Annotated in this window: 64 protein-coding genes, 1 tRNA gene and 3 pseudogenes; 54 read left to right on the top strand and 14 right to left on the bottom strand. The window is 45.2% G+C overall.

The window, feature by feature from the left end; translation table 11 throughout:
• The first annotated feature begins 335 nt into the window (after positions 1-335).
• Positions 336-815 (top strand): Hcp family type VI secretion system effector, encoded by a 480-nt coding sequence (locus Xsto_RS14875; protein WP_099109442.1) that lies wholly within the window; start codon positions 336-338, stop codon positions 813-815.
• Here Xsto_RS14875 and Xsto_RS14870 read toward each other — a convergent pair.
• A complete protein-coding gene (locus Xsto_RS14870; protein WP_099125533.1) occupies positions 812-1234 on the bottom strand; it encodes a hypothetical protein in 423 nt (140 codons plus the stop codon). The two genes, Xsto_RS14875 and Xsto_RS14870, sit on opposite strands and share 4 nt — an antisense overlap.
• A complete protein-coding gene (locus Xsto_RS14865) occupies positions 1212-1898 on the bottom strand; it encodes a hypothetical protein (RefSeq protein WP_099125532.1) in 687 nt (228 codons plus the stop codon). The genes Xsto_RS14870 and Xsto_RS14865 overlap by 23 nt, the downstream gene beginning before the upstream one ends.
• A gap of 357 nt (positions 1899-2255) precedes the next feature.
• Here Xsto_RS14865 and Xsto_RS14860 point away from each other — a divergent pair, with 357 nt between their 5' ends.
• From Xsto_RS14860 to Xsto_RS14805, 12 genes and pseudogenes are all read left to right on the top strand, one after another.
• The gene (locus tag Xsto_RS14860; RefSeq protein ID WP_099125531.1) at positions 2256-2633 is read left to right on the top strand and encodes a hypothetical protein; all 378 of its coding nucleotides are present in this window, start codon (positions 2256-2258) and stop codon (positions 2631-2633) included.
• Positions 2634-2799: 166 nt separating this feature from the next.
• The gene (locus tag Xsto_RS14855; RefSeq protein ID WP_099125530.1) at positions 2800-3945 is read left to right on the top strand and encodes a phage major capsid protein; all 1146 of its coding nucleotides are present in this window, start codon (positions 2800-2802) and stop codon (positions 3943-3945) included.
• An 18-nt stretch (positions 3946-3963) separates the two neighbouring features.
• A complete protein-coding gene (locus tag Xsto_RS14850; protein ID WP_099125529.1) occupies positions 3964-4512 on the top strand; it encodes an HK97 family phage prohead protease in 549 nt (182 codons plus the stop codon).
• A gap of 2 nt (positions 4513-4514) precedes the next feature.
• Positions 4515-5729: a phage portal protein gene (locus Xsto_RS14845; RefSeq protein WP_422646201.1), complete on the top strand. Its 1215-nt coding sequence runs from the start codon at positions 4515-4517 to the stop codon at positions 5727-5729.
• Positions 5729-6064, top strand: coding sequence for a phage head closure protein (locus tag Xsto_RS14840; RefSeq protein ID WP_099115757.1), 336 nt, complete (start codon positions 5729-5731; stop codon positions 6062-6064). Before Xsto_RS14845 ends, Xsto_RS14840 begins: the two co-directional genes overlap by 1 nt.
• The gene (locus Xsto_RS14835; protein ID WP_099125527.1) at positions 6061-6363 is read left to right on the top strand and encodes a head-tail connector protein; all 303 of its coding nucleotides are present in this window, start codon (positions 6061-6063) and stop codon (positions 6361-6363) included. Before Xsto_RS14840 ends, Xsto_RS14835 begins: the two co-directional genes overlap by 4 nt.
• On the top strand, positions 6363-6788 hold the full coding sequence (locus tag Xsto_RS14830; RefSeq protein ID WP_099125526.1) for an HNH endonuclease: 426 nt from the start codon (positions 6363-6365) through the stop codon (positions 6786-6788). The genes Xsto_RS14835 and Xsto_RS14830 overlap by 1 nt, the downstream gene beginning before the upstream one ends.
• A 118-nt stretch (positions 6789-6906) precedes the next feature.
• Positions 6907-7260 (top strand): phage terminase small subunit P27 family, encoded by a 354-nt coding sequence (locus tag Xsto_RS14825; protein WP_099125537.1) that lies wholly within the window; start codon positions 6907-6909, stop codon positions 7258-7260.
• Positions 7257-8914, top strand: a pseudogene (locus Xsto_RS14820) (terminase large subunit). Before Xsto_RS14825 ends, Xsto_RS14820 begins: the two are co-directional and overlap by 4 nt.
• 152 nt (positions 8915-9066) lie before the next feature.
• Positions 9067-9411, top strand: coding sequence for a hypothetical protein (locus tag Xsto_RS14815; RefSeq protein WP_141554519.1), 345 nt, complete (start codon positions 9067-9069; stop codon positions 9409-9411).
• A 69-nt stretch (positions 9412-9480) separates the two neighbouring features.
• Positions 9481-9924 (top strand): hypothetical protein, encoded by a 444-nt coding sequence (locus tag Xsto_RS14810; RefSeq protein WP_099125524.1) that lies wholly within the window; start codon positions 9481-9483, stop codon positions 9922-9924.
• Between the two features lie 448 nt (positions 9925-10372).
• Positions 10373-10636 carry a helix-turn-helix domain-containing protein gene (locus Xsto_RS14805; RefSeq protein WP_099125523.1) on the top strand — a complete coding sequence of 88 codons (264 nt, stop codon included), beginning with the start codon at positions 10373-10375 and terminating at the stop codon, positions 10634-10636.
• 461 nt (positions 10637-11097) lie between these two features.
• On the opposite strand, the gene Xsto_RS14800 is transcribed toward Xsto_RS14805, so the two are convergent.
• Genes Xsto_RS14800 through Xsto_RS14790 form a run of 3 tightly spaced genes read right to left on the bottom strand, consistent with a single transcriptional unit; the run spans position 11098 to position 13731 of the window.
• Positions 11098-12150, bottom strand: coding sequence for a hypothetical protein (locus Xsto_RS14800; RefSeq protein ID WP_099125522.1), 1053 nt, complete (start codon positions 12148-12150; stop codon positions 11098-11100).
• Positions 12143-13156, bottom strand: a complete 1014-nt coding sequence (locus Xsto_RS14795) for a phage integrase (RefSeq protein WP_099125521.1) — start codon at positions 13154-13156, stop codon at positions 12143-12145. The genes Xsto_RS14800 and Xsto_RS14795 overlap by 8 nt, the downstream gene beginning before the upstream one ends.
• Positions 13153-13731 (bottom strand): phage repressor protein CI, encoded by a 579-nt coding sequence (locus Xsto_RS14790; RefSeq protein WP_099125520.1) that lies wholly within the window; start codon positions 13729-13731, stop codon positions 13153-13155. Before Xsto_RS14790 ends, Xsto_RS14795 begins: the two co-directional genes overlap by 4 nt.
• Before the next feature lie 133 nt (positions 13732-13864).
• On the opposite strand from Xsto_RS14790, the gene Xsto_RS14785 reads away from it, so the two are divergent.
• From Xsto_RS14785 to Xsto_RS14745, 9 genes are all read left to right on the top strand, one after another.
• Positions 13865-14128, top strand: coding sequence for a hypothetical protein (locus tag Xsto_RS14785; RefSeq protein WP_099125519.1), 264 nt, complete (start codon positions 13865-13867; stop codon positions 14126-14128).
• 6 nt (positions 14129-14134) lie between these two features.
• Positions 14135-14287, top strand: a complete 153-nt coding sequence (locus Xsto_RS22480; RefSeq protein WP_280176248.1) for a phage regulatory CII family protein — start codon at positions 14135-14137, stop codon at positions 14285-14287.
• Between the two features lie 4 nt (positions 14288-14291).
• Positions 14292-14858, top strand: a complete 567-nt coding sequence (locus tag Xsto_RS14775) for a hypothetical protein (RefSeq protein ID WP_099125517.1) — start codon at positions 14292-14294, stop codon at positions 14856-14858.
• A gap of 411 nt (positions 14859-15269) precedes the next feature.
• Entirely contained in the window at positions 15270-15605 is a 336-nt protein-coding gene (locus tag Xsto_RS14770; RefSeq protein ID WP_244590408.1) for a DUF5347 family protein, read from the top strand.
• Between the two features lie 78 nt (positions 15606-15683).
• On the top strand, positions 15684-15935 hold the full coding sequence (locus Xsto_RS14765) for a DUF2732 family protein (RefSeq protein WP_099125515.1): 252 nt from the start codon (positions 15684-15686) through the stop codon (positions 15933-15935).
• A complete protein-coding gene (locus Xsto_RS14760; protein ID WP_099125514.1) occupies positions 15928-16149 on the top strand; it encodes a TraR/DksA C4-type zinc finger protein in 222 nt (73 codons plus the stop codon). Before Xsto_RS14765 ends, Xsto_RS14760 begins: the two co-directional genes overlap by 8 nt.
• 4 nt (positions 16150-16153) lie before the next feature.
• Positions 16154-16438 (top strand): DUF3850 domain-containing protein, encoded by a 285-nt coding sequence (locus tag Xsto_RS14755; RefSeq protein WP_099125513.1) that lies wholly within the window; start codon positions 16154-16156, stop codon positions 16436-16438.
• Positions 16435-18687: a replication endonuclease gene (locus Xsto_RS14750; RefSeq protein ID WP_099125512.1), complete on the top strand. Its 2253-nt coding sequence runs from the start codon at positions 16435-16437 to the stop codon at positions 18685-18687. The genes Xsto_RS14755 and Xsto_RS14750 overlap by 4 nt, the downstream gene beginning before the upstream one ends.
• Before the next feature lie 104 nt (positions 18688-18791).
• Positions 18792-19010: a hypothetical protein gene (locus Xsto_RS14745; RefSeq protein WP_211284326.1), complete on the top strand. Its 219-nt coding sequence runs from the start codon at positions 18792-18794 to the stop codon at positions 19008-19010.
• Here Xsto_RS14745 and Xsto_RS14740 read toward each other — a convergent pair.
• Genes Xsto_RS14740 through Xsto_RS14730 form a run of 3 tightly spaced genes read right to left on the bottom strand, consistent with a single transcriptional unit; the run spans position 18981 to position 22113 of the window.
• Positions 18981-19301 carry an Ogr/Delta-like zinc finger protein gene (locus Xsto_RS14740; protein ID WP_099125510.1) on the bottom strand — a complete coding sequence of 107 codons (321 nt, stop codon included), beginning with the start codon at positions 19299-19301 and terminating at the stop codon, positions 18981-18983. The two genes, Xsto_RS14745 and Xsto_RS14740, sit on opposite strands and share 30 nt — an antisense overlap.
• A complete protein-coding gene (locus tag Xsto_RS14735) occupies positions 19298-20329 on the bottom strand; it encodes a phage portal protein (RefSeq protein ID WP_099125509.1) in 1032 nt (343 codons plus the stop codon). The genes Xsto_RS14740 and Xsto_RS14735 overlap by 4 nt, the downstream gene beginning before the upstream one ends.
• On the bottom strand, positions 20326-22113 hold the full coding sequence (locus tag Xsto_RS14730) for a terminase large subunit domain-containing protein (RefSeq protein WP_099125508.1): 1788 nt from the start codon (positions 22111-22113) through the stop codon (positions 20326-20328). The genes Xsto_RS14735 and Xsto_RS14730 overlap by 4 nt, the downstream gene beginning before the upstream one ends.
• A gap of 186 nt (positions 22114-22299) precedes the next feature.
• Between Xsto_RS14730 and Xsto_RS14725 the strand changes: the two genes are divergently transcribed.
• The 23 genes from Xsto_RS14725 (at position 22300) to Xsto_RS14620 (ending at position 39501) form a co-directional block, all read left to right on the top strand.
• On the top strand, positions 22300-23130 hold the full coding sequence (locus Xsto_RS14725) for a GPO family capsid scaffolding protein (RefSeq protein WP_099125507.1): 831 nt from the start codon (positions 22300-22302) through the stop codon (positions 23128-23130).
• 17 nt (positions 23131-23147) lie between these two features.
• A complete protein-coding gene (locus Xsto_RS14720; protein WP_099125506.1) occupies positions 23148-24185 on the top strand; it encodes a phage major capsid protein, P2 family in 1038 nt (345 codons plus the stop codon).
• Positions 24185-24907, top strand: coding sequence for a phage terminase small subunit (gpM, locus tag Xsto_RS14715; protein ID WP_099125505.1), 723 nt, complete (start codon positions 24185-24187; stop codon positions 24905-24907). The genes Xsto_RS14720 and gpM overlap by 1 nt, the downstream gene beginning before the upstream one ends.
• 101 nt (positions 24908-25008) lie before the next feature.
• Positions 25009-25461 (top strand): head completion/stabilization protein, encoded by a 453-nt coding sequence (locus tag Xsto_RS14710; RefSeq protein WP_099125504.1) that lies wholly within the window; start codon positions 25009-25011, stop codon positions 25459-25461.
• Positions 25458-25955 carry a phage tail protein gene (locus tag Xsto_RS14705; protein WP_099125503.1) on the top strand — a complete coding sequence of 166 codons (498 nt, stop codon included), beginning with the start codon at positions 25458-25460 and terminating at the stop codon, positions 25953-25955. Before Xsto_RS14710 ends, Xsto_RS14705 begins: the two co-directional genes overlap by 4 nt.
• On the top strand, positions 25952-26665 hold the full coding sequence (locus tag Xsto_RS14700) for a phage virion morphogenesis protein (protein ID WP_099125502.1): 714 nt from the start codon (positions 25952-25954) through the stop codon (positions 26663-26665). The genes Xsto_RS14705 and Xsto_RS14700 overlap by 4 nt, the downstream gene beginning before the upstream one ends.
• 8 nt (positions 26666-26673) lie before the next feature.
• Positions 26674-27798 (top strand): DUF2586 domain-containing protein, encoded by a 1125-nt coding sequence (locus Xsto_RS14695; protein ID WP_211284325.1) that lies wholly within the window; start codon positions 26674-26676, stop codon positions 27796-27798.
• Entirely contained in the window at positions 27795-28250 is a 456-nt protein-coding gene (locus Xsto_RS14690) for a DUF2597 family protein (RefSeq protein WP_086110339.1), read from the top strand. The genes Xsto_RS14695 and Xsto_RS14690 overlap by 4 nt, the downstream gene beginning before the upstream one ends.
• An 11-nt stretch (positions 28251-28261) precedes the next feature.
• Positions 28262-28555 carry a phage holin family protein gene (locus Xsto_RS14685; protein ID WP_086113985.1) on the top strand — a complete coding sequence of 98 codons (294 nt, stop codon included), beginning with the start codon at positions 28262-28264 and terminating at the stop codon, positions 28553-28555.
• Entirely contained in the window at positions 28552-28890 is a 339-nt protein-coding gene (locus tag Xsto_RS14680; protein WP_099125500.1) for a M15 family metallopeptidase, read from the top strand. The genes Xsto_RS14685 and Xsto_RS14680 overlap by 4 nt, the downstream gene beginning before the upstream one ends.
• The gene (locus Xsto_RS14675; RefSeq protein ID WP_099125499.1) at positions 28890-29279 is read left to right on the top strand and encodes a hypothetical protein; all 390 of its coding nucleotides are present in this window, start codon (positions 28890-28892) and stop codon (positions 29277-29279) included. The genes Xsto_RS14680 and Xsto_RS14675 overlap by 1 nt, the downstream gene beginning before the upstream one ends.
• Positions 29188-29397 carry a hypothetical protein gene (locus Xsto_RS22220; RefSeq protein WP_099125536.1) on the top strand — a complete coding sequence of 70 codons (210 nt, stop codon included), beginning with the start codon at positions 29188-29190 and terminating at the stop codon, positions 29395-29397. Before Xsto_RS14675 ends, Xsto_RS22220 begins: the two co-directional genes overlap by 92 nt.
• Entirely contained in the window at positions 29381-29650 is a 270-nt protein-coding gene (locus tag Xsto_RS14665; RefSeq protein WP_099125498.1) for a putative phage tail assembly chaperone, read from the top strand. The genes Xsto_RS22220 and Xsto_RS14665 overlap by 17 nt, the downstream gene beginning before the upstream one ends.
• Positions 29614-29841 carry a DUF6890 family protein gene (locus tag Xsto_RS22885; RefSeq protein WP_422646202.1) on the top strand — a complete coding sequence of 76 codons (228 nt, stop codon included), beginning with the start codon at positions 29614-29616 and terminating at the stop codon, positions 29839-29841. The genes Xsto_RS14665 and Xsto_RS22885 overlap by 37 nt, the downstream gene beginning before the upstream one ends.
• A complete protein-coding gene (locus Xsto_RS14660; protein WP_099125497.1) occupies positions 29838-32069 on the top strand; it encodes a phage tail tape measure protein in 2232 nt (743 codons plus the stop codon). Before Xsto_RS22885 ends, Xsto_RS14660 begins: the two co-directional genes overlap by 4 nt.
• Positions 32062-32397 (top strand): DUF2590 family protein, encoded by a 336-nt coding sequence (locus tag Xsto_RS14655; protein WP_099125496.1) that lies wholly within the window; start codon positions 32062-32064, stop codon positions 32395-32397. The genes Xsto_RS14660 and Xsto_RS14655 overlap by 8 nt, the downstream gene beginning before the upstream one ends.
• Positions 32387-33571 carry a baseplate J/gp47 family protein gene (locus Xsto_RS14650; protein WP_099125495.1) on the top strand — a complete coding sequence of 395 codons (1185 nt, stop codon included), beginning with the start codon at positions 32387-32389 and terminating at the stop codon, positions 33569-33571. Before Xsto_RS14655 ends, Xsto_RS14650 begins: the two co-directional genes overlap by 11 nt.
• Positions 33564-34220, top strand: a complete 657-nt coding sequence (locus tag Xsto_RS14645) for a phage tail protein (RefSeq protein WP_099125494.1) — start codon at positions 33564-33566, stop codon at positions 34218-34220. The genes Xsto_RS14650 and Xsto_RS14645 overlap by 8 nt, the downstream gene beginning before the upstream one ends.
• 9 nt (positions 34221-34229) lie before the next feature.
• A complete protein-coding gene (locus Xsto_RS14640) occupies positions 34230-36173 on the top strand; it encodes a phage tail-collar fiber domain-containing protein (protein ID WP_099125493.1) in 1944 nt (647 codons plus the stop codon).
• 2 nt (positions 36174-36175) lie between these two features.
• Complete coding sequence (locus Xsto_RS14635) at positions 36176-36628, top strand: tail fiber assembly protein (protein ID WP_169926655.1); 453 nt, start codon at positions 36176-36178, stop codon at positions 36626-36628.
• A complete protein-coding gene (locus Xsto_RS14630; RefSeq protein WP_099125491.1) occupies positions 36628-37356 on the top strand; it encodes a hypothetical protein in 729 nt (242 codons plus the stop codon). Before Xsto_RS14635 ends, Xsto_RS14630 begins: the two co-directional genes overlap by 1 nt.
• Positions 37328-37867 carry a baseplate complex protein gene (locus Xsto_RS14625; RefSeq protein ID WP_099125490.1) on the top strand — a complete coding sequence of 180 codons (540 nt, stop codon included), beginning with the start codon at positions 37328-37330 and terminating at the stop codon, positions 37865-37867. Before Xsto_RS14630 ends, Xsto_RS14625 begins: the two co-directional genes overlap by 29 nt.
• Positions 37864-39501 (top strand): hypothetical protein, encoded by a 1638-nt coding sequence (locus tag Xsto_RS14620; RefSeq protein WP_099125489.1) that lies wholly within the window; start codon positions 37864-37866, stop codon positions 39499-39501. The genes Xsto_RS14625 and Xsto_RS14620 overlap by 4 nt, the downstream gene beginning before the upstream one ends.
• Before the next feature lie 870 nt (positions 39502-40371).
• Here Xsto_RS14620 and Xsto_RS14615 read toward each other — a convergent pair.
• A tRNA-Ile gene (locus tag Xsto_RS14615) sits at positions 40372-40447 on the bottom strand.
• A 289-nt stretch (positions 40448-40736) separates the two neighbouring features.
• Between Xsto_RS14615 and Xsto_RS14610 the strand changes: the two genes are divergently transcribed.
• A complete protein-coding gene (locus Xsto_RS14610; RefSeq protein ID WP_099125488.1) occupies positions 40737-41519 on the top strand; it encodes a GNAT family N-acetyltransferase in 783 nt (260 codons plus the stop codon).
• A gap of 70 nt (positions 41520-41589) precedes the next feature.
• Here Xsto_RS14610 and rpoD read toward each other — a convergent pair whose 3' ends face one another.
• From rpoD to rpsU, 3 genes are all read right to left on the bottom strand, one after another.
• A complete protein-coding gene (rpoD, locus tag Xsto_RS14605; RefSeq protein WP_099109706.1) occupies positions 41590-43437 on the bottom strand; it encodes an RNA polymerase sigma factor RpoD in 1848 nt (615 codons plus the stop codon).
• 166 nt (positions 43438-43603) lie between these two features.
• Positions 43604-45352, bottom strand: a complete 1749-nt coding sequence (dnaG, locus tag Xsto_RS14600) for a DNA primase (RefSeq protein WP_099109705.1) — start codon at positions 45350-45352, stop codon at positions 43604-43606.
• 114 nt (positions 45353-45466) lie between these two features.
• Complete coding sequence (rpsU, locus tag Xsto_RS14595; RefSeq protein WP_001144069.1) at positions 45467-45682, bottom strand: 30S ribosomal protein S21; 216 nt, start codon at positions 45680-45682, stop codon at positions 45467-45469.
• A gap of 421 nt (positions 45683-46103) precedes the next feature.
• On the opposite strand from rpsU, the gene tsaD reads away from it, so the two are divergent.
• Positions 46104-47135 (top strand): tRNA (adenosine(37)-N6)-threonylcarbamoyltransferase complex transferase subunit TsaD, encoded by a 1032-nt coding sequence (gene tsaD, locus Xsto_RS14590; RefSeq protein WP_099125487.1) that lies wholly within the window; start codon positions 46104-46106, stop codon positions 47133-47135.
• Between the two features lie 197 nt (positions 47136-47332).
• Here tsaD and Xsto_RS14585 read toward each other — a convergent pair whose 3' ends face one another.
• Positions 47333-48010: an Ail/Lom family outer membrane beta-barrel protein gene (locus Xsto_RS14585; protein ID WP_169926654.1), complete on the bottom strand. Its 678-nt coding sequence runs from the start codon at positions 48008-48010 to the stop codon at positions 47333-47335.
• Positions 48011-48760: 750 nt separating this feature from the next.
• On the opposite strand from Xsto_RS14585, the gene Xsto_RS14580 reads away from it, so the two are divergent.
• The 3 genes and pseudogenes from Xsto_RS14580 (at position 48761) to Xsto_RS14570 (ending at position 50243) form a co-directional block, all read left to right on the top strand.
• Positions 48761-49450: a hypothetical protein gene (locus tag Xsto_RS14580; protein WP_099125485.1), complete on the top strand. Its 690-nt coding sequence runs from the start codon at positions 48761-48763 to the stop codon at positions 49448-49450.
• Between the two features lie 176 nt (positions 49451-49626).
• Positions 49627-49809, top strand: a pseudogene (locus tag Xsto_RS14575) (IS1 family transposase); the annotation flags it as partial.
• Between the two features lie 38 nt (positions 49810-49847).
• Positions 49848-50243 (top strand): hypothetical protein, encoded by a 396-nt coding sequence (locus Xsto_RS14570; RefSeq protein ID WP_244590407.1) that lies wholly within the window; start codon positions 49848-49850, stop codon positions 50241-50243.
• A gap of 89 nt (positions 50244-50332) precedes the next feature.
• Here the strand turns inward: Xsto_RS14570 and Xsto_RS14565 are convergent, their stop codons facing one another.
• Positions 50333-50935 (bottom strand): cysteine hydrolase family protein, encoded by a 603-nt coding sequence (locus tag Xsto_RS14565; protein ID WP_099125484.1) that lies wholly within the window; start codon positions 50933-50935, stop codon positions 50333-50335.
• 191 nt (positions 50936-51126) lie between these two features.
• On the opposite strand from Xsto_RS14565, the gene Xsto_RS14560 reads away from it, so the two are divergent.
• From Xsto_RS14560 to Xsto_RS14545, 4 genes and pseudogenes are all read left to right on the top strand, one after another.
• A complete protein-coding gene (locus Xsto_RS14560; protein ID WP_099125483.1) occupies positions 51127-51990 on the top strand; it encodes a LysR family transcriptional regulator in 864 nt (287 codons plus the stop codon).
• A gap of 348 nt (positions 51991-52338) precedes the next feature.
• Positions 52339-53487, top strand: coding sequence for a DUF1266 domain-containing protein (locus Xsto_RS14555; protein ID WP_099125535.1), 1149 nt, complete (start codon positions 52339-52341; stop codon positions 53485-53487).
• Between the two features lie 221 nt (positions 53488-53708).
• Positions 53709-54422 carry a PFL_4669 family integrating conjugative element protein gene (locus tag Xsto_RS14550; RefSeq protein ID WP_099125482.1) on the top strand — a complete coding sequence of 238 codons (714 nt, stop codon included), beginning with the start codon at positions 53709-53711 and terminating at the stop codon, positions 54420-54422.
• Positions 54423-54435: 13 nt separating this feature from the next.
• Positions 54436-55584 (top strand): annotated as a pseudogene (locus Xsto_RS14545) (DNA topoisomerase); the annotation flags it as partial.
• Positions 55585-55683: the final 99 nt, after the last annotated feature.

The raw sequence follows: 55683 nt of genomic DNA, 5'->3' as shown, positions 1-55683 counted from the left end.
GGTAGGAGGATTACATTATCTAATTTCCAATACTCACTTTTCTTGTTTGATAAAATCATTATCACATAAAAATACTTTTATTTAACGATATAATTTAAATTAACAGTTAATCAATGGATTATAGGGCATATAACAAAATATTATTTCATCTAAATATTATCGAATGTCACATTAATATAATGTGCATTACATTGAGTGATAGTATTTTTAATTACTATGTTATATATTTTATCATTGTTATTTCGTTTTATGGTAAATTATTAACGTTACTATTGACAGAATGATGAATGGTTATATATTTTTATGGGGTAAAATAACATACAAAAGGAAATGAAATGGCAAATATTATTTACATGACCTTAAACGGTAAAAATCAAGGATTAATATCATCAGGTTGCTCAACTTATGATTCAATTGGTAATAAATATCAAGAGGATAATAAGGATAAGATATTGATTTATTCTATAGATCACGATATTAACCGAGAGCAAAATGTAAATCATCACCCTATAGTAATAACAAAGCCAATTGATAAATCATCTCCATTATTGGGAGTTTCAATATCAAATAATGAACATTTAGATTGCCTGCTTGAAATATATAGAAATAGTTCGGCAGGGGGATTGGAAAAATTTTATTCTATTAAATTAACGAACGCCGCTATAAAAAACATCTCCAGCCATTATCCGAATTCACTAAGTCACAATGATATGCAACCATATGAAAGTATAACAATTTCATATGATAGCATAACATGGACACATCACATCGCTGGCACATCAGGTTACAGTATAAGAGAAGAGAATGTATTTTAATTCTTCTCAACTAAAAACAAAATGGTACGTTCAGTATCATTTTGTTTTATACTTATAATGGTATTATCTTTATGCCAGCGCTCATCTTTCCAATACTTATCATAGTATTTTATAAATCCCATATTTTCAGTGTATTTTATTAATTTTGTCAAACTGCTCATATGTACGTTTGAAAATATAATTTCGTTAGTCATGGTGCTATTACCATCAGGGGAGTCATAGTATATGATATAATCATTTGAAATTAAAGGAATACTCTTAATTTCATCAAAAGTAAATGCGTAATAATAAATGAAATTTCTTTTCGTATATGACAAGTTAACATTGGCTAATGATGCAAAAAAAAGAATAACACCAATAGCTAAAATAAATATAACAATGCATATACGTATGAAATTACTCAACCGCAATCCCAGCATATTCTTTACCTATATTAACCCAGCTTGCATCTTCAATAAGCATTACGTCTTGACCAGTTTTTATATCACTCATAGGAATTATTGTGTTTAAAAAACTAGGCAAGGGAGCATTATAAGGAATCGCATTGTTTGGATACTTTTCAGGATCAGGAAATAATAATGGCTTAAAAGATTTATTTTTATATTTTCCTATAGCTCCATAATAATCCCATCTTTTATATGCTTTTTCTTTACTGACTACCCCTACTTGAGGTAAATAATTAATATCATTGATAGCCTGATAAAAACCGAATAAGTTAGAAATCAAATCTTCACCACTATAGCCACTATCTGAAATTAAAGTAAAGGGGAAGGAATCTTGATATGATTCAAATGAATGAGTTGTATACATCATAATAGTAAGTGCAACTCTTTTTTTATCATGCAAAGATAAACCTTTTCTAACCCTCCATCTTGTTTTTATAGATGTCCCTAGGCTACGCCCTTTACCCATATATTGAACATATCTAACGATAAAATGAGATTTATGAGTAGATTCATCCCCCAAAGCAAGAGAGATCATCAGCTTTCTTGCATCATCACCATTAGCATGTCCTAAATCTAACCATCCTAATTTTTCTGTATAAACTAACCGTCCATTGTCTATGTCAGATCTTTTAGTCATAGGAACTCCTGTAATTTAGTTAAATGTGCCATAAATTTTATAAAGTATGGCACTAAACAAAATAATTAGCGGAACAGTTCTAACAGAAATCAGCTATTATAGTTTCACACTAAGTAACATATTCCTGTAAAATATAATGATATAATTACATACTAGATTAGTAAATCCTAATCTCACTTTTTAGGAATGGCATATGCTTTATATAAAGCAGAAATGGTTAGATTTGTTTTTTTGAAAGAAATACCAATTTAAAACTATATCACTAATGAAATTACTCAAACTAAACTTCATCAAAAACACTTACCTTATTAACTCTAAAGTTAATTATTCTGGTGATTTTAAAATCAATAAAATAATATGAAGAAAATTTTATTTATCATTCTGTTTTTTCTTGTTTCTGCTTGTGCAAGTCAAGATGTCAATATTTATCCTGATGGAAATTCGTTAAAAGATGCTCGGATAGGTGTTCCATATAATGAATTAATAAGAACACCGGGGGCTATGGGGTTTTTCGCAGAAATAACGCCTTCAAACTCAGGTCTAACATGGAGTCCCAGTGATTATGATGTTCCTGTATTACCAGTAACAGCAAAAGATTATAGCCGCATAAAAATACAAGGAACTCCGATATATGCTGGAGAAGTAATCATCAAAATATCTGGTGCCACTTATGGGCATATGTTTAAAAACCCCTCAGGATTTAATAAAACCTACACTATAAAAGTAAAGGAATGATTTTTATTATTAGAGTGGCGGCTTGTATCGCCATTCATTACAAATTTATATTAAAAATACTCTCATCTACTTTGTGTAATCATTTAGCATAATTAAATAACTTTATTATTAATTTTCATGCTGTTAAATATATTTAATTGAAAACAAATTGATATATAAAAACATTATGAAAAAATTACTCGAATTACGCCAACAAAAAGCCGATTTAACCCAACAAATGCGTTCGTTGCTTACTCAAGCCGAAAATGAAAAACGCTCACTGTCTACCGATGAAGCCAAACAGTTCGACGAGCTGCGCAGCCAGTCCGATAACCTGAATACGGAAATTGCCCGTTATGAGTCTTTATCTGATGAAGAACGTAATCAGGCAAAGATTCAGCCGACCAATAAAACACTCAGCAATGACGAGCTGCGCCACTATATTCTGACTGGCGAAGCCCGTTCCTTGTCTACAAGCATTCCCTCAGATGGCGGCTATACTGTTATCCCTGAGCTAAACAAACAAATTATGCAGCAACTGGCTGATGAGTCGGTCATGCGTCGAATCTGTACGATTAAAACCACACGCAGCAATGAGTATAAACAGCTTGTTTCAATTGGTGGCGCAGCCGTGGTACATGGGGAAGAAGGCAAAGCACGTAGTGAGACTTCTACACCCAAAATGGAAGAAGTCAGCATCAAGCTGTTTCCTATCTATGCCTATCCTAAGACTACCCAAGAAATCATCGATTTTAGCGATGTCGATATTCTGGGCTGGTTAACCTCAGAAATCGCTGACACCTTTGTTGATACCGAAGAAACCGATCTTGTGAGTGGTGACGGCAGCAAGAAAGCAAAAGGCTTTCTGTCTTATCCCCGTGATACCCAAACTGACAAGGTACGTGCGTTCGGTACACTACAAAAGCTGGAAGCAACTAGCCTTGAAGCCGATAGCCTGATTGACCTGAAATTCTTACTCAAAAACAAATACCGCAAAAACGCCGTATGGGTGATGAATTCGACAACAGCCGCCAACGTACAGAAGCTGAAAAATGGCAACGGGGATTACATCTGGCGCGAACGTCTACAAGCGGGTGATCCTGATATATTGCTGGGTTTGCCTGTCTACTATCTCGAATTTATGCCGGATAACATCATTGCGCTAGGTGACTTCAAACGCGGTTACTTCATCGTTGACCATCAAACGGGCATTCGCACCCGTCCTGACAATATCACCGAGCCGGGATTTTATAAGGTACATACCGATAAATATCTGGGCGGTGGGCTGGTGGACTCCAACGCAATCAAGGTGCTGGAAATCAAAGCCTATTGATAATATTGGAGTTTATCGATGATGAATGATTTTGAAATCCGTACTGCCTCGTTATCTGCCAGTGATAAGAAACTGACAGGCTATGTGATTAAGTGGAACAGCCGATCACAAGTCTTGTGGGATGAGTTTGTCGAACAGTTCGCCCCGAATGCCTTTAGCGCCAGTCTAGCGGCAAGTGCTGATGTCAGGGCACTTTATGAGCATGATCATATGAACCTGTTAGGCCGTACCACATCCGGCACATTGCAATTGAGTGAGGATGCCAGCGGATTACGTTTCGAACTAACCCTACCGGATACGCAATTGGGGCGCGATGTACTGGCGTTGGTTGAACGGGGTGATATTTCCGGTATGTCCTTTGGTTTTCGTGCCTTTAAAGATCAGTGGGATACCAGCCAAACACCGTATGTCAGAACTGTTTTAGAAGCCGAGTTACGAGAAATTACTGTTACCAGTTTACCCGCCTATCCTGAAAGTGGTGTTGAGATTGCAAAACGTTCACTGAATGCGATTAAGCTCTATGATGCTGATTTGTGTCACTACTGGCTGCAATTGTCTGAGGTGTGATGATGTGGCCTTTTAAGCGAAATGCACCAGAACGGCGCAGTATGACGATAGATGAATTTTTTTCTCTGGCAGGCATACCTAATACCAAATCCGGCGAGCATGTTTCCCCCTCGACCGCCGAGGGTTTACCTGCCGTGATGAATGCCGTCACAGTGATTAGTGAAGCGGTCGCCACCATGCCCTGTTATCTCTATCGAGTGAAAAATAGTCACGGCACAGAGTCCCGTGAGTGGTTAAGTGATCATCCGGTTGATTATTTGCTTAATGAATACCCGAACGACTGCCAGACCCCGTTTCAGTTTAAGCGAACCCTGATGCGTCATTGCTTGTTAAATGGCAATGCATATGCGGTCATCGTCTGGGGAAAAGACGGACAGCCACAATCATTACACCCTTACCCGCCGTCAGCGGTTGTCCCACAGCGATTATCGGATCACCGCTTTGCTTATACCATTACCGAACCCTATAGCGGCAAGGTCAAAACCTATCTACAGGAAGAAGTGTTGCATTTGCGTTATGCCACCGAAGATGGCTTTTTGGGGCGCTCGCCTGTCACGATTTGCCGGGAAACGCTGGGTTTGGGGTTGGCGCAACAGCGCCACGGAGCCAGCATTATGAAAGAGGGTATGATGGCGGCGGGCGTGATTAAAGCCGCTGACTGGCTGGATGGCATCAAGGGTAATAAGGCACTGGAAGCCCTAGAACGCTATAAAGGTGCTCGCAATGCAGGCAAAACGCCCATTCTTGAGGGCGGAATGGAATACCAGCAATTAGGCATGAATAACCAAGATGCGGAGTGGCTGGCCTCCCGCCGTTTCACTATTGAAGATATCGCCCGTATGTTCAATGTCAGTCCGATATTTCTGCAAGAATATTCGAACAGTACCTACAGTAACTTTAGCGAAGCGTCACGCGCTTTTCTGACAATCACCATGCGTCCGTGGCTTGCCAATTTTGAGCAACAAATCAAATCCGCCTTGCTGATGAACTCACCAAAACGAGGCATTCGCTACCAAGTCGAATTTGACACAGCCGATCTGCTTCGCGCCAATCCGAAAGAACGTTTTCAGAGTTATGAAACTGCGATTAAATCCGGTGTGATGTGTCCGAATGAAGCCCGTGAGCGCGAGGGATTATCTCCCCGTACTGGTGGCGATGAATTCAGTCAGGCATGGAAACAAACCGTAGAAATCAAACAACAACAGGAGGCCAAATAATGAGAGCAGGTAGATTGCGGCATCGGGTGACGATCCGAAAAAATGAAGCAAGTCGGGGTAAATTTGGTGAAGTGCTCAACAACTGGGTAGATTTAGCCACGGTCTGGGCAGAAGTCAAAGCGATTAGCGGGCGGGAGCTGGTGGCCTCCGGCGCCGTGTTTTCAGAAGCCACCGTGCGTATCTGGCTGCGTTATCGTGCTGATGTGACCACAGCGAACAGCATTACCTTTCACGGCGCGAACACGACGGGCACCGCTTTTAGCATTATGGCGGTCATCCCCGATGCGAAATACACCCGCCTAGAATTGCTTTGCAAGGGAGGGATATTCCGATGAGCCGGATTGAAATTCCCCTGAGTGAAATCAAACAGCATTGTCGGCTGGAGGAAGATTACACCCTTGATGATAGCTTATTAACGGGTTATGCCGCCGCTGCGTTGGAAGTCTGCCAGCAACATATCGGTAAACGCTTTGATAAGGAATTGGTTTTCACGCCAGCAATCAAAATCGGTTGTCTGCTTTATATTGGTTTGTTGTATGAAAATCGGGAAATGGCAACCGATGTTGAGCTAAAAGAAGTGCCTTTCACCATCAAATCACTGTGGTCTGTCTATCGTGATGTGGGGATCTACTGATGCCGTGGCAACCATTAAAGTGTTGTAGTTATCCCAGTTGTAAGCAACGGGTAAAGTCCGGTCGCTGTGCTCAGCATCGGCGGGAACAGAACAGGCAGCGGGGCACACGCACCGAACGTGGCTACAGTAACCGATGGGGACGCTACCGGCTGCAATACCTGAAAGCTAACCCGCTCTGTGTTCACTGCTTACAGCAAGGCTGCTACACACCTGCAACCATTGTGGATCACATCATCCCGATACAGGGTGATGCAGATATGCTGTTTTGGCCTGCATCTAATCATCAAGCACTATGCCATGTCTGCCACAACCGTAAGACCGTCCAGACAGACCCCATCACCAAAGCCAAGCGCAAACAGGGAAGCTATCAGGAACAGGAAGCAGAAGCGGCACGGTTGGTTAACTTCGGAATAATAACAAACTGAAATAACGGGGTAGGGGTATCAAAAATGACAAACATCCCTCTGAACGGAACCGCCCCCTCCTTCAATTTTTATGCCCGGCAATTTTTTTGAAAATAAATCACAAGGAACAGAGAACATTATGGCAAGAGCGCCCAAACCGCCTACTTATTTAAATGATATTGCCGCTAGTCAATGGAAGGCCAAAAGCAAAATCTTAAACGAGCGGGAAGACCTAAACGCCGCCGATTGGAACAACTTAGAGCTGTATTGCGTCAACTATGCCATTTACCGAAAAGCCGTAGCAGATCTTGATATCAGGGGCTTTAGCATTGTGAATAGTCAGGGCAGTGAAAGCCGTAATCCCTCATTGAGTGCCAAAGCCGACGCTGAAAAAATCATGATAAAAATGTCTTCATTACTGGGTTTTGACCCCGTATCACGGCGCAAAAATCCGGTAGAAATTGAGGAAGAGGACGAGCTAGACCGACTATGAACGCATGGGAACAGTACGCTTTTGATATCGAAAACGGCATAATTCCGGCCTGTAAGCGGGTAAAACAGGCGGTGAAACGCTACTTTAACGACCTGAATAACCCGCTTTATATGTTTGATACGGAGGTTGTAGCGCGGTTTATTGCCTTTTCCCGTTACTGTCCGCACGTCAAAGGCCATTTGCGGGGTAAACCGATTATGCTGGAGCCGTGGCAGCAGTTCACCTTTGCCAATCTGTTCGGCTTCAAAGTGAAGGCAACCGGACGACGAAAATACCGCAGTGCTTATATTCAGGTGCCACGCAAAAATGCAAAGTCTACTGTTCGATACTGGCTAACTGGTTTCTGGTGATGGAGAACGGGCAGCAGGATATTTACACCGCCGCCGTGAGTCGGGATCAGGCACGTATTGTGTTTGATGATGCCCGCCAGATGTGCCTATTATCCAAACCACTCAAGAAACGAGTAGCGATTCAGCAGCACAAAGTCACTTATGCTAAGAGCAATAGCCTGTTAAAACCGCTGGCAGCCAAAGCCGCCACGATTGAAGGGACTAACCCCAGTCTGGCAATTGTCGATGAATATCATTTGCACCCAGATAACGCGGTGTATTCTGCCCTTGAACTGGGAATGGGAGCACGTCCCGAAGGTATCCTGTTTGCCATCACCACGGCGGGCAGTAACGTGATCTCAGCCTGTAAACAGCACTATGATTATTGCTGTCAGATATTGGATGGCGAGGAGCAGAACGAATCCCTGTTTGCCCTGATTTACGAGCTGGACGACGAGCATGAGATTGATGATGAAGCCCTTTGGATAAAGGCCAATCCTAATCTGAATATCTCCGTGGACAGCACCGCTTTGCATGACACCATCCAGAAAGCGCGGGGCATTCCCTCACAATGGACAGAGATGCTAACCAAACGTTTTAATATCTGGTGTCAGGGCGAAACACCGTGGATGGGGGATGGGGCGTGGAAAGCCTGCCAGATGGAGTATAACGAAAGCGACCTGAAAGGGCTGGAGTGTTACGCGGGATTGGATTTATCCTCAACGGGCGATATCACCAGCATCTGTTACACCTTCCCCGTGGATAACGAACTGTTATTACTGACCCGCCATTACCTGCCCGAAGCCCAGTTACAGAATCCTGCTAATAAGAATCGGGCAATCTACCGTCAATGGGTACAAATGGGCTGGATACGTACCACGACAGGCGATTGTATTGATTATGATCGTATCCGTGATGATATCCTCAAAGACAGCCAGCACTTTAATATCAAGCTGGTGGGCTTTGATACATGGAACGCCACTCACTTACGCACACAGCTACAGGGTGCAGGGCTGGATGTTGAGCCGTTCCCGCAAACTTATATGCGCTTTAGCTCCGTCGCTAAATCAGCCGAGGTGTTCGTTAACCGCAAAATCATTCGTCACAATGGCGATCCGGTGCTGGCGTGGGCGATGTCCAATATCGTGATGGAGACAGACGCAAACGCCAATATCAAACCGAATAAGAAGAAATCAGCGAATAAAATCGATCCTGCTATTGCGTTCCTGATGAGTTTTGGTACATGGCAAGCAGAGCATGAAGAGTTTGCGTTTATCTTGAGCGAAGAACAGCAAAGGCGACTAGATGGCTTTGATGGGATTTAGTTAATTCATTGATTTTTATTTCTGTTTCAAAAATAGAGGTTATTAAATCAATTGGTTAAAGAATTATAAGCTTCACTTTATTTCATAGTTATCAACTAATTGATATAGTAAATATATTTATTGTTCTAATTATCAGTGTGGGAGAAATGATTGTGAATAATGGAAATAATATCTTATTTAAATGTGCATTATGCTGTAAAGAAGCCAAACTACAAGAAAGTCACTTCATTCCAAAATTTGTCTATAAAAAAATGAATGAGTATAAAGATAAAGATAAAAAAATAATGATTGTTGATAATAAAATGGATAATTATCCAGTAGGGAAACAAATAAAAAAACTTCTATTATGTAGTAATTGTGAAGGAATTCTTTCCAAGAATGGAGAAAGCTACTTTGCTAAGAATGCCTTTGATCAAATGCTAACGTGGGGATTTGTAATTATATCACACCTTAAGTATAAAATAGTATATCAAGAAGATAATTCAAATGCAATTTGAATTCCTCCATATCTAATACATAAAGTAAATTATCAATCGTTAGATAAAAACACTATTTACCGCTCTCATGTGCTAGAGAAAGAGGAAGAAAAGCAACTTTTATATTTCATAATAAGTATTTTTTGGAGAAGTACTTTCACGTGGGATAAAGTAGAGTGTTGTAATTTCAATAATGAAATTATAGAAGAGATGAAATCTTTTTTAAAAGAGGAAATTGTAATATTAAGAACTTTTAAAATATATGTGGAAGTCATGACTGAAGAATTTTGGGGCGTTATTTTTCCTTTTAAAGCCCCTCGTGAAAATAGTATTGAAGAATATACTTTTGTTATTATGGATTATATGTTTACTCTGGTTCCAGAAAAGAGTTTTTTGTTTGAGCAAACACCTAAAGACATACAAGTCATCTATGGAATAGATAAAAAAAGAGAAAGTGCTATCTATAAAGCATTTAAAAGAATTCACGCGGAAAGCACAAAAAAAGGAGGAGAGAACCATGATATCACATGGTAATAAAATACCTAAATAATCTCCAAATGAAATATTCCACTATCATTATTTTTATTGCATTAATCGGTTAATATACTATGTTCTTTATGAATCTCAAAATAATGCAAATAGGACATGATGATTTACCCTTCACCTTAAAGAACAACGATACCGCCTAAAATTCTTTTATAGGATATAACGCAAAAGATAAGCGTTTATACTGACTCGCTTATTGAACCAGATAAACCAATCAGTTAAAGTAGCCCCGCCACTGGCAAAATCCAGAGGTCAGGGCTTCGCATCCCTGAGCTAAGAACACTGGTAGGATGTTTCTACCAGTGGCCTCGTTCACCCTTTCAATGGTGATTCAGGCAGGGGAGGCTTCGGCCTCACCGGAATCTTAGCCCGGTAATGCGGACCTTGCTTGAATCGCCACCATCAATTTTCTCAATTAATGGAAGGGGTAGCAGGAATGTTCAATGTTAAAAAAGACTGGCATCAAGCTGATATCATCGCTGCATTACGTAAACGTGGTACAACCTTAGCCGCTGTTTCTCGTGAATCTGGCCTCAGTTCATCTACACTAGCAAATACTCTCAGTCGTCCGTGGCCGAAGGGCGAATGGATCATTGCTAACTATCTCGAAATACATCCCTCAGAAATCTGGCCGAGTCGCTATTTTGATTCTTATGGTCAGTTAATTGAGCGTCATGCTCGCAGTAAGCCACTGGAATAATTACTTATCAGTTCTTGAGGGTTAAATCTAGCCATTTTTAGAACTCATGGTGTTTTGTATTTCAAGTAGCGATTAGGGAAGAAGACAGGCAAACATCGTATTTTCAAGTGATGTGATAAATGTCACAGAGAGGAATACGACAACGGCTCATTACCGTAGCGGTGTTAATCGGTTATACCTCGCGCTACTGCCAGAAGGTATCCTATGGGTATCCTAGAAAAAACTAAGGGGTCGCACTTTTGATGCAACCCCTTGATAATTCTGGTGGCCCCTGCTGGACTTGAACCAGCGACCAAGCGATTATGAGTACCTACTTTAGCCACGAGAAATCAGTAATTTATATTATTTATCATTGACATACATTGACCCTAACGATCAATTATATGTCAATATCCGCCATCTGTACCGCCACTCTATCGCCACTGATAAATTGGATGACGTCAGCCATTCGAATGGTATCTCTAAAGGTGGCTTCTAGCTAAAGGAATTACTCTTTCTAGCATCAAATGCTCATCTTTGGCGCATTCTTTTGCTTCATCAAATAAAGTATTATAAAAAATATTAAATCCATCACGAATCGTGTATTCAAGAATAATATCAGAATAAAAATTTAAGCATAATCTCCAATTATCTATAATAAACTTAAAATCTTCATTGTTTGGTTTAAAATTATGGGTTATTATATTTCTATATTCAGTGAATTTCTTGATTGTATTAATTTCTTTTTTGTATTTATTGTATATCTCAGGTGATTTCTTTAAAGAAAAGTCAACGTATTCTTTTAAGAATTCAATAAGGCTCCCAAAACCTTGCTTTGATATTTTCTTTACTTCTGAATGGATTTCTTTATCTGTATTTATATTGTGCTTTGATGATATTAACCTAATTAATTTTATATGGCTTAAGTTTACTATTTCCTTTGTTAAATCCTTTTTACATTCCTCTACGTAACTCACCAATGTTCTAACAAAAAAAGAGTAAGTCATATATAACACTTTTTCTTTGTTTTTTGAATTTACTGATTCAATCAACTCAAGGGTTTCAAACATCGTTTCTTGATATTCGTCTAAGAAATCTAGGATGTTACCTAATATATTTGTAATGCCATCATGGATATTACAGCATGTCGTTATTTTGTTTTTGTATTCATCCTTTATGTCAATCTCTAGCGCATTTAGTACATCATTTAAAATGGATTCATCATATTTAAAGTTATCTCCGTCTATTTTTTCAATTAGCTCTGAAATAAAATCAGATTTAAGATCGTTTTTTTCTAACACAGATTTGACATTTTCTTGGTAAAGAACATCAAAGTGTTCATTGTATATTTCGCCCAAAACACTTGGATGTTCTGACAGTGATTTTTTTATAGTGAATTCATTAAGTTTAGGTTTTCTTAATATCTCAATCAAGTAAAGCGACAATAATAGAGACAGAGTTAAATTGGCAGAATTATTAAAGTTATTTAATAGCTCTTCTTGATCTTTATTTGGTTTTTTTTTATTTTTAGACATGATTTTCCTCTAAGGAACGAATAGGATTTAACTTAACTGCATCTTCCAAATGGTCAGGTGCAAAATGAGAGTACCTCATCGTCATTTTTATGTCTGTGTGCCCGAGCACACGTTGTAACACAAGTATGTTTCCACCGTTCATCATAAAGTGGCTGGCAAAAGTATGTCTTAGAACGTGGGTTAATTGGCCTGCGGGCAATTCGATATCTGTTCTTTCTAAGGCTGAACGGAATGCGCCATAACAATCGGTAAAGAGCCTGCCTTTTTTATCGTTTGGAAGAGAATCATAAAGCTCTTTACTGATAGGTATCGTTCGATTCTTTCTACCTTTTGTATTTGTGTAGGTAATTTTGTATTTTGCGAGCTGGCTTTTACGTAGTCCCTCAGCCTCTGACCATCTCGCGCCTGTGGCGAGGCATATCTTAACAACAGCTTCCAAGTCAGTGTGATCATGGCGTTTGCATTCGGCGAGAAGCAACGTAATCTGCTCGTGGGTAAGCCATGCCATTTCCATTTCTTCAGTACGGAAAGGGCGCATATTTTTTAAGGGGTTTTCTCCTTTCCATTCACCCAGGCGATTCAGCTCATTGAATACTGCACGAAAGTAAGCCAGTTCAAGGTTAAGCGTGCGAGGTGAAACTTCTTTAACACGATTTGAACGGGCATATTCCCCTTTGAGTCTTTTTTCTCTATAACGAGAAAACATTTGTGCATCAAAATCTCTGGCTAACGGTTCGCCCATGCAATCGAAAGCATGATGCATTGCCAATTGACGCTTAAGGCCATCTTTAAGCGTGATGCCGTGCGCACTATACCAAGCATCAATCAGCTCTTTTAAAGTGCGTCTGTCTTCTTTTTCTTCCTGCCACGGATTTTGTATCGTGTACTGTTCGAAAGCTAACGCCTCGCCTTTAGTGGCGAATTTTTTTCTAATGCGTTTGCCCTTTGCTCCATTAGGATAAAGTTCGCAAATCCATCCTCCTGCCGGGTTTTTACGAACGGTCATTGATTAACCTCGCTATATATACCCACAACACGACCCAATGTTTTTATATCATCAATACTACATTCGAAAGGTACATTACCACCGGATACATGCAATTTTTTACCCGGTAATATAGTCAATTCTCGAATACTCATTGCGCCTTCTATATCAACTAACCACAATCCATCTGAGAGAGTTGCATCTTGCTCTATAAAATGGGTTTTACCATCGGTCCGAATACAAACCCCCCTTGATAGCTGCTTGTTAAACAAATCCCCTGAAATATTCAAATTGGCATTTTTGGTTAATTTTCCATCAATTAAGGAGAGTAGTTCGAATGGTTTTGTATCTGTAGATGACGATTTGTCTTCATATGCTGAACCTTCCCCTGTCATCAACCAGTTAATGCTGGCTCCAGTTTCTAATGCACAATGTACTGCCAAATCATAAGACATGTTGCCGCGTTTATAGCGATTTTGAATAGAGCTTGCTGCAATATTGAAATGCTTAGCTAATTGAATTTTTTGAGAAAAACCATAAATCTGACAGATGCGATTTAAAAGCTCTTCATTATTAAAATTGGTTTCATCAAACATTTTATCGTTAATCTTGGTTGACCAATGCCAATATTGGCATTATAGTTGGTGGTGTTGGTGTCATATGATGGCAGTTATAGGTAAATGTAATGCTATCAATGGCAATTAATTATCAAATAAGGAATGATGCAATATGGCTTCTGAGATCGCAATCATTAAAATACCTGCTCCTATCGTATCCCTTCAGCAGTTCGCAGAACTTGAGGGGATCTCTTATCGTACTGCCTGTCGCTGGACTACTGGTGATAATCCTCGTGTGCCAATCGAAAAACGTGTTATCCGCAAAGGCAATCAAAGAGCAGGGGGCCCAGTTCGTGTCTATTACGCCCGCTGGAAAGAAGAACAGATGCGCGAAGCGTTCGGACATGCACGTTTTCAAATCGTTATTGGTGATTAGTTCATTTTGTGCATTTTCAATACTCAAAATGGAAGTTTAGTTCAACTTTTGGAAGTTACCGGATTAATTCCGCAAATATTGAAAAATAAATTGAACCCTGAGCAGCCTCACATGCTGACTTATGTTGAGTTAATGAAGTTAACCAAAATCATAAGGTAATAAAATGAAACAATTAACAGCGCTGGAACGTTCAAAACTGCAATTAACGATGATGGCCCGTCTTCATGATGTCTTCGGTGATATCAAAGATGAAGTTGAAGTGACGCCGGAGTTTATCCAGAACACGCTGGCGCAGTTTATACAGGTGGTAACGGATGATAATGAGCATATGACTAAGTTTGATGAAGATAGTCAGTTTAATGAAACTCTGTTGCGGGAAATCTCACTGTGCATGGAAGACGCTCTGCATCGTTATGCCGTATGGGAAAGAGAGTCATCGAAAGACCTTATAGAAAAAATATCCCGTTTGATTCATTACGCGTTTTTAGAATATGGAAAAGATAACGGTTTTGTGATTTATGGATTACCCACACTCAGGGGAATGATTTCATTTGGGATTGATTGGACAAATGATGAAGAGAGTTTGAAGTTATGGATTGAAAAGCACTGTTTGATGATCAAACAAGCCTTCAATCAGTTATTTGAAGGCTTAGCGAAAGGCGGCAATTATTTAACCGTTATGCCTGATTCTAATAATTTTTCATCAAGCAATAATTCAAGTTCTGAATAGTAATCATCGAAATCATGTTGAATGTTACTGAGGGATGTCGCGTTATTCTTACGTTTCATCTCAATGACTTTTATTGTTTGTTCGAATAGGAACAAAACTTTGTCTTCCTTTTTCACTGTAGGCTCCTTACCAGAGGTGGTGTTTTACGCCTGTGTTTCCGCTCAAAGACACAGCAGGCGCAAGGACTATACCACAACACACTGAGTCGGGCAGGGGGAAAAATCCGGCAATCATTTAGTTGTGAGGTCAGTATGAACGCATTAAAGCAACAACAGCACCAATACAAACTAACCAGTGAGTCGTTCTATGCAAAGCAAGGTAACGGATTTATTTTCCCAATCGTCTTATGTTCCGTTGCTTATTTTATTTTGTTTCTAATTAGGTGAGGTTTTTATGAACAAGGAATACCAAATGGAATCAACAGAACAGCGCGCTTTTCCAATGGATTTTGAAACGCGTGTTAATGGATTAAATCAACTGGCTCAAATTAGGGCGAAACTTTTTAAATCTGCCAATGAACAGTTGGCTGCCTTTATTGATGAAATGCGTGATAAACGCAATGAGCACTATGCTGATAATATCCGCTTGTTAGGCGCTATGTTCTATCTTGCTAATATTCCTAAAGAGCGGCATAAACTGGAATTAGATCAATTTACCCGTGAAGAAAAAATTAGTATTACAAAGGCAGCGAATTTAATTAAGGCAGCGGGGGCATTATTACCAAATAACTTATCACTACCTAATTAAATAATAATAAATACCGATTTAATTTTAATGACGTTAACACGTCAGGGAATCCCTTTATCTAAAGATAGGAAATAAAAAATGAATATACCCGACCCTATATTTACCCCTGTCGAAATAAACACCGATGATCATGCTGTCATTATCGAACGTTGCATCAAACAAAATCGTGAAGATGAAAGACGTGTCAGAGCAGATGGTCACGCTTCGCGTCTGCGTCACTTCGCCATGATTGCGAAACGCGATCGCTTAGATTGCGATGCCATTGTCAGCCTGCTGGAAAGCGAGGCCAGTGAAATAGAGCGTCAGGCGCAAGAGTGGAACTATGTTTGATGTCGATATTGATTACGCCTGCCAACAGGCTGAAGAAATACTGGTACGCAGAATTGCACAGCATGTCAATCGTCCTATAGGTATTTCTGCATTTAAATGCAAAGACTGCGGCGAACCCATTATTGAAATACGCCGAATTCAGGTTCTTGGTTGTTCCCGTTGTGTAGATTGTCAGGTTGATTTTGAATTAATTAATAAACATTATCGGAGTTAATAAAATGAATATGAAAACAATACGTAATTTAGGAATAGTAAGTGTTGATTTTAACGTTATAAGTAGTGGTGATAAAAAAGCTGTATTTAGAATTAATGACCATGAATATAAAAAAGGCGATTTTCTTGGGTTGTATGAAGTTGATGATAACGACAATTTAACTGATGATTTTATTATCGTAAAAGTTAGTAACGTCGAAGTCATTGATAGCGATTTGTATCCACATATCGGCGGAGAATTTGTTTTGCTTTCGTTTGAGTTATCTTCTCTGAATTGTGTGCTTGCATGAGTCTTGTAGAAAAAGCAAAACAAAACAGCGGCGCACAATCCAAACCGCGCCGCCAATACAGTAAATTTCAGCCAGAGATGCCACAGATAGCAACTCTGGCTGAACGCATTATGTGGGAAGTGAACCCCGACGATTACACATGGTGTCACCAGTACTTTGGACATCTGCCGGATTCGTTGGCAATTTACTTCGTCAATCGTTATGCCAATATATTCAAGTCAGGCCGCTACGGTCGTCGCCGGGCTAATGCGTTTTTGCGCCAGTTCAGCAAGAGTGTATTACCACGGTTCAATCTGGTCAGTGAGCAATATCAGTTTCAATGTGAAGTCGTGGGCGCTACGCCTTTCCCGTTCCTTGAGCAACTTGACCGTCTTGCCACATTAGGACGCAAAGAGATCCGGTCACTGGCGCATGGCGTTTCGCGCTATCTGTCCGACAGCTACGAACATTATGTCAGTGAATTACCTACACCCGCCGATGAAAAGGAAGGCCGCCACCAGTTAACACAGGTTTATACCTTACTGGCAAAGCTGACCCAGCAAATTGGCACATCAGCCCCTTATTCACAGCAAATAACTAAAAGCCGCACTGAGCTAACCGTTGATCAACTGGCGGCGAGTGTGGCGCGCATGATATCCGATGAATGGTGGTATGCCCGGCTAAAACGGATGCGTGACATTCGTGCGGAGCATATGGCCATTGCGGTGGGGCAGGTGCAAAAAGCCGCTTCGTCTTATGTTTCACGTAAAACCTTAGAGGAATGGAAGGAGCAAAAGCGCCGTAACTGGGAGTTTCTGCAAGAGTTCGAACTGGAAAATGAAGATGGTGAACGGGTTTCACTCGTCGATAAGGTGTTGGGCAGTATTGCTAACCCAGCCGTTCGTCGCTGTGAACTGATGGTGCGTCAGCGTGGTTTTGAAGATTTAGCCAATGAAATGGGCTGTGTTGGTGATTTTTATACGATCACTGCGCCATCCAAATATCACTCAGCCCACAGCGGCGGCGGTTTTGTGAAGAACTGGAATGGTGCAAACCCACGGGATACACAAAAATATCTGTGTGGTGTCTGGGCAAAAATCCGTGCCGCCTATTCCCGTGCAGGTATCAGCGTGTTCGGTTTCCGCGTAGTTGAGCCGCATCATGATGGCACCCCACATTGGCATTTGTTGTTATTTATGCTGCCTGAGCACGTTGAACAGATGCGCAACATTGTGCGGGAATATGCCATGCAGGAAGATGCCCACGAATTAAACAGTGAGGCCGCTCGCAATGCCCGTTTTCTGGTGAAACCAATTGATCCAAAACTCGGTAGCGCAACAGGCTACATTGCTAAATACATTTCAAAGAACATTGACGGTTACGCGCTGGATGGCGAAATAGATAACGAGACAGGCGGAAACCTCAAGGATATGGCACGTTCAGTTTCTGCATGGGCGAGCCGCTGGCGCATTCGCCAGTTCCAGCAAATTGGCGGTGCTCCGGTGTCTGTCTGGCGTGAACTGCGCCGTTTGCGAGGTGATGAGCAGATTTTACCTGATGAGGACATGGATAACGTCCGCTTTGCGGCGGATGTTGGCAACTGGTCAGCTTATACCGAATTTCAGGGCGGGCCATTGGTTGCTCGTAAAAATCTTACCGTGCGTCTGGCTTATGAAGTCACCGAACAAGGCAACGCATACGGTGAAGATGTTCAGCGCATTTCCGGTGTTTACTCGCCCAGTCTGGGTGAGTCCTCTTCTTTTGTGACTCGTACTGTGAAGTGGAAGATTGTGCCAAAGTCCAGCCCACTGGCTGCGGACAAGGGTTTTGACCTTCCCGTTTTTTCTTCCTCTTGGAGTTCTGTCAATAACTGTACGGAGGCACGAAGTACGATTAATACTGCAACCTCAAACAGTGATCTGTGTTTAGAGGAATTTGAGCGAAGCTGGTATCAGATGAATGAGCGCGAAAAGCTAGAACGTGTCTATGAATCAGCCAAATTGCACGGTTTAGAAGTCAGTGAGCCGATGGCGAAGGGATTATTACGGGGTAATCGCATGACGGTTGAAGGTCAATGTTATCGATTATCCATGTTTGGCCATCTACTCAAGGATAAACCGCCGCATGTTGAAAGAACAAAAAACATCCTGAATAGATTAAGCAAAAATTTGGGTTTAAATATTGATGTTAAAGACATTTTGCGTAACCCAAAAGGGCATTATAAGGGGTTATTAGCAGAAATATCTGGAAGTATTGAGGAAGTCACATAATTAACTATTTCTTAATGAAATTAATACAAATAATAATTATATTAGTTTTCGTCTGTTCATATATACAGTATGGCAAATGTAATATAACGAATGGTAGGGAAATGATGTCTGACGATTTGGAACGATTGGTTTTTTTAGAACGTGTTGAGTTACTTTCTCGGATGGGTGGTTTGGATAATTTGAATGATAAAGACAGGCAAGTGGCGCTGAACTGGATATGGGAACTGGTCGAACAGGCCAAAAGTGAAATGATAATAATAGAAAAGCCACTAAATAGTGGCTCAAAACTGAACTTATGCGGCACTGGTTTGCAGCAAATCTAACGCCATTTGGCGCTGTTGCGGATTGAGGTTATTAATCACAGTCTGCAACAGGATATCGCCTGTTTTAGCACTGGGGCTGATAGTGTGTGAAAACGTCAAATTCATAACAAAAGTGTGCCCACATTCCACATCTGAACACGAACAATAAATATCAGCGATCTGGTGGTGCATCCGGTTGGTTTTACGGATAACCGACTTAGCGCCGCACTCAGGGCAGATTATTTTTAATACACGCATGTTTCTTTTCCCTAATGTGTCGATTTTCCTCGATTTTACCATTTTCTTGCTCATTTTGCACCCGAACTGTCGTTATCTTTCTTGAAATGAACGAATAATGTTTCGGGAATATTACTGCTATTGATGGCGTTCATAAACATATTCTGCACGGGGATCACTTCATCCTTGCGATAAGCATCACGGGCTTTTTCCGGGTCGCCCAGTCCGCCGACATTGGTCGGGATAATGCCTGCCAGTCCCGCTGGGAATCGGTGGGCGGTCAGCACATCCTGTGAACTGATGCTTTTCACATTGGCAAACTCATCATTGGCGGAAATATCCCCGACCGGAATAAATTTAATGCCGTCCGGGTCGCCGTTGGGAATGCTCACAAACATGGTTTCAAAGTTACCGATGCCCTTGCTTTGGGCCAGCTTGTTCTCAATTTCTTTTTCGGCTTCATCGGAGATATTCGGGTCATTGATGTAAATCATGCCGCCTGTATGCCCGCCGTTGTGGTAGTAGCGGCGGCGGAAAATGGTCGCTTCGGAGTTGAGCAGGGCCGCATGAATGCCGCCGATATAATCGGGCAGGCCGTAAACCTGTTGCTGGGGATCATACTGCTTGATAAAAATCACTTCTTCCGGGGTGTAAACCAAAGGCTCACCCTCCTGCAATATCACAAAATCCCCGTCTTTACGGCGGCGCAGATACAGGGACGGCAAGACTTCCAGTCTGACAATATCGCCCCAGAAGTTACGCACTTTCAGCAGGGCCACATCGCCGAAAATCAGGAAATTCATCATGGCCGACCGGAATTGTTCATGGGTCAGACCGCCCCCGAGATAATCCGAGGCAATCATATTGTGCCGGGCATAGAGAACGCCGCCATGCTGCCCGTTCATGTTGGTCAGCTGCGCCAGCGCCAGACGGTCAATCGGCAACGTGTAGTGATCATAATCATTGTCATACCAGATTTTCTGGTAATCGGTCATGGAAGTGAGTATCGGTTCGGGTTTACCCAGTGTGATAATGCTCATTTTCCGCTGCGAATGCGGGACGTGTGACGCTTTAGCGTTCTTCCTGAACTTTCTTCTGCTCATTGTGTGGCCTTTGAAAATGAATATTTAGAGGTGCGTTTCTTCTCGTGGTTAAGCGGTTCATTCATCAGGGCATGGGCAATAGCCCAGAACACGTCAGCGTGTCCGGTTTCCTGCGAACGGTCAGCCACAAAGGTCATTGCCCCCCCTTTGGCGGTGGTGGTATGCCGGATAGCTAAGAATGAAGCCAGGATTTCTTTTTGTTCTCCGTCCCACTCAAGGCGTTCTTCGCTGACCACATCGATCATCTTCATCACCAGTTGGTTTTTGCTCTGCTGGCTGTAGTGGATGGCCTGCGTTTGCCGTGGGGCGAAGTCCTGCACCATTTCATAAACCCCGTGCCCAATGCCCGTGGTATCAATGCCAATATGGGTAAAACGGTAACGTTTGAACAGCACTTCAATCAGTTTGGCCTGATGTTTCCAGTTCATGCCCTGCCAGTAGAACGTGGCTAATACCCGAAAGCGTTCACCCGCCATCAGCGGTGGGGCGACAATGACAAAGGTGGAGGTATCGCCGGAGCGGGCCGGGTCAAAACCGCCCCAGACTTCACGCTCACCAAACGGGCGCGAGGCATCCGGGTCGTGATCTTCCCAGAGATTGATATCAACGCCGCATTTTTCCAGTTGGTGATATTTGAAGACAGATGCACCGCTGTCCACAAACTGGCACATATAGAGCATGTTAAAGGTGTCTGCATTGTACTTGTTGCGCAGGCGGTCGATATTGGCAAGGTTATACCCACCTTTGATGGCATCCTCCATGGTGATGACATAACGCCACTGGCTATCCGGGCAATCACGTCCCCCATTGCGGTATTCATTAAAAGTAGGAAAATCCACATTCTTACGTTTAGCATCATTGCCACGCCATGTATCACCTGTCCAGAAGGGGTATGCGGAATGCGTTTTTGCACTGGGGGTTGAAAAATAAGTGGTACGCCATTTATCAATAGTCGCCATTGCGGAAGCGACTTCATTCAGGTGCTTAAAATCAGGTATCCAGAAGTATTCATCGCAATAGAGATGGCCGTTATAAGATTGGGCGGTGTTCTTATTGGTGGATAAGAAACGCAGCTCAGCCCCATTACTTAAGCGTATTGGGTTACCCGTCAGTGTCACCCCGAAAAATTGTTCGGCAAAATTGACAATATAAGAGCGGAAGACTTCGGCCTGTGGTTTGGAGGCGGACATAAATATTTGCGGGTTACCCGTTAGTACCGCATCTTCCAAAGCCTCGAACGCAAAATACCATGTCGCACCAATCTGGCGCGATTTGAGGATATTCCGCACCTGCTTATGCTTATTGGCACGTAGGTGTTTCTGATAGCCAAACAGATTGCCATCAACAAAGGTCTGAAAATCTTCTTCTGTCAGCGCTGAAATATCATTTTTACGGTAGCGCTTCTTTTTCTTCGGCTCGCCGTCACCATATTGGCCTTCATCACTCTGGCTGCCTGACTGTGCCCGTGCTTTAATGTCAGCCAGTTTTTCTTTGTGCTTATTCTCCTGCGCTATCAGTTTCACATGATGGGCAACAAGACGATCATATTCGTCCAATTCCAGCGTGGTTTTATTATTACGCTCACTGAGCAGCACAAGACGGCGGTCAATTGCCTCAATCACACTTTCATGGCTGAGCATATCCGCCCAGTGCCATTTTTCCGCCCAGTAATACACAATCCGTCGATTGGGCAGATTCAGTTCACCGGCAATTTCAGCCGGGGTATAGCGGCGCAGGTACAGCGACTTCGCCACTTTAATTAATTCATCTGAATATTTGGCCATTCTTCCTTTTCCTGACTATCCTTTATTTCTCAGTCCTCATTATGCAGGGCTAATTTTCCCCTTACGCCCAATCAACTTCGGTTCAATTCGGTTATGCGCCATATCCGAATTCAATCGCATTGCGCCTGTCGCAGCATTTTTTTGAATCCGCAATACTGTGAGGGAAGCAAACGACAAGGAAGCAATATGTCTCAGTTAATGACGAACTGGATATGCATTGCCATGGAGGGCGACACGGTTGATGGTCGGGTGATGGAACCGCAGTGGATTCTGGATGCCGCCGAACTCTACGACCCTCAACTGTATACCGCCCGAATCTGGCCGGAACACGACCGTTGGTTCGGGGCGATGGGGGAAGTGCTCGCGGTTAAAGCTGAACGTGGGGAAGACGGAGCTTTACGTCTTTATGCACAACTGCGGCCTAATCACCGCTTGTTGGATGCCAACCGGGACGGCCAACTGTTATTTACCTCCGTGGAGTTTACGGCGAACGGTAATTTTCGCGGCACAGGCAAAACCTATCTGGAAGGACTGGCAGTCACGGACTCGCCAGCGAGTGTAGGTACAACTCGCCTACAGTTTAGTAAAAACAAAAATCCTCATCGGTCAGGCGCGTATAAGCCGCTGGTGATTGACGAAGTTAAAGATATTAAGGAAAGCAAGATGGCAAAGGCCAAAAAAGGATGGAGAAGCTTTTTTAACATGGAAGAGCCGGAGGGAACCCCAGCCGAAACCACGGGTAACGAGGCGTTGCAGGCAATTGCTGAGGCGTTGGCCGAGATGGATAAGCGAATGACCGCCGTCGAAAGCAAGCTGGAATCCACCGAGCAGACCGTGGAAGAAGTCCAGGAAGATGTCGAAACCGTTAAAGAAGTGGTGGATACCGAAGAATTCGCCCGCTTAAAGTCAAGTTTGCCTGCGATTTTGAAAAACTTCGGCAAGCTGGACACGCTGGCAACCCGTGTGCCGTCACGCAACCCGAAAGGCAATAAAAACGCCCGTTTTAATTTCCTATAACTGCGAAGGGAAGCGCTATGCAACTAAATCAACGGGCACGAGCATTTTTGCAAAAATACACGGCGGGATTAGCCGAATCCTATGGGGTTGAAATTGAAGATACCTCACGTTACTTCTCACTGACTGACCCAAAAGAAACCGCTTTGCGCACCGCGCTGCTGGAGTCGGTCGATTTCCTTAACATGATCACCTGTGCGGATGTGGATCAGCTTTCTGGTCAGGTGGTGTCGGTTGGTAATCCGGGACTGTTTACCGGACGTAAGAAATCTGGCCGCTTTATACGTGACACAGGCGTCGATGGTAATGAATACAAACTGAGAGAAACCGATTCCGGTGCGGCGTTGAGATGGGACTTGTTATCCGTTTGGGCGAACTCCGGCAATGAAAACGAATTTTTCCAGCGTATGCAGGCTTTTATCAATGAATCCTTTGCGCTGGATATGCTGCGTATCGGCTTTAACGGTCAAAGTGCGGCGGACACAACCGACCCTGAGGCGAACCCGAACGGCGAGGATGTCAACATAGGTTGGCATCAAATTGCCAAAAAGTGGAATGGAGGCTCACAGGTTGTTACTACGCCGGTGACACTGGATGAACACGGTGACCATAAATCACTGGATTCGATGGCCTCCGACCTGATTAATACCTGTATTCCACAACAATTTATCCATGATCCACGTTTGGTCGTGCTGGTTGGTGCGGATTTGGTCGCCGCCGAACAGTACCGACTTTATCAGGCTGCCGACAGGCCAACGGAAAAAATTGCCGCGCAGATGTTAGGTAGTTCGATTGCAGGCCGTCCGGCGATGGTGCCGCCCTTTATGCCGGGCAAACGGATGGTGGTGACGATGTTGCCGAACCTGCAAATTCTGACCCAGCGCAATACCCGTCAGCGTAAGGCGGAATTTGCGGACGACCGTAAGCAGTTCGAAAACAAATACCTGCGTAACGAAGGTTATGCACTGGAAACGCCAGAGTTGTACGCGGCTTATGATGAAGCGGCGGTGACAATTGGCAAGGTGGCGGAACCGACTGAAAAACTGGGTACAGACTGATGTTGTCACCTGCTCAACGCCACCGGGCTGAAGTGGCACTTCGCCAGAAGCTGGCACGGCAACAAGCGGTTGCCATTGCCGATGGCGCCAGTATGCACCTGCAAGCCCGTGCCATTGAGCAGGATGTGAAGCGGTTACGCCAGCTCACGCTGACAGCAGAAAAGGTCGAAATGAAGCGGCGGGAACTGCTGCCCAATTATCTGCCGACAGCACAGCGCTATCTGGATGAGGGTGAAGTGTACCGCAATCCGATTTTCGCCTACTGCGTGATCTGGTTATTTGATATCGGGGAATTCAGTCAGGGACTGGACTGGGCGGATATCGCCATTGAGCAGGGACAGCTCACCCCCGATAATTTTCGCAGCGGTTTTCCGGCGTTCGTGGCCGATACCGTGTTGCTCTGGGCACAACGGGAAGCGGAAGCCGGGAATTCCGTCGAACCCTATTTTTCACGGACATTTCACAATGTCACGGAGAAATGGAAAGTTCACGAGAAAATCAAGGCGAAGTACTACAAATTCGCGGCGTTAAGCCTGTTAAAAGGGGATAACGCCGACATTAAGGCAAGTAGCGTGGACAGTCCGGAGGTGCTGGCGCAGGCCGATAGCTGGCTGGCAAAAGCCCATCAATGCAATCCGGCATCGGGGGTGAAAACCTATCGACAACGCATTGCTGCCCGCTTGCGGGCACTGACAAACGAAACGCTTAACCTTAATCAATAACGACTACCGCAAGCCGGAGCGGGCGCGGTGGAGGCAAGGCACTGTGTGCTGATGGCCGTGGAAACCGGACTGCCCGCTTTTTCTTCAGGGAGGAACGCCAAATGTTTAATGGCAATACCGTGGATTACCGGGACGCGCCACTGATCAATGACGGCTTTTGGCCGGATTTGAACCTGCGGGAATTTCAGGTTAATCGCAAGCTGCCTGCGGATTTGGATAACGATATGCTCGCTAATGCGCTGCTGGCGACCGTGGCCGAGATTAATCTTGATTTACAGCACCTGAAATCCCGTTTGCAGGCCAAAGGTTATCAGTCTGCTGCGGTTGTACCGGGGATCTCGATTAACGGCAATAACGCGCTGGTCAGTCAGTATAAAAAGGCGGTTTATGCCCGGGCAAAGGCCGATTTACTGGGGGAATACACCTCATTAGTCAGCCGCGCCCCCAATCCGGGGCAGGAAAGCCCCGAAGTGCAAAAACGCCTGCTGGCTGAGGCCGCTGTGGTACTGCGCAACATGAAAGGAAAGAGCCGCGCAACGGTACGTTTGATATGAGCAAATTACAGCAATTAACCGCATTCTTGCGGGAAAACCTGCCCAAACGGATTTGTGAAACCGAATTTACCAGTGAAATGGACGAAATCCGCTTTATTCCGGCACAACGGGATTTAGGGCTGGGGCAATACCAGTTTTTCATTCAGCAGTATGAGGCGGTGATTGCATGGGGGCGCTTTCCCTATCGGGAATGTGATCCACGCAATATCCCGTTGCTGATTGATATCTGGCTGACCGAACAGGGCGACAGTGTGAATGAGGCCAATGTTGAGCAAGAACGGCCCAGCTTAACAGTGGAATTAGACGGTGATACTGCGGTTGTCGTGGTGTCACTGTCACTGGCTGAACCCGTGTCGATACGCGAAGACCCCAAGGGTATTATTCCGTTCGATAACAAACGTTGGTCGCTGGCCGAGCCGGAAATCTGGTTTGCTGAACAAGGTGCAGTACACAGTGTTGATGAAACCGGGGCGCGGATTGGGAAAACATCATGATTGTGAATGGCCAGTTGAATCAATCTCAGCTAAAAGAGCTGAAAAAAGCCGTTAACAGCCTTGAACTGCCACCCAAAAAGCGACAACGCCTACTATGGCGCATCGCCAAGTACGGGGTGATTCAGGCCGCAAAACGCAATGTGCGTAACCAGCAATCACCAGACGGGGAAAGCTGGCCAGCCAGAAAAGGCCCGTGGCGCAAAAAGATGTTGCGTAATTTACCGAAATTACTGCATATCCGGGAAATGCCCGAAATAGGGGCTGTGCGTCTTTACCTGCAAGGCGGACGTTACCGGAATGGCAATAATCCCGTATCAGCCGGATTGGTCGGCGGTGTACAGCAACATGGGATGCGGGCGCGAGTGAGCCGAAAATCGGCATCAGACGGGAATAAGACAAAAACCGTTGATTTAACGCGGAAAGCCACCATTAAGCAGGCCAAAAAATTACGGGATTTGGGCTATCAGGTTAAGAAAGGGAAAAGGTTGCGTAAACCCACCATTAAAGAAATCACTGAAAAGATGCTCTTTATCAAGGCCGGGGAAAAAATCCGCAAACTAAGCGGTAAAGCAGCCAAAAGCGCATGGACGATTGATGTGCCTGCGCGTGAATTCTTAGGACTGAACGATGAAGAATTTATGAAGGTGTTGGCGCGACAACTCCAAGCCATCAATTATGGCTGGGATGTTAACGCACAAAACAGAAGATAAGGGACTAGATTATGTGGCCACATGTTCAGGTTAATCAGGTTAACCAACTGCAGGGCGAAACCAAGGAGATTGAACGGGTATTGCTGTTCGTGGGAACAGGCAAAACCAACGTGGGCAAAACGATTGCCGTCAATACCCAGACCGATTTTGATGCGGTATTGGGAACGACTGATACCGCCCTCAAACGTCAGGTACGGGCAGCAATGGCCAACGCCGGGCAGAACTGGGCAGGGTACGTGCATATTCTGCCGGAACTGGCCGACGAACGGGCGTTTGTGGACGCGATTATTGCGGCGCAGACCATCGCCAGTGTTGAAGGCTATGTGTTGACCAATGGGGCGACCAAAGACGTGATTAAGGCCGCACAAACCCTGCGTGCCACTACCATTGCTAAATTTGGTCGCTGGCAGTGGGCAATACTGGCGGTGGATGGCCCCCAGTCTAAAGAGCCGTGGGCGGATTACGTCACCCGTCTGGCGGAACTGCAAAAGGGTGAGGCCGTGTCCTCCGTGCAGTTGGTACCGTGTCTGTGGGGCAATGAGGCAGGCGTACTGGCCGGGCGTTTATGCAATCGCGCTGTCACGGTGGCCGACAGCCCGGCACGGGTGCAGACCGGGCCATTGCTGGATTTGGGCGCGTCTGATTTTCCGAAAGATGGTACCGGTAAATCCATTGATTTAGCCACCTTGCAGGCACTGGAAAAACTGCGTTTCAGCGTGCCGATGTGGTATCCCGACTATGACGGCCTGTATTGGTCTGATGGCCGGACACTGGATGTGGAAGGCGGCGACTACCAGAGCATCGAAAATCTGCGCGTCGTCGATAAAGTGGCCCGCCGTGTGCGTTTGCAGGCGATTGCCAAAATTGCCGACCGCAGTCTGAACAGTACGCCGGGCAGCACCGCCACGCATCAGGCTTATTTCGCCCGTACATTACGTGAAATGTCGCGCAGTACCGAAATTAACGGCGTGACGTTCCCCGGTGAGGTGAAGTCCCCGAAAGACGGTGATGTCGTGATCACATGGCGCAATAAAAACACCGTGGAAATTTATATCACTATCCGCACTTACGAATGTCCGAAAGGCATTTCTGTGAGCCTGTTGCTGGATAGCAGTCTGGAGAAAAGCGCATGAGCCAACGTATTTCAGGCCAGTCGGTTGATTTTAATATGGACGGGGATCTGGTGCATGCCGAAAAGGTCAATCTGTCCATTACCGATAACACCGCCGCCGCCCAGACTCAGGGCGTACCGGATGGCTATATCGCCGGGGATGTCGCCGCTGAGGGAGAGATTGAACTCAGTACCAAATATCTGGAAATCGTCACCGCGAAAGCGCGCAGCGCTGGCTCATGGCGGGGTATTCAACCCGTTGACCTGATGTGGTACGCCAAAGCCGGCAACGAAGAAATCAAGGTGGAGGCGTACGGCTGCAAGCTGATTGTCAGCGACATTCTGGACGTTGACCCGAAAGGCGGCAGCGTTATGACCCACAAAGTGAAGTTTGTGGTGACCAGCCCGGATTTTGTGCGCATCAATGGTATTCCCTATCTGGAAGCGGAACTGACGCAAAGCCTGATAGGGTAAGGACAGAACTCATGGAAGAGCATGAAAAAACGTTTGTGACGCTCGTGCTATTGGGGGCACTGATTGCGTTAGGCAAGATGCTGACCGGCAATGAACCGATCACCTTACGGCTGTTTATTGGCCGGATTATTCTTGGTTCGGCGGTGTCAGTGATGGCAGGCGCGCTGCTGATTTGGTGGCCGGGTATCAGTCCGATCGCGGTCACGGGGATTGGCAGCGCATTAGGGATTGCCGGATATCAGTTAATTGAAGTCTGGCTACGTAAGCGCGGGAGCGCATTGCTGACAGGGAAGCTAAAGAAATGACACTCAGTGAAAAGCAGCAGCTATTTGCGGTCAAGGTAGCCCAATTGATTTTATGGGCCGATGAGCACGGTTATCGCGTCACGTTCGGGGAAGCCTACCGCACCCCGGAGCAGGCAAAACGCAATGCACAGCAAGGGACAGGCATTGCCAACAGTCTGCATACCCAGCGTCTGGCAGTGGATCTCAATCTGTTTATCCGGGGGGAATACCAGACCCGCAGTGAGGTGTATTTACCTCTGGGGGAATATTGGGAATCCCTCGGCGGCACATGGGGCGGGCGTTTTTCCCGTCCCGATGGTAATCATTTTTCGCTCGAACATAACGGAGTGAAATGATGCTTAACGCCCGGATGATTTATGTTGTTGTCGTGGCGTTAGCGTTCGGTGCGGGCTGGCGTGTCAATCACTATTACCGTGACAGCCTCGAGCTGAATATCACACGGGCAGCAGCCAGCGCAAAAGAGGCCATGCGACAGGAGTTGCAAGCCATTTCCCGCGCCTCCGCTCGGCAACTGGAAGATAAACTGGAGGGGATCGCCAATGCCGCCCCACGAGAAATCCGTACTGAAGTGGTCAAGCCTGTTTTTACTGCTGTGTGCGTTAGCCCTGAGTTTGTCCGGCTGTACAACGACACTGCCGACAGCATCGGGCGAACCTTATCAGGAAAACCTGCTGAAAAAATGTCAGACACGATTACCGACATTAACCGGCACGACCGGCAATAATATTGCCAATATTTTAATGGATTATCCGGCGTTATATGGCAATTGCGCTGCCCGGCATAATCAGTTAGTGGACGAAATTAATAAGAGAAAGGAATTCACTCATGAGTCAAGAAAATAAAGTTATTACGTTAGTTATCGCGGAAAAAGAAATTCATTTTGAACCGAATATTATTGCTTATAACAGCATGATTAATGACATGACGCTGGATAATAAAATTGTCCCGATTGTCACTTACCTGCGCCGCATTGTGTGGCCAGCCTCAAAAGCCGCACTGGATGAACTCCTGCAAATCCCCGGCGCGGCGATGCAGATTGTAGAAAGAGTCAATGCAGAATATGCACCGAAACTGGATATCGAAATAAAAAACTAAATGCACGGGTTAAGGCAATTGACAATAGTTTATTTGAACAGGCCTTAATATTACGCCGTCATTATTTACCGCATGAAAAAGATAATACGGAAAATTTAGCCCGTGCCATCTGGTTAGATAATCGTTATTGGGAAAATACGCGCATTGCCACCGCGAATGGTATTGCGCTGGCGTTCAGGGGTGAACCATGAGTCAGGAATTAAATTTTACCTTAAGCCTGATTGATAAAATCACACAACCGCTGGCGAGTGCGAAAGCGGCGGTGTCCGGGTTTGCCCAGTCTTCACAGGACGCCTTCGGCAAACTGGCGATTGGCGGTGCAGGGTTGGCCGCTTCGTTCTGGTCAATCAAGAGCTTTCTGGATCCGGCCATTGAAATGGATGAAGCGCTGAAATCGGCCTCCTTGCAGGGCATTGACAGCAGCGTCATGAATAAAGTGGCCAAAGATGCCATGACGTTCAGTTCCCAGTATGGCAAGTCGTCCATTGAGTTTGTGCAGTCCGCTTCGGAAATCAGCAAGGCGGTCAACGGGCTGTCACACAGTGATTTGCCTCAAATGACCACCATTGCCAACACCACGGCGGCGGCCCTGAAAAGCAGTGCCAGCGATACCGCCGGTTACATGGGGAAAATGTTTACCCAGTTTGCCAGCCACGCTAACGCCGTCGGTCATCTCCAGTTTGCCGAAGAACTGGCAGGCAAGGCGGTGATAATGTCGAAAACGTTCGGCACGTCGATGTCAGAAATCACTGACCTGATGGAAGGGGCACGGGCGGCCGGCACTCAGTTTGGTGTGGGCATGGATGAACAATTAGCGGTCTTGGGAGAACTTAACCGTTCGCTGGGCGGCGAAGCCAGCGGCGCGTATGAGTCATTTATTACCAATGCCGAAGCCAGCGGCAGAAAACTGGGCCTAAGTTTTACCAATGCCTCCGGCAAGTTGTTATCCATGCCGGAAATGCTGGAGAAATTGCAGGCCAAATACGGCAAAAGCATTGAAGGCAACCTGAAAGCGCAGGCCGAAATTGAAGCCGCGTTCGGGGATTCTGCCGTAGTCGTTAAACAGCTTTACGGCAATATCGATGTACTGCGCAAGAACATGACGGCACTGGGCGCAAATGATGGCATGAAGCGTACCCGTGAAATGGCCGAACTGATGGCGAACCCGTGGGAACGGCTGCAAGCCATCTGGCAAAATATCCGTATTGCGGTGGGGTCAACCCTGCTGCCTGCGGTGTCTTCGCTGGTCAACCGGATGGCGAACATCAGCCAGTTAGTGGTGCGCTGGCTGAAACTGTTTCCCAATATCGCACGCTGGATTGGCTATATCTCGGCGGGCATTATCGGATTCGCGGCAGCGGGTGCTGTGGCCAATATCGTGATGGGCGTATCCCGTTTTATCTGGTTGGGTTTGATCCCGTTATGGAATACCGGGGCATTTATGTTTTCCCTGCTCACGGGAAGAATGAATGTGATGTCGAAAGCCAGTGCCGGGTTAACCAGTATGCTGGCACGGATGCGTACCTGCCTGATTGTCACCAAGATAGCCTCTTGGGCTGCTGCTGCCGGGATTACCGCCATGACATGGCCTGTACTGGCCATTATCGCCGTGGTGGCGGCTTTAGTGATTGCGGTGATTAAATTCTGGCAGCCGATTAAAGCGTTTATTAAAGGCTTTATTCAGGGATTCGGTGATGCCAGTGATTCACTGGCACCTTTGTCACCCCTGTTCGATGTGTTGGGGAGCGCCATTAGCTGGGTCTGGAAAGCAGTTAAAACCCTGTTTGGCTGGTTTGCCGATCTCTTGTCTCCTATCCAGTATACGGATGAAGAATTACAGGGCGTGACGGAATCTGGCCGCGCTTTCGGTCGTCTGGTGTCGGGGGCCATTGGCTTGCTGATGCTGCCGCTGAATCTGGTGATAAAAACCGTGAGTACGCTGGCGCAGATATTTGGCGCGGCATGGCAGGCGATTGGGCAAGGCTGGAACAATTTATGTGACTGGTTCGGCAATTTTTCACTGGCTGAGACGTTTTCCGGTATGGCAGACAGTGTTGTCAACCTGTTTAGCGGATTATGGGACAGCATAAAAGCGTCATTTGGTGAAGCGTATAACTGGATTGTTGAGAAGCTGAACTACATTCCGGGCATTAACATTGAAACCAAAACCCTTGAAGGTGGCGCTTCAACCCCGAAGCCATTCGTACAGCAGCCGATTGATAACCCGCAGGTCGCGTCAACCGTTATCACAGGCGGGCAAATGAAGGGGATTGGTAAAGGCGGCTTAAACCAGAATCTTAGCCGCAATAGCCAGACATCCATTGATAACAGTCGCCGGATTGAAAACGTGACGCTGAATGTGACAGGCAACGTCACTCCGGGACAACTCACAGAATGGGAGCAGGTGGCTTATGGATGAGCCAAAATACATTGATTTATGGATTACGGGCGGGGATTTTACGCTGAACTCCGGGAATGAACCGCGTTTTTGCGATAACCGCTATTCGGTCGGTCAGGACTGTGTTCACGCCATTATGGAAAGTGGCCTTGCCACCGAGCTGGTCGCCGAACGCAGCCCGACCTTACGGGCGGATATCCGTACCCAGATTGAAATTCTGGTTGAGGACGATGAGCGGATTATTCCGGGCACCGTCAGCATTCATGAAGAGTCACCCACCAAATTATGGATAACAGCGGAAACCTACGATTTTGGCCGCCTGAGTGTGAGCGTGGGACATGGACACTAAACCTACCATTGATTATGAAAAGGTACTGCGTGACAGCGGGATGCCGACCACGGAAGCCGACATCAGCAAAGCCTTTGCCAGTGTGGTGGACGAAGCCGGGCTGGTCACTAACACCTCGCGCATGTCCCCGTTCTGGCGGCTGATTAACACGATTGTCACGCGCCCGGTGCTGTGGCTGAAAGAGGCATTAATCAATGTCACGCTGAAAAATATGTATCTGGCGAGCGCATCCGGTTCATGGCTGGATATGTTCGCGTGGGGCGTGAACCTGAAACGCAAGCCTGCTTCGGCGGCACAGGGTGTGATCCGTTTTTATAAGGCGGCCGGAGCCTCCGCCGTGACCGTGCCCGCCGGAACGGTGATCCAGACCGAACGCCTTAACGGGGAAATTTACCGGGTCAGCACCACGGAAAGCGTGGCCATTGCCGAGGGGGTCAGCAGTGCTTTACTGCCTGTCACAGCCGAAGTAGCAGGCGGGGCATTCAATCTGGCCCCCGGTTATTTTCGCATTCTGCCTGTGGCGGTGTCCGGTATTGCGCGGGTACAAAATGAAGAAGGCTGGCTGTTAACCCCTGGCGCGGATGCCGAATCCGATGATGATTTGCGTGACCGTTGCCGCAACCAATATAACCTCGTGGGTAACTATCATACCGATGCGGTGTACCGGGGCATGATTGCAGCCGTGGCGGGGTTAAGCATTGATCGCATCTTCTTTCTGCATGATGCGCCCCGTGGGGCAGGCACCGCCAATGCATATCTGTTGCTGGATTCAGGCGTCACCAGTCAGCCGTTTATTGAGGCGGTCAACGATTACATCACCAATCAGGGCCACCACGGGCATGGCGATGATATGCAGTGCCTGCCGATGCCGGAAACCCAGCATGATTTAGCGGTCACGCTGTTTGTGGTCAGTCTGGCGAATTACAGCAACGAGCAGATAGCCACCCTGAAACGGGATATCGAGAACCTGATCCGCTGTGCCTTTCGGGAAAATAGTCAGTATCCGGTGAAAAAAACGTGGCCCTACTCGCGTTTTTCCTTTTCCAACTTAGGGCGGGAAATCCACCGTGAATTCAGCGAGATTGAATCCCTGACCTTTTCTCTGGGGGATATTCTCAGTGACTTAAGTGTACCACGGCTGAAAAAGCTGTCGGTGGAGGTGAAAAATGTCTGAGTTCAGGCAACGTCTTCAGCGATTGGCCCTGCCCTCATGGATGGATAAGGGTGAACCTGCCAAATTACTGGGGGCGGCGCGGGCATTCTGGACACAGGTTCACGGCTGGCTGACATGGCCGCTGGCGCAACTGGATGCCGAAACCTGCACCGAAGCGTTGTTATCGGTGCTGGCCTATCAGCGGGATATCCAGCGTTTTAATGGCGAACCGTTGCCGCTGTTTCGCAAGCGCGTGAAGTACGCCTTTATCAACGCCAAAGATGCGGGCAGCATCGCCGGGTTTATTGCCATCTTTGAACGCCTCGGTGTGGGCTATGTGGAGCTACTGGAACGCCAGCCGGAGATTGACTGGGATGTGATTATCCTGCGCCTCAGTGACAGCCAGATAGCGGCTAACCCTGATTTGCTGATGAATATCATCCGTCAGTACGGGCGCACCTGCCGTCGTTATCGCTTTGAAGTGATCGCGAAAAATCAGTTGCTGATGCGGGTGGGCAGTATCGGTGCAGACTATTGTACGTATGCTGCGGCTATTCCGACTCAGCCATTATTAATAAAAGTAGGGCATATTGCAGGCGTTGCCGTCTGTGACAGTGCCCGCCTCAAGGAAAGCAGTGCGCCGAACGTCACCTACGGTGCATCATTATAAGGAAATTGTATGTCTTCAGTGATAACGACAGACTTTGAAAAATGGAAAGCCCAACAAGTAGCCGCAGGTCAGCCTGTGGTGCTGGATGAATTTGTCTTTGCCAATGTGCCAGACTTAGACCCTACACAGACTATCAGTCGCGATGAAAAATTGCCTGTGGAAAGTCAAATCGTCCACCGTCAGGCGGTCAACAAAACCGGACTCGCCAGTGAGAACGCCGTGGCTTACAGCGTCACATTAGGGACAGAGGTCGGTCACTTTGATTTTAACTGGATTGGCCTGATAAATAAGGCCTCCGGCGTCATTGGCATGATCACCCATGCGCCCACGCAGAAGAAAATCAAAACTGCCAACGGATTGCAGGGCAACGTGTTAACCCGCTCCTTCTTGCTGGAGTTTGAAGGTGCCGCGACAGAAACCGCCATCATCACCACCGCCGAAACATGGCAGATTGATTTTACCGCCCGTCTGACGGGCATGGATGAAATGCAGCGTCTGATTAATACCGACAGCTACGGTGAAGCGGCCTTTTTCGATGATGGCTTTGCTGTAGTACGTCAGGGCGAACAGTACCTTGTTAAAAAAGGGTTGGCCTATGTCGGCGGCCTGCGCGGGATGTTGGAATTTGACCAGACGCTTAACAGTCTGCGCAATACCCGTGTGTATGCCGATTTTAGCTATCAGGGCAATCTGGTGAGCCAATGGCAAACCGTAGTGAAAATGACCGCCACAAATGAGCTGAGCAACTATGTGGATGCCGCAGGCTACCCGCATTATGTGTTTGCGGTTGCACAGATTGATAGTAACGGCAATGTGGCTGATTTACGTCGTAAAGGGTCATTGAATGATCGTGATATTGCGGCCCTAAATGGTGAGCTGAACAGAGTCAAACAGGATTATGCCACGAACCCTGCATTAAATACGGTCAATGAAAATGCTAACAGTCGCCTCGAAAAGAAACAAAACGGAGCGGATATCCCCAATATACAAGAGTTTGTTAATAATCTTGGTTTGACAAAAACAGTAGAATTGGCGATTCACGCGCTGGATAAACGCTCAGGAGGCACAGTCACTGGAGATGTAGAGGTGACAGGGACACTCCGTGCAGAAGGTGCCGTACATGCTGGAAAAATTGCATTGGCTACATGGGGGGATATTTCAGGCGGAATATGGGGGGATTACCTGAGTAAATATCTCGAACGAAAATATTCTGATATCGCAAAGAACGGCGCGGACATTCCAGATAAAAACGTCTTTATCAATAACCTCGGATTACGGGGAACAGTAGAGCTGGCAAATAACGCGTTGGATAAACGTACGGGCGGGACGGTCAGTGGCGCGGTGACCGTAGGCCAATTAATGACCCCTGCACTGACGGTGGGGAGTGGTGGCGTTTATGAAGGCAGCCGTGATGCCGCCAGTTTCGAAGGCAACAATATAGAAATTCGTTCATGGTACGGCGTTGGTTTTAAATCGACACACAATAACCCCAATGATGTAGCCAGCCTCTATGTTGACACACGCAGTGGCGATATTGTGACGCGTGGCAATGTGCTCGCCCAAAAGTCAGTCCATGCCGGAGAGGCCGCGTTCGCTCCATGGGGGGACATTTCAGGAAGTGTTTGGGGGGGGTTCCTGAGTAAATTTCTCGAACGAAATTATGCTAAAAAAAATTCTGGCGAAATTGTGAATAGAGGGTGGGTAAGAGACGAATCGACAGGTCTGATTATGCAGTGGGGGACAGAGTCAAGCAGTGGTAGAAATTTCAATTTCCCGCGTATGTTTTCCGAGTCGTGTTTCGTTGTTCTGGTCACCAATGCGGACGCACAGGGACATCGCATAGATAACGCGTTTGGCTACCCGGTGAATAATGCCGAGTTCTACGCCGCGACAAAACGAGAAGATGGCATAGTTAACAGTTTTCCCGTGACATGGCTGGCCATTGGGAGATAGCAATGAAAAATATTCAACACAATAAAACAAAACGAAAATCCGATAATGACTGGTTTTATAGTGCCGCTGAAAATGGTTTTGTTTACCGGCCGTATGATGAACCGGGTGCTTATCCAGACGACCTGAAACCAATCACCGATGACTTGTATAAAAAAATGTTTGCAGGCCAATCAGACGGTAAACAGATTGTGGCCGGTGCAGATGGCCTGCCTACCTTGATGGAGTTACCCCCGCCAACACAGGATGAATTGCAGCAACAGGCGGAATCTGAAAAACGGCAATTGCTGAGAGCGGCTGCAGAACACATTGATATCTGTCAGGATGCGATTAATTTGAATATTGCGACCAGAGAGGAAAGAAATGCATTAATTGAATGGCGAAAATATCGGGTGTTACTCAATCGGGTGAATTGCGCTAATGCACCCGATATTCATTGGCCGGAGCAACCCGAATAATGCACTGGCAGCGTAAAACGTTGCAACTGTCCCCGGATTTATCGGGGCTGTCTGCGGCTATCGTGCCTGTTCATCCGTTTATTTACGGTATCGGGCAGCAGACTGACAGTGGTAGCTATTTAAGCCCGGCCAATGCCATTGAGACGTTGGCGACTAAACTCACGGGTGCGGGCAATATTAATAGTCTGATACTGATGGTGTGCGCCAAAACCCACGCGGAATTTATGCAGCATCTCACGCAGTTTTCATCAGTGCTGCCACTGCCTGCCTTTGCGCAGGTCAAACGGATGGCAAAGACCGCCGAAAGTCTGGCCACGACCAAAATGCAATTGCCGGGCAAGCTGGGCGGCGGGTTACCACTGCCACAGCCCTTATCCACCGCAACCAGCCGTCAGGCAATCAATGCACAATTGATAGCACAAGCCAAAGTACAGGCCAGCGCAGGCAGCAGCCTTGCCGGGTTAAAATCCCAGTTAAGCGCGCTGACCGCCGCCCGGCAATCCGCCTTGCAGCACGTCACCGATGCCATGAGCGGACTGGCGGGAAAATCCGCCACGGTCTGGGCGTTCGCCGGGAAAGGGAACGGTGCACATGTGGCAGAAAAATTACGTAAAAATATCCCCGAACCGGACGCCGTGTACACACTGGCCGTGTTGTTTGCCGGAAACGATCTTCGCTCATTAGAAAGGATGCTACACCATGAGCCAAATTATCACCCTCGCCCTTGATGGCGAGGCCATTACGTTAAAAAGCCTGACCGTCACGCCATCCGTGATGTTTCAGGATCAAGACCAGAGCGGCCAGTCTTCCAGTACCGCCGTAGCCGAACAGGGCATCAAGCCGAAAGAGTTGCGTATCACGGGCATTATTCCCTTTACCGAACAGAAAACCCTGTCGCGCCTGTTTGCGCTGGCGGAAGCCAAAGACAATGGCAACCTGAAACGCTACCGGGTGGCGAATCTGACCGCGCAGGCCATTAATTTTCGTATCGGCACGTTTACGGGTACGATAGATGCCAGCAAGGTGGACGGCAAACAGGCATGGCAGGTCACGTTTACCTTGCGCGAGCATTTATCGGTGGCGGAGAAACGCGATGCCCGTGCCACCGGCGCGATTCAGGCGAAAAAACAGACCGGACAGGGTGGCACAAAAGCCGGGGAAGACCCGGAAAAATTAAGCTGGTTCGAACGCGAGGTCTTAAAACCGATTAATGACGGCATCGGAGGCGCAAGCGAATGAAACCCATCCAGCGACTCTACTTATCCGGCGATGAAGTGCATGTGGTTGATGCCAATCTGATGCTGGAACTGTCATCCTGTGGCCGGGGTTTTATCACAGCGGAAACCACTACCGATTATACCGGGAAACTGGTGCGCCTTGAGGTGGGTTATCCAGATTTGATGCTGCGCTGGTTTACGGGTTATGTGGAACGCTCGCAGCCTGCCCAGAACGGCTATCAGCGCCTGTTTGTGCGTGAACTGGTTGGCGTATTTGATAAAGCATGGCCGTGTTCGTTTCAGCACCCGACGTTACGCCAGATAGTCGACTGGTTGCAAGAACACAGCGGCCTGACGTTCACGCTACCGGATGCGCCGTATACCGATACACCCATCCCGCACTATACCCATAACGGTACGGGCTACCAGTTACTGGGCAGTCTGGGCCAACTTTTTACCATTGACGATTATCTCTGGCACCAATTGCCGGATGGTTCGGTGTATCTGGGCAGTTGGGCACATTCGATGTTTCAGGGCAAGCCTGCTGAAATCCCCAATGAATTCAGCCAGAGCCAATCGGCGGGCAATGCCATGACCATCCCCATGATCCAATCCCTGCGCCCCGGTTTTGTGGTCAATCAGCAGCGGCTGACCAAAGTCAATCTGTTGAATGAAAACATGAGCATCACATGGCAGCCGAAAGGTCAGACGGAGAATAAAACCCCTGCCCAGCGCCAGATTGATGCCGCTTACCCTGAATTATCCGCTGGATTGCATCTGCCCAAACTGGCCCGCATTGAAGCCCACACCGAAAACACCGTCAGCGGCGATCTGTCTGACCCGTTCCGCCCGCGCTATGCGGTCGATGTGCAATTGCTGGATGATAACGGCAAAGATGCCGCTGCCCCGGTTTATCGTGCAGTTCCCCTGCCATTGCCGATGGCGGGCAGTGAATCGGGCCTGTTTCAGTATCCGCCTATCGGTACTGTGGTGGAAATCGCCTTTGAGGGCGGGCGACCCGATAAACCCTTTATCCGCCAGACCTTAAGTCAGGGCAACACCCTGCCGGATATCAAGCCGGGTGAACAATTGCAGCAGCAGCGGGCGGAAGTCTCGCAGCGGGTGACACAGGAAGGGAGCTGGATACGCCAGACCGACCAGACCATTAACGAATCGTCCATGCACCGCGAAATTAAGGCCGACACCGAAACCCGCACTGTAGTGGCCCGTGATACCACGATTCAGGCTACGGATAAAACGCTGGTGTTAGGCACATCCACCTTATTGGCGGGTGCAGTGCAGCAGGTGGCGGAGGGGGATTACAGCCTGGCCACATCCGGCAATTACCTCGCCAGTGTGGGGAAAAATGCCACTATCGACGTGGGCCAAACACTGATAGAGAAAATCGGCTTGTTGAAACAAAGCATCGCAGGCGTTAAACAGGAAATCGTTGCGCCTGTCGTCTGGGTGGGCAGTCCGCAAATTAACGTGATGACGCTGATGTTAGAGACACTGGATGTGGTCAAGGAACTGGCCGAACTGACCGCCGCTCATACCCATCACAATACCGGCGCCCCCCAGAACGCCAGCGCCATCAGAGGCACCGCCCATAAATCCGATGGGCTGAAACAGAAGTATTCGCCTGTGATTGGGTAAGTATCCCTGCTCTTTTCCATTTGCGTGGATTGATATTCCGCGTGGCAGGCAGTAGAGTGGTAATGTTAGTTTAGATGTGTCGCGCTTTGACTGAGTTTGCTCCTCTTAGTCAGGGCACAGACGATAAATCATCCGGTCAAAATAAAAATAGAAAAATCAACCTCACCAACTGATTTTTCTGTTGTAGTCAAAGTAGCCCTGCTTCGGTAGGGTTTATTTTTATCCCGCATTAAACGCCGCCAGACGCACACAGCACCGTTCACCCCTTAATTCACTCCTCGCTACGGTTCATTTGGATCTGCGTTCCTGCGCCGTGCTCACGCTGCATAATTCCCACGAAATAAACGTAAACCTGACGTAAAACGCACTACACCGCACCCGCCTGCACGTTTTGGATCAAAAAATTATTTCAGTTTTCAAATCCTACAAAGCGAATCGCCAGCGTGCGCCCCTGCTGGCGTTGTAGAAAAAATCCCAAACTGAAAGGCGTGAAAAGATTTTCAGGAAATTTCAGTTTTTGGATCAAACGCGGATCGCGGGGAAGATATCAATACAATGATATTAAAGGGAAAATTATATTTTACGTGGGAAGTTAGATCATAAAGACAGGCTAAAGAAAATTCTAGAACAGAGTAACGGTGCGGCTTTGAGTCCATTAGGAAATTGAAATGAATTGAACCCGTAAACATATTGTCACTGGCTGAAAGAAAATTTTCGGGTTGGAGCAATTGAGTTAAAAATGTTCAATGAAAAAATTAAGATAGCGGAAGCTCAAAAATTCCTGTCGCCATTTTATCGCCACTGATTTATAAAAACAAAAAAGCCACTTGTCTAAAAGTGGCTTAACGTGCTGATTTTACAGCTTAAATCTGGTGGCCCCTGCTGGACTTGAACCAGCGACCAAGCGATTATGAGTCGCCTGCTCTAACCACTGAGCTAAGGGGCCAGTGAAGTGGGGAGATTATACGGTACTGTGTGGCATTAGGTCTAGCCCCGAAAATTCATATGCGCGTTTTATATACAGAAATAAGTATCTTTTAACTGATTTAAACTATTTTTAAGTGCTCTAAACTATTTTTTAGTGATACTGATGGTCTTTTTGATTAATTTCTCTGGTCATTTACTGACTTTTGATTATTGTTTGGACATAAAAATTTTACCGGTCATGTTCTGCTTTCTGTAATTTCAGAACATATCTGTATTTCCCTATAAAAATATTTTTGTGACTCAACAATATGAGCCTATCTAACTTATCAAATTCGGTTTTGTCCCATCGTAAACTGGAAGATTACTTTTTTTCATCAATCAGTCAAATTTATCGACATATTGGAGCTGGTATCCGGCTCTATGTCACTGGTGTTGGAACTGATTCATTAAATTTTTTACAGGTGGTTGATGAACATAACCAGATAGCAGAGGAGCTGAAAGCAGCGATTCAGTTAATGGATGAGCAATCTGATGTACCTTTTCTGATTGTTGCTGTACAGCCCAGTCATCAGGTTTTAGCGGTTATTGAACAGGCCGGGTTTGTGTTTGATCCTGATAGTATTACAACGGTTATGGAGCTTGATTTAATCAACTGGCAGATAAAGGATGAGCATTGCGCTGAATATGAAATCAGGTGTGTTGATCATCGTTTGTCTGATTGGGTTCTTCCGGTTAAAAGTGCATTTGAGACGGGTGATTCTATCTCCGGACAGTATATGAAATGCCATCAGGCTGCGTTAATTGCCGGGAAATGCTTGCAACATTACGCCCTCTATGTCGATGAAAAGCCAGTTTGTGCTTTAACCCTATCAAGGCTCAATAATATTGTCCGTCTTGATGATATCAGTACAGTAAGGGAAAAAATGGGGCGAGGATATGCTTCAGCATTAATTAACTATGTATTGAGTGAAGCTAGGAAAAAAGGCGCGACAGCTTGCTATCTGGAAGCTTCCCGTGAGGGAAATGGTGTGTATCGTCGCATTGGTTTTAAGTCGTTATTTGAATGTCAGGCCTTTGTTCGTGAAAGCTAAAAAGCTCGTGAGTAATAAAAAAGCGCCTGTCTAAACAGGCGCTTTTTAGACTTATCAGTAAATATTTTGATTAGTCATCAAGGAAGCTACGTAATACTTCCGAACGGCTTGGATGGCGCAGTTTGCGCAGAGCTTTCGCCTCGATCTGACGGATACGCTCGCGGGTTACGTCAAACTGTTTACCAACTTCTTCCAGTGTATGGTCGGTGTTCATATCGATACCAAAACGCATACGCAGGACTTTCGCTTCACGCGCAGTTAACCCTGCCAGCACATCGTGGGTAGCTGAACGCAGGCTTTCTGAAGTTGCAGAATCCAGCGGCAGTTCCAGCGTAGTATCTTCAATGAAATCACCCAGATGTGAATCTTCATCATCACCAACTGGCGTTTCCATGGAAATTGGTTCTTTGGCGATTTTCAGTACCTTGCGGATTTTGTCTTCCGGCATCAGCATGCGTTCTGCCAGCTCTTCCGGTGATGGTTCACGCCCCATTTCTTGTAGCATCTGACGAGAAATACGATTGAGTTTGTTAATCGTTTCAATCATATGCACAGGAATACGGATAGTACGCGCCTGATCGGCGATAGAGCGAGTAATCGCCTGACGGATCCACCAGGTAGCATAAGTTGAGAACTTATAACCACGGCGATATTCGAACTTATCAACCGCTTTCATCAGGCCGATATTACCTTCCTGAATCAAATCAAGGAATTGCAGGCCACGGTTGGTATATTTCTTGGCAATTGAAATAACCAGACGTAAGTTAGCTTCAACCATTTCCTTCTTCGCACGGCGGGCTTTTGCTTCACCAATTGACATGCGACGGTTGATATCTTTGACTTGATCAATTGTCAGGCCAGTTTCTTCTTCAATCTGACGCAGTTTTTGCAGACTGCGCATGATTTCTTCTTCAACTTCCGGCAGCTTATCAGACCAAGGCTTGTTCATTGCTTTTGCAGCAGTGAACCATGTCTCAGTTGTTTCGTTACCGGAAAACAGAGTGATGAAGTTTTTCTTCGGCATTTTGCACTGTTCAACACACATCTTCATGATTTGACGCTCTTGAAGACGTACACGATCCATCATGGAACGCATGTTGTTGACCAGATAATCAAACTGCTTAGGCACCAGACGGAACTGTTTGAATACCTCGGACAGCATCAAAATTTCAGCGGCAGTGCTTGGATGGCTGCGGCCGTGGCTTTTTATTGACTGACGGGTAACTTCATATTGCTCACGCAATTCCATGAATTTTTGGCGAGCCAGCTCCGGATCGATGCTGTTATCATCGTCACTGTCAGTATCATCTTCACCGTCTTCATCTTCATCATCGTCTTCGTCAAGCTCTTCCTGAGGAAGCTCAGAGCCAATGTGAGTAGCTGTCGGTGCAAGATCTTCTTCTGCGTTAGGATCAACAAATCCTGTAATCAGATCAGACAGGCGGCTTTCACCTGCTTCAACATGGTCATACTGTTCTAGCAGATAGGTAATAGCTTCAGGATATTCGGCAACGGAGCACTGTACTTGGTTGATGCCATCTTCAATGCGTTTCGCAATGTCAATCTCACCTTCACGAGTCAGTAGTTCAACTGTACCCATTTCACGCATGTACATGCGAACCGGGTCGGTTGTACGACCGATTTCTGACTCGACACTGGATAACACTTGCGCAGCTGCTTCTGCCGCATCTTCATCTGTGTCGTTTGTGTTTTCTGCCAACATGAGGTCATCGGCATCAGGTGCCTCTTCCATTACCTGGATGCCCATGTCATTGATCATTTGGATGATATCTTCTATCTGATCAGAATCGACGATATCTTCCGGCAGATGGTCATTGACCTCAGCATAGGTCAGATAGCCTTGCTCCTTACCTCGGGTGACAAGTAGCTTCAGCTGTGACTGCGGGTTTTGCTCCATAAGACAGTATCCACACTTCAGAGTATTGGTTGGTGTCAGTCGGCGAAACAAATATGCCAACAATAACATTTAGGGGGCATTTCGTTGTATTGCCACTGCCCTCAATAGCGGCAATTGTAGGGCTATCTCCCTACCTCATTCGGCACTTAAGCCGTAAATTCTGGATTCATTTTTTAGCGCTGGATTCAGAAATCAGCCAGACTTCTTTACGTTCTTCCGGTGTCAGACCTTCAGTTCTTTCTTTAGCCACCAAAAATTTAAAACGTTCTTCCAATGCTGATGCGAAAAGATGATTTAACGCATCACTAAACGTTTTTTCAGCAATTTCTTCTACTTGTATATCGTTCCATGCGGCGAGTTTTTCAAGTTGTTTTGCGTACTTATTATCGCGATATTGCTCCAAAAGTTGACCGGTTGTTAACCCCGGCTGAGCAAGGCATGTGTCGACAAGCTCCATAAATAGCGGTAATCCCGCTACCTGAGCAGAAAACATTCCCTGTAATGAAGGGACTAATGTCGCTAAATGTGGGTTCTGCACCAGTAATGCGATGAGTATGCGCATTGTCGTTGGTTTCAGTTTTAGCGCCTGATAAGTATTGGTATCTTTTTTGACAAGTTTTGCCAGAGATCGTTCCAATTGTGTAGTATCAGGTATGCCCAGCAGTTTTCCAAGTTCCTTTAGCAGGTAAAGCCGCAATGCTTCACCCGGGATCTGGCTAATCAGTGGCATCGCAAGTGAATTAAGTTTAGTTGCCCCTTCCGGGGTACTTAAATCAACCTGTAACAATAGTGAATCAAACAGAAATTCAGACAGAGTCAGTGCCTTTTCCATTCTCTGTTCAAATACTTCTCGCCCTTCTTTGCGTACTAGTGAATCTGGATCTTCGCCATCAGGCAAGAACATAAAACGTAATTGCCGACCATCATTCAGATAAGGTAATGCTGTTTCCAGCGTCCTCCATGCGGCAGTACGGCCTGCGCGGTCTCCATCGTAACAACAGATAACACTATCGGTTGTCCGGAAAAGTAGCTGAACGTGTTCGGCTGTCGTAGATGTTCCTAACGAGGCTACAGCATAATCAATGCCAAACTGAGCCAGTGCGACGACATCCATATAACCTTCAACCACCAATAACCTGGAAAGGATATTGTGGCTTTGCTGTGCCTCATAAAGACCATACAACTGGCGGCCTTTATGGAAAATTTCCGTTTCCGGTGAGTTCAGGTACTTGGGAAGCGTATCCCCCAAGACTCTGCCACCAAATGCAATGACACGGCTCCTGCGATCACGAATAGGGAACATAATACGTTCACGGAAACGGTCATAAGTGCGGCCGTTATCATTCGTGACCAGCATCCCTGCATCGCTTAACTGATTGCGGTCTTCGGTATTATGGGCAAACTGCTTCAGGACATTATCCCACCCCGCAGGGGCGAAGCCGATTGCAAAACGCTGAATGACCTCTTCACTGAGCCCGCGTCTGGTCAGATATTGCCGGGCGGCCTGTCCATTTGGTGTCGTCAGTGAACGCTGATAGAAGCTGTTTAGCTTATCCATCAACTGATAAAGATTTTGCCGTTGGTGACGTTCGATATGTCCGCCGCCTGAGCCTGCTTCGTAAGGGACTTCCAGTCCGTGCATTGTGGCCAGTTCTTCAATGGATTCGACAAAATCTAACCTGTCATAATTCATTAAGAAATCGATGGCGTTGCCATGGGCTCCACAACCGAAGCAATGATAAAACTGTTTGTCGCCATTAACAGTAAATGAAGGGGTCTTTTCATTATGAAAAGGACAACACGCCTGATGGTTTTTACCTTTCTTTTTGAGAGGCACTCTGACATCAATTAGATCAATGATATCGGTTCTTGCTAACAAGTCATTGATAAATGCGCGTGGAATTCGTCCAGCCATAAGCCCTTTTACGCCTGTTGATGAACGAGAATAAGCCGCGCTTTCTCAGAGAAAGCACGGCCTTTAACTGCAGTAGTTTGTTAAAACAAACACTTTGCGGACAGGCCGCAAAGATTAGTACAAACGAGTGCGACGTGCGTTTTCACGAGCCAGCTTTTTAGCGTGGCGTTTAACCGCGGATGCTTTAGCGCGTTTGCGTTCAGTCGTTGGTTTTTCATAGAACTCACGACGACGAACTTCTGCTAATACGCCTGCTTTTTCGCAAGAACGCTTGAAGCGACGCAGAGCTACGTCAAATGGCTCGTTTTCACGTACTTTAATTACTGGCATGTGCCTCTCACCTCAATAGAAATCGGGTTTGTCGCTGGCGTGATAGTGCCAGCCGTCTTTAAAATGGTGCGGAATTTTACTTCAATGAACACGGCTTTGTAAAGGGCCGCGGAAAATTGAAACACACAACGTCGTGGGTTATAGGTTGCCTTTTTGTACGCAAAGTAAGCAATCTGAGCCGACGTTATTAACTTAACCACACTGGATATTCAAGTAGGGGACTGATTATAGACTAAACAGAGCAAAGAGTCAGCATGTAAATGGAATCTATTGTCTGTCATTGAGTTAAATATGTATAGCCGAAATCTATTGAGTCTATCTGAATAGTGGTTGTAAACAGATGTGGTTATAAATAGATAGTGATACACTGGCCTCCGCTTTAATTATTTGCTTTAACTACCGTGACGAGATAACAAGTACAATGCGAGTTTTAGGTATAGAAACGTCCTGCGATGAAACTGGAATCGCAATTTATGATGACAAATCCGGCCTGCTAGCCAATCAATTGTACAGTCAGGTAAAACTACATGCCGATTATGGTGGAGTTGTGCCTGAACTGGCATCCCGTGATCATATCCGTAAAACAGTTCCTCTGATTCAGGCGGCTTTGAAAGAAGCGGGTCTGACAAGTAAAGATATTGATGCGGTTGCTTACACCGCAGGTCCCGGTTTAGTGGGAGCGTTGATGGTTGGAGCGACTATTGGTCGTTCACTGGCTTTTGCATGGGATGTACCGGCTATTCCTGTCCATCATATGGAAGGGCATTTATTAGCACCCATGCTGGAAGAGAATAAACCTGAATTTCCATTTGTCGCTTTACTGGTTTCCGGTGGTCATACTCAGCTTATTAGCGTGACAGGTATTGGCGAGTATACTCTGCTTGGTGAGTCGATTGATGATGCCGCGGGTGAAGCTTTCGATAAGACAGCAAAATTACTGGGTCTGGATTACCCCGGAGGCCCAGTTCTTTCTCGTATAGCACAGCAAGGTAAAGCAGGACGTTTTGTTTTTCCCCGTCCAATGACCGATCGTCCGGGGCTAGATTTCAGCTTTTCTGGTTTGAAAACGTTTGCAGCGAATACGATTCGCAATCATATAACGGGCTGTGATGTTGAACAGGATGAACAGACCAGAGCAGATATTGCACACGCATTTGAAGAGGCTGTTGTTGATACTCTGGTAATAAAATGTAAACGGGCATTAGAGCAGACGGGTTTCAAACGGCTGGTTATGGCGGGAGGAGTAAGCGCAAACCGCACATTGCGTATCAGAATGCAAAATATGGCGGAAAAATTGCACGGTGAAGTTTTTTACGCCCGCCCTGAATTTTGTACTGATAATGGGGCAATGATCGCATTTGCTGGAATGATCCGTTTGGCAGGTGGAACAAAGAACAATTTAGGTGTTACTGTGAAAGCGCGCTGGCCATTATCTGAGCTTCCTTCATTATAATATAAGCCAATACCTTTAAGGGATAAGGGTCTTTAAAAAATTATCTGACTCAACAAGATAGAGACCAGCAGAACGAAAGTACTTATTAAATCATAAAGTAATAAGGCGCTATTCAGGATTAAATGATATTTAGCCCTGAATAGCGCTTTGTTTCTACAAAAGTGAATAAAGGCTAAAGCACTAGCACTCATTTTTTCTTAAAACCGATACCCTACACCGACATTAAATCCATTAATAAAGTTGTTTACTCCCTCGTTGCGCGATCCTCTGGGAGCATGTTTTGACCTAGTAACTTCATAGGCAAGATAAACACTAAAGTTTTTCACCGGATTAATTTCAATACCTGCACCATAAGCAAGCTCATTACTCTTCAGCGTTTCATCAGAGGTAGGTAAAATATCAAAACCACCAGAAGCTGCTGGATTAGCTTCACCAGTACCCACAGACCCATCATTAGTATCTATGGAGATTTTATGTGCACTATTTGTTACATGAGCAATACCAATTAGGCTATAAATACTCAGATAATCATTGATGCGATAGGCAGGGCCTACCATTAGGGAAAAGTATTTTGACTTAAACGCTATTGGTTGCTCAAATAGTGTATTTTGATGAGCTTCAGATGCGGAGTTTGTATATTGTACGACTTGGTTTGTGTTACCCCTCATGTGAGTAAATGTACCTATAATACTGACTGGCGAGTCCCATTCATAACGGTAATGAATATTAACCCCATCAAGATAGGTATTAGCGGGCGTTGATATTTGACTATTTGAATATCCTATGCCGAAAGTCTGAGTATCAGCCTTAGCTAATGAACCATATATAAAGAACGGCATTACCAGAGTTATTATAAGTACTTTCTTTGTTACCATGATCATATACCTTTAATGTTTATTATCTGAGTCAAGTATAGATGATTTATAAAATAAACAAGTAAAAACTCATGCTTGTATAATTAATGTTAAGTTATATTTAATTCATGAAATGTATAAAATATATCAATTTTTTCTGTTTGAATGTTTTATAGATAATTACGTTATATATTATTTAATCTGATTTAGGTACGGTGAAAATAAAGATGTGTGATTTATGAATGGCATCATTTTTATTTAAAATGTTCACATATCATATCTGGGCTATTTTTTAAATTAATAGAAATATATATCACTTTTCAATAACTATTCACTTTATTACACCTTATAATATTTATCGCAAGGATTTTTGGTTTTTAAATTTTTAAGGTTGATGTCTTCTAATGTCATAATAACTATATGATATTATTTTATTTATTATTGTTTGGATTGAATATCATCAATCCATTATGGGTAATTGTAATATATGTCATACAGTGGTGGTCATTTCATTATAAAAAATAAAGTCAGTAATATTACCAACCAGAGAAAGTATTGCGATTGAATAATACTTGTTTTTAAATATGAACAAAAGGATGGGATATGCTTCAATAAAACACAGTCTATTTTTCAGTTGAATTTTTAATAGTTCCTCACTACTCAAGAATACGAAATCTTCTAATAATACAAAGACTCAGTATTTAGGTGACAATACACCGTGCTATTTATTTAAATTATTTTTCATCATATATCAATCTCAAGGAGGTAATTATGATCAAGGCAGACAAGTATCAACCACTTGGAGACGAAAGTGTCGGCTATCCACAAATATGCATTAGGACTAATCGAACGGCTGATCGTACGAATATGAAGCCAATAATAGAAAAAGCTATGGCTATAGTACAACAATATCCTTGGAGTGAGAAAGACACAATAATTAAAGAAGTATTTAAAGTATTGGGAAGTGACTTTGGCGGAGGTGGCTTTGGTCATGCATGGGTTATTTACTTCAATAGTGCAAAAGAAGGGGATAATACATCATATGCTTTTCATGCAGGGTATGGATTCGTAAAAAACTCAGAATATACCAATGATTCTCCAGGGAGAAAATTCCACCTTCAGCGTTGTGTAAAGGTTGATAGCAAAGCTATAAACCCTGAATTAATAGAAATGAAACTTATACCTAAGTTAATAGATGAAAGTAATCAGTTGGCAAAATTAATGCAACTTACCTCTGAAGATATGAAAAATGGGGTATACACGCCTATAACAAACTGCTCGTGGTTTGCAGGAAATTTATGGAACCAGATAACGAGATTGACATTTGAGCAATCTATTGAAGATGGTATCAATATTGATGAATTGGCAGATAAACTGGACCTTCCATTTATAAAGAATATTAGAGGTATTGGAGACCCCGGAATGCTTGCCGAGAGCATTAAAAATGGATTGCATATTTAACGAAAAAATTACTGATAATAATTAAAAGAAACTGGCTTAATTATTCTAGAATTAAGCCAGTATTTGTAACGAATCGTATTTAATCATATTTTCGGCTCATAATGACTGCAAGTTTCGGTCATGTATTCAAGGCGTTGTTCTTCATTTATAATGCTTATTTTTGCGAGATAACATACATGGCCACAGTGGAAGTCAAGTGTCGGTTTTGTCACCAAACGAAGGATGTTAAAAAACATGGTATTGGTAAAGGAGGTTACCAACGTTATCGTTGCTTATGCTGTAACCGTACTTTCCAGCTCGATTATACTTATCGAGCATGTCAAGCCGGAATAAAAGAACAGGTCGTTGATCTGGCAATTACACAAATTTAGAAACTGGGTCTTCTTTCACACAGAGTATGAATAAAAAAACATACGTAGAACCTCAATCTGCGGTTTTTCTGCCAGAAAGGCTTTGCCGACAACTGGAGCAGGACGATGCGACGATGCTGACCAGCCAGTTGCAGGCATTGCCCGCTGAACAGGCGCAGACCGTACTGAGCTGTCTGGACAAAGCACTACGGGCAGGAAAAATCGGTAATCCGGTCGGCTGGCTGCTGACGATGATGAAACGGGCACGGGACGGACAATTATATGGGCAGGCTGAAACGGCGGTTACCCCACCTGCTCCTGCTAAGGCTTCTGTTGCATCCACTCAACGTATTGAACGGCCTGCTTCACCCTCCTCACAAGCCCATGTTCACAGTATGGTGAAAGATATCCGTCAGCGACTGACGCTGGCGAAGTATCAATAAAATCAAACTTGATTAAAAAACGAACTTTGTTGGCAGTGCCAACACTGCGTAAAAAATAATCTTTTTTTGGGGGGGTAAACATGAAGTAATTACCTTATCACATTGGCGCAATCGATCAGCGTTGCGTATCGATCATTCAAAGCCGCCATCGCCGTTCTATGTACTGAATCTGCATCAATTATTGAACCATCAATATATTTCAGGTCTCGACTGGCACAGGCATCAGTGCAGACAAAATTTTCATAGCCTAACTCTAACGCTTTAATGGTTGTTGCAGTGACACACATATGACTCATAAAACCCGCCAGTATTAACTGGTTACGGTGAGTCAATGATAACAATTCATTCAATGGTGTATTGTAAAATGAATCAGGTAATGATTTGGTGATAATATATTCCTTACTATTAGCCTCAACACCCTGAATAAAATGAACATTATCTGTCGCAGGATCAAATAGAGCAGACCCCGCTTTAGCGTGATGTACGACATGGAATACTGGAATATGTTTTTTTCTGACATGATCTAATAGCTTGGCTGCATTAACAATCGCGTTTTTCCCTGCTTTCCCTAATGGTAGTGCTCCATCAGAATATTCTTTTTGAAGATCAATCAATACAAGAGCAGCTTTATTCCAGTCAAGTGTCTTTTCTGGTGCGCCAACGAGTTCCAGTAATGTTTTTGTCGAATTCATTATCTTAGCCTTTATAGGGAAATTAAACTCATTCAAGGTTACGGGATGCCATATCAAAAGTAATTGAGAAATATTGCATATGGCATGTGCAAAAAAGTGTGTATTCAACGCGTCATCCGTTAAATACAAAGTTATTAAATTCAGTTTGTAAGTGTTAGGATTTCTGTTTTGGTTGTTAACAGGATACATATATGGATAGTGTAAACTGGGATGATCTGAGGTTTTTTACTGCACTTGTAGAATGTCGTACTGTCTCTGCTGCGTCAAAAAGATTAAATGTGAATTATGCAACAGTATCCAGACGAACAGAGCGTCTGGAACACACATTAAGACAGCGCCTTTTTGATCGCACTCAGGATGGGTATATTCCAACGATTGAAGGCTTGCTCTTATATAAGAAGACTGTTCAGGTGAGAGAGAATATCGAAAGCTTAGAAGACTATTTTACTCAGGAGGGTAAATTTAAAAAAAGTGTTGTTATCTCAATGGTATCTTTAATGGCGGAATATTTACTCATTCCAAAACTCAGTCATTTTGTAAAAAAATACCCGGAAATCAGACTGGAGATTGATGCCTCAAATCGCAATGTCAGCATTCCAAGGAAAGAGGCTGATATCGCATTCCGCTTAGATTTACCGGAAAAGGGAGAATATTTAAGTCAAAAAGTCGGGAAACTTAATTATAAACTCTGTGCCACTCCTGAAGTTATAAAAAAGATAAACGGTAAAGAAAACGTCAACATTATTACATTCAACAGTGATTTTAGTGAGTTGCCTGAATCTCAGTATCTGATAAGGCGGTTTGGAAACAAATCTATTCGCTTCCAGTCAAATTCTGTTACGACTCAGCGCATTGCAGCTGAAAATGGATATGGTGTAGCTCTGCTTCCTTCACTGGTTATTAAAAATAGTCCGCTAGTGTCTATAGAGTTGGATGAGCCTGTAATACGTCCCATTTGGATGTTGACATCCAAACAGACAATGCACATGACAGCAAGCAGATTAGTCAGATTAGTCGCGGATGAACTGCGAAGCATTTTTGATGAAATGAGATAGTTATTTATCAATAACGTTTTATACCTAATCCGGGGTGACTGATAATTAGTCACCATTGACATAGCCAACAGGGTTTGAAAAATAGACTTATTGAGATGGAAATAAAAAGTCAGGAAGTTATCTGATGTATTGGAATAGCAATTGGTAATTCAACATACCCCAGCAAGCATATTTTAACGGATTGTCTAGCATAATATTCGGTTATAACATCCTTTTACTTTTGTTTCACAAAACTGGATGTATTAGCGATGTACATCTGATTCAATGCTGGAGTAGACCATCACGGTTATTCCTATTGTGATTCAAATGTGGTATGAAATATATCAAAAGCAAATTAATGGATTAAAAATGAAAGAGTTGCTACAAAATCACCCTAATAATAGAGAATTCCCCGTCAATAGTTTTCGGATAGTCAAAGCGTCGATAGAAAGAAATAAAAACATAGATTTTCTTAACCCGCTCAAAACTGTCGGTTTAAGAATACTTTGGATTACAACGATTTTAGTAATTACATTATCTACTGGTATAACTGATATCAGCATTGATGTTGATAATATACCGTCAGCAGGTTTTATATTGTCAGTGTTGTTAGTCTGTTTTACCTTATTTGGTATATTTCTCTCGATTTATACTTTTTTTCATGTGAAAAATCTGCCGATTGCTGAACAAAAGGATTATTATCAGCAGGCGGGGTTATCAATATTACCGGAAGAAAAGCGTCAAGCGCTACGTCTGGATATTGTGGGAAGTTATAACAGTGGGTTCTGGGTTGAGACACTGGAGCATTACCCGCTTAAAAGCCGAATTTTACAACATAATGACAAATATCGTTTTTTCCCCTTATCTGAATCTAAACCACATCAATCGCAACTATATACCGATTGGGGAATAGTTGATAAAGACGGATATTTAAAAATGTTGTATGAATTATGGGCCGGAATGCACTCTAAACATTTTGCGGTTGACTCTGTTTTGGCAGATGGGGAGATGTTTAAGGAGCTTAGCGTTCTCATAGAAGAATCAACTGAATACGTACAACAGTGTTCACGGTCTATTAATGGAAGACCTCCAGCTTTACTTTGGGGATTTGACCTCTGGCGAGCGATTGTCTTAAGCCGGAACAGTTTTGCTGCGGGTTATATTAGTGAGGAAATGGCCTGGGATAATATATTGAAAACTGCAGATTATGTGTATCAACTTTTTGATAGCTTTGATGAATTTTACACTAACTATCGATTAGGTAATGCTTATTGGAGCCGGGATTTTGATAGGGCAAAAAAACGTCTGGAAAATTTCCGTTTTTATAAATCACATTGTGATTGGCCTATTGCTCAGTTGCCTTGGCCAAAAAGGAAGGACATATTTATGGAGGAATATATGAGCAATGGTTTCGCTGACTGGGTTAATTCAGTGCTGCAGGAACAAATGGAAAATTCGATCAACGACGAAGTCGCGGATGAAGAGCAAGAGCATATTGTCCCACATATTTTGCATTAACTCTCTTATGACGTTAAATATCCGTACCCTATGATGACATAAATTGAATGAAAATTAATCTTTGTTGGCAGTGCCAACAGTGGCTAAAAAATCATCTTTTTTGACAGTGAATAAAACTCATCATTTTTCCCTTTTTCCATAACTGGTTATTTATTGAGTCACCGCCTGTTTTTCCCTGATAGTTTGACTGACTTATCAAGGCTAAACAGGGGTTTTTGTGCATGTCTGATGCAGAAGAAAAAAACGCATCTCAACCGCGTTTACGCGCCGGTGTCTTAACATCCTCGTTAACGATTGAATTACATACCCACTATGCCATCCGGCTCTGGGCAGGACGCCGGCGGGAAGATATCAGCAAAACACATCAGGTGACGGCGATCCTCGGAATGCCGCAGGTGATCAAACGGGCCGGTCATATCAGTGTGGATGCCGCTGCCGATAATCCGTATGCCGATGTCTGGCTGGTGAAGCTGGAGCAGGCGTTGAAAGCCGCATCGGCCAATCTCAGGCAGAATCTGGCTATTTTGCAGGATACCCTGAATGCCGTCCCACCGCAGATTACCCTATCCGCCGTTTCCTCTGTCGAACCCCTGAATATCAGCGTTTACAGTCATTCGCCATTAGGTTACCGCTGTGTCTGGCTACTGGTTGGTTATGACCAGCTCGCGATGAAAACGTTTCAGGCTTTTCATTACGGACTGATTTCACGGGCCGAGCGGGATGCCTTTCTGCACAACGGCAGCCGAGCCATCCGCCAGATTTACGGCCTGGTGCGCTCTTACCGTTCACTGGCGATCACCCGGCAGGATATTGCAGAGAAAACCCCCGCCGGGCTGGCTGCCATTAAACTGTTGGGTGAACCGCATCCCGATATTCTGTCAGGCAGGCAGCGTTCCGCGTTCGCCTCCCCGTTACGTTCCACAGAACACGATTAACGGAGGGGAAAAGATGCAGCTTTATTTGTGTGAAAAGCCTTCTCAGGCCAGAGACATTGCCCGCGTTCTGGGGGTGAAACAGCGTGGGCAGGGATTTCTCTTCAGTACCCGTATCATTGTCACCTGGGCCATCGGACATTTGCTGGAGGTGGCGGCACCCGAACAGTATGGTGAACAATTCGGCCCGCCGTGGCGGATGGAGGTGCTGCCCGCTCAATGGCAATGGACGGTAAAAAAAGAGGCCGCTGACCAATTTGCCGTGATCCAGCAGTTATTGAAACAGGTTGATGAGGTCATTATTGCCACCGATGCCGACCGTGAAGGGGAAGTCATTGCTCGCGAGTTGCTGGAATATTGTCGTTTCACCGGTGCGGTCAGGCGGTTGTGGCTGTCGGCACTGGATGACACCAGCATCCGGCAGGCACTGGCGGCCATCTTACCGGGGGCGCAGACGGAAGCACTTTATCAGGCCGGGCTGGGGCGGGCGAGAGCCGACTGGTTGACGGGTATCAATTTGACCCGTTTGTATACCCTGAAAGCGCAGGCCCTGGGTTTCGGCGAGGTCTTATCCATTGGCCGGGTACAGACACCGACACTGGCACTGGTGGTGAGCCGGGATAAGGATATTGCGAATTTTGTGCCGGAACCCTACTGGCAGGTGATGGCTAATCTGGAAAAAGACACTGTCCGCTTTCAGGCTAAATGGCTGCCCGCTACGGAGGAGGGCGATGAAGAAAACCGCTGTACCCGGGAGGCCGTAGCACAGGCTGTGCAACAATGTTGCCAGCAGGCCACACAGGCTACAGTGATGGCCGTCAGCAAAAAACGGGAGAAGACCCCGCCGCCGCTCTGTTTTGATTTGGGCACGTTGCAGCAGACGGCATCCCGTCTCTGGGGGATGGGCGCCAGTCAGGTGCTGACGATTGCCCAGTCCCTGTATGAAACCCATAAAGCCACGACCTACCCCCGCACGGATTGCGGGTATCTGCCTGTGTCCATGCAGGCGGATATTCCGGTGGTATTAACGGCACTGACGCGAACCGACCCGGCCATGACTGACATTATCAGTCAACTGGACGAACAACTTGTTTCCCGCGTCTGGAATGATAAAAAAATCACGGCTCACCATGCCATTATCCCCACACGTCACGCTTTTGATCTCGGTCATGCTTCCAATAGTTAGATCTGTTATGAAAGATAGTATTCACGCTCAATGAACGTACCTACCACTTTGTCATGCATCTCTTCAGATTTGGAATAA

The organism is Xenorhabdus stockiae, from assembly GCF_002632825.1.
Taxonomy (GTDB): Bacteria; Pseudomonadota; Gammaproteobacteria; order Enterobacterales; family Enterobacteriaceae; genus Xenorhabdus; species Xenorhabdus stockiae.
The sequence above is the reverse complement of the archived record's forward strand: the minus strand, read 5'-3'. Positions and strand labels throughout refer to the sequence as shown.

What these genes read in the sequence shown, in the direction of transcription:
- Xsto_RS14790 (WP_099125520.1), bottom strand. Translation starts at nt 13,731, where the DNA reads ATGTTTGATGAAACCAATTTTAATAATGAAGAGCTTTTAAATCGCATC.
- Xsto_RS14660 (WP_099125497.1), top strand. Translation starts at nt 29,838, where the DNA reads ATGAGTCAGGAATTAAATTTTACCTTAAGCCTGATTGATAAAATCACA.
- dnaG (WP_099109705.1), bottom strand. Translation starts at nt 45,352, where the DNA reads ATGGCTGGACGAATTCCACGCGCATTTATCAATGACTTGTTAGCAAGA.
- Xsto_RS14875 (WP_099109442.1), top strand. Translation starts at nt 336, where the DNA reads ATGGCAAATATTATTTACATGACCTTAAACGGTAAAAATCAAGGATTA.
- Xsto_RS14840 (WP_099115757.1), top strand. Translation starts at nt 5,729, where the DNA reads ATGAGAGCAGGTAGATTGCGGCATCGGGTGACGATCCGAAAAAATGAA.
- Xsto_RS14785 (WP_099125519.1), top strand. Translation starts at nt 13,865, where the DNA reads ATGGCTTCTGAGATCGCAATCATTAAAATACCTGCTCCTATCGTATCC.
- Xsto_RS14700 (WP_099125502.1), top strand. Translation starts at nt 25,952, where the DNA reads ATGATTGTGAATGGCCAGTTGAATCAATCTCAGCTAAAAGAGCTGAAA.
- Xsto_RS14745 (WP_211284326.1), top strand. Translation starts at nt 18,792, where the DNA reads ATGTCTGACGATTTGGAACGATTGGTTTTTTTAGAACGTGTTGAGTTA.
- rpsU (WP_001144069.1), bottom strand. Translation starts at nt 45,682, where the DNA reads ATGCCAGTAATTAAAGTACGTGAAAACGAGCCATTTGACGTAGCTCTG.
- Xsto_RS14560 (WP_099125483.1), top strand. Translation starts at nt 51,127, where the DNA reads ATGGATAGTGTAAACTGGGATGATCTGAGGTTTTTTACTGCACTTGTA.
- Xsto_RS14705 (WP_099125503.1), top strand. Translation starts at nt 25,458, where the DNA reads ATGAGCAAATTACAGCAATTAACCGCATTCTTGCGGGAAAACCTGCCC.
- Xsto_RS14710 (WP_099125504.1), top strand. Translation starts at nt 25,009, where the DNA reads ATGTTTAATGGCAATACCGTGGATTACCGGGACGCGCCACTGATCAAT.
- Xsto_RS14550 (WP_099125482.1), top strand. Translation starts at nt 53,709, where the DNA reads ATGTCTGATGCAGAAGAAAAAAACGCATCTCAACCGCGTTTACGCGCC.
- gpM (WP_099125505.1), top strand. Translation starts at nt 24,185, where the DNA reads ATGTTGTCACCTGCTCAACGCCACCGGGCTGAAGTGGCACTTCGCCAG.
- Xsto_RS14610 (WP_099125488.1), top strand. Translation starts at nt 40,737, where the DNA reads ATGAGCCTATCTAACTTATCAAATTCGGTTTTGTCCCATCGTAAACTG.
- Xsto_RS14740 (WP_099125510.1), bottom strand. Translation starts at nt 19,301, where the DNA reads ATGAGCAAGAAAATGGTAAAATCGAGGAAAATCGACACATTAGGGAAA.
- Xsto_RS14765 (WP_099125515.1), top strand. Translation starts at nt 15,684, where the DNA reads ATGAATATACCCGACCCTATATTTACCCCTGTCGAAATAAACACCGAT.
- Xsto_RS14855 (WP_099125530.1), top strand. Translation starts at nt 2,800, where the DNA reads ATGAAAAAATTACTCGAATTACGCCAACAAAAAGCCGATTTAACCCAA.
- Xsto_RS14865 (WP_099125532.1), bottom strand. Translation starts at nt 1,898, where the DNA reads ATGACTAAAAGATCTGACATAGACAATGGACGGTTAGTTTATACAGAA.
- Xsto_RS14655 (WP_099125496.1), top strand. Translation starts at nt 32,062, where the DNA reads ATGGATGAGCCAAAATACATTGATTTATGGATTACGGGCGGGGATTTT.
- Xsto_RS14755 (WP_099125513.1), top strand. Translation starts at nt 16,154, where the DNA reads ATGAATATGAAAACAATACGTAATTTAGGAATAGTAAGTGTTGATTTT.
- Xsto_RS14775 (WP_099125517.1), top strand. Translation starts at nt 14,292, where the DNA reads ATGAAACAATTAACAGCGCTGGAACGTTCAAAACTGCAATTAACGATG.
- Xsto_RS14665 (WP_099125498.1), top strand. Translation starts at nt 29,381, where the DNA reads ATGAGTCAAGAAAATAAAGTTATTACGTTAGTTATCGCGGAAAAAGAA.
- Xsto_RS14650 (WP_099125495.1), top strand. Translation starts at nt 32,387, where the DNA reads ATGGACACTAAACCTACCATTGATTATGAAAAGGTACTGCGTGACAGC.
- Xsto_RS14565 (WP_099125484.1), bottom strand. Translation starts at nt 50,935, where the DNA reads ATGAATTCGACAAAAACATTACTGGAACTCGTTGGCGCACCAGAAAAG.
- Xsto_RS14585 (WP_169926654.1), bottom strand. Translation starts at nt 48,010, where the DNA reads ATGGTAACAAAGAAAGTACTTATAATAACTCTGGTAATGCCGTTCTTT.
- Xsto_RS14635 (WP_169926655.1), top strand. Translation starts at nt 36,176, where the DNA reads ATGAAAAATATTCAACACAATAAAACAAAACGAAAATCCGATAATGAC.
- Xsto_RS14640 (WP_099125493.1), top strand. Translation starts at nt 34,230, where the DNA reads ATGTCTTCAGTGATAACGACAGACTTTGAAAAATGGAAAGCCCAACAA.
- Xsto_RS14570 (WP_244590407.1), top strand. Translation starts at nt 49,848, where the DNA reads ATGAATAAAAAAACATACGTAGAACCTCAATCTGCGGTTTTTCTGCCA.
- Xsto_RS14730 (WP_099125508.1), bottom strand. Translation starts at nt 22,113, where the DNA reads ATGGCCAAATATTCAGATGAATTAATTAAAGTGGCGAAGTCGCTGTAC.
- Xsto_RS14720 (WP_099125506.1), top strand. Translation starts at nt 23,148, where the DNA reads ATGCAACTAAATCAACGGGCACGAGCATTTTTGCAAAAATACACGGCG.
- Xsto_RS14850 (WP_099125529.1), top strand. Translation starts at nt 3,964, where the DNA reads ATGATGAATGATTTTGAAATCCGTACTGCCTCGTTATCTGCCAGTGAT.
- Xsto_RS14800 (WP_099125522.1), bottom strand. Translation starts at nt 12,150, where the DNA reads ATGTCTAAAAATAAAAAAAAACCAAATAAAGATCAAGAAGAGCTATTA.
- Xsto_RS14805 (WP_099125523.1), top strand. Translation starts at nt 10,373, where the DNA reads ATGTTCAATGTTAAAAAAGACTGGCATCAAGCTGATATCATCGCTGCA.
- Xsto_RS14555 (WP_099125535.1), top strand. Translation starts at nt 52,339, where the DNA reads ATGAAAGAGTTGCTACAAAATCACCCTAATAATAGAGAATTCCCCGTC.
- tsaD (WP_099125487.1), top strand. Translation starts at nt 46,104, where the DNA reads ATGCGAGTTTTAGGTATAGAAACGTCCTGCGATGAAACTGGAATCGCA.
- Xsto_RS14645 (WP_099125494.1), top strand. Translation starts at nt 33,564, where the DNA reads ATGTCTGAGTTCAGGCAACGTCTTCAGCGATTGGCCCTGCCCTCATGG.
- Xsto_RS14870 (WP_099125533.1), bottom strand. Translation starts at nt 1,234, where the DNA reads ATGCTGGGATTGCGGTTGAGTAATTTCATACGTATATGCATTGTTATA.
- Xsto_RS14750 (WP_099125512.1), top strand. Translation starts at nt 16,435, where the DNA reads ATGAGTCTTGTAGAAAAAGCAAAACAAAACAGCGGCGCACAATCCAAA.
- Xsto_RS14625 (WP_099125490.1), top strand. Translation starts at nt 37,328, where the DNA reads ATGAGCCAAATTATCACCCTCGCCCTTGATGGCGAGGCCATTACGTTA.
- Xsto_RS14735 (WP_099125509.1), bottom strand. Translation starts at nt 20,329, where the DNA reads ATGAGCAGAAGAAAGTTCAGGAAGAACGCTAAAGCGTCACACGTCCCG.
- Xsto_RS14685 (WP_086113985.1), top strand. Translation starts at nt 28,262, where the DNA reads ATGGAAGAGCATGAAAAAACGTTTGTGACGCTCGTGCTATTGGGGGCA.
- Xsto_RS14825 (WP_099125537.1), top strand. Translation starts at nt 6,907, where the DNA reads ATGGCAAGAGCGCCCAAACCGCCTACTTATTTAAATGATATTGCCGCT.
- Xsto_RS14680 (WP_099125500.1), top strand. Translation starts at nt 28,552, where the DNA reads ATGACACTCAGTGAAAAGCAGCAGCTATTTGCGGTCAAGGTAGCCCAA.
- Xsto_RS14795 (WP_099125521.1), bottom strand. Translation starts at nt 13,156, where the DNA reads ATGACCGTTCGTAAAAACCCGGCAGGAGGATGGATTTGCGAACTTTAT.
- Xsto_RS14860 (WP_099125531.1), top strand. Translation starts at nt 2,256, where the DNA reads ATGAAGAAAATTTTATTTATCATTCTGTTTTTTCTTGTTTCTGCTTGT.
- Xsto_RS14690 (WP_086110339.1), top strand. Translation starts at nt 27,795, where the DNA reads ATGAGCCAACGTATTTCAGGCCAGTCGGTTGATTTTAATATGGACGGG.
- Xsto_RS14845 (WP_422646201.1), top strand. Translation starts at nt 4,515, where the DNA reads ATGTGGCCTTTTAAGCGAAATGCACCAGAACGGCGCAGTATGACGATA.
- Xsto_RS14830 (WP_099125526.1), top strand. Translation starts at nt 6,363, where the DNA reads ATGCCGTGGCAACCATTAAAGTGTTGTAGTTATCCCAGTTGTAAGCAA.
- Xsto_RS14620 (WP_099125489.1), top strand. Translation starts at nt 37,864, where the DNA reads ATGAAACCCATCCAGCGACTCTACTTATCCGGCGATGAAGTGCATGTG.
- Xsto_RS14675 (WP_099125499.1), top strand. Translation starts at nt 28,890, where the DNA reads ATGCTTAACGCCCGGATGATTTATGTTGTTGTCGTGGCGTTAGCGTTC.
- rpoD (WP_099109706.1), bottom strand. Translation starts at nt 43,437, where the DNA reads ATGGAGCAAAACCCGCAGTCACAGCTGAAGCTACTTGTCACCCGAGGT.
- Xsto_RS14725 (WP_099125507.1), top strand. Translation starts at nt 22,300, where the DNA reads ATGTCTCAGTTAATGACGAACTGGATATGCATTGCCATGGAGGGCGAC.
- Xsto_RS14835 (WP_099125527.1), top strand. Translation starts at nt 6,061, where the DNA reads ATGAGCCGGATTGAAATTCCCCTGAGTGAAATCAAACAGCATTGTCGG.
- Xsto_RS14630 (WP_099125491.1), top strand. Translation starts at nt 36,628, where the DNA reads ATGCACTGGCAGCGTAAAACGTTGCAACTGTCCCCGGATTTATCGGGG.
- Xsto_RS14580 (WP_099125485.1), top strand. Translation starts at nt 48,761, where the DNA reads ATGATCAAGGCAGACAAGTATCAACCACTTGGAGACGAAAGTGTCGGC.
- Xsto_RS14770 (WP_244590408.1), top strand. Translation starts at nt 15,270, where the DNA reads ATGGAATCAACAGAACAGCGCGCTTTTCCAATGGATTTTGAAACGCGT.
- Xsto_RS14760 (WP_099125514.1), top strand. Translation starts at nt 15,928, where the DNA reads ATGTTTGATGTCGATATTGATTACGCCTGCCAACAGGCTGAAGAAATA.